Raw genomic sequence first — 57,671 nt, forward strand, 5'->3', positions numbered from 1 at the left:
CTCCGGCTATATGTTCGAATCGGCACTGGAGGCGGGCCTGACCTCGGCGGGTGCCGATGTGATGCTGCTCGGCCCGATGCCGACACCTGCCATCGCCTATCTGTCGCGCACTTTCCAGGCAGAGGCCGGGATCGTGATCAGTGCATCGCACAACCCGCATGATGACAACGGCATCAAGTTCTTCTCCGGCAAAGGCACCAAGCTGCCGGATGAATTGGAATTGATGATCGAAGAGTTGCTCGATACGCCGATGACCGTCGTCGAGTCGAGCAAGATCGGCAAAGTCTCGCGAATCAATGACGCATCGGGTCGCTACATCGAGTTCTGCAAAAGCAGTGTGCCTACCGGGACCAGTTTCGCCGGTCTGAAAATCGTCATCGATTGTGCGCACGGTGCCACTTATAAGGTTGCACCGAGCGTCTTCCGTGAGCTGGGTGCCGAAGTCGTCGTGCTGTCTGCTCAGCCGAACGGGCTGAACATCAACGATAACTGCGGTTCCACGCATATGGGGCCGTTGCAGGCCGCCGTTCTGGCTGAACATGCGGACCTGGGTATCGCCTTCGATGGTGATGGTGATCGGGTATTGATGGTCGATCACACCGGCACCATCGTTGATGGTGACGACCTGCTGTTCATCATTGCTCGCGATCTGCATGAGCGTGGCAAGTTGCAGGGTGGCGTCGTCGGTACATTGATGAGCAATCTTGGTCTCGAGCTGGCCTTGGCGGATCTGTCGATCCCGTTCGTTCGCGCCAATGTCGGTGACCGCTACGTGATTGCCGAGCTGCAAGAGCGCAACTGGCTCGTTGGCGGGGAAAACTCCGGGCATGTGGTCTGCTTCAACCACACCACCACGGGCGATGCGATCATCGCGGCTCTGCAGGTGTTGATGGCTCTGAAATCCCGCAACGAAGGTTTGGCGCAAACGCGGCAGGCTTTGCGCAAGTGCCCTCAGGTGCTGATCAACGTTCGCTTTGGCGGCGGTGAAAGCCCGCTGGAGCATCCGGCTGTCAAGGAAGCCAGTGCCCGTGTCACTCAGGCGATGGCGGGGCGCGGTCGCGTGCTTCTGCGCAAGTCCGGCACAGAGCCTCTGGTGCGCGTAATGGTCGAAGGCGAGGACGAAAACCAGGTTCGCGGCTATGCCGAAGAGCTGGCAAAACTGGTAACCGAAGTTTCTGCCTGATACGGCTTGCAAGCCATGATTGTGTTGGGTAACATCTGCGCCCACTTTGACCGACGAGGTACAGCATGCGTCGCCCTATGGTAGCTGGTAACTGGAAGATGCACGGTACCCGCGCCAGCGTCGCTGAGCTGATCAACGGCCTTCGTCATCTGGCCTTGCCAAGCGGTGTTGATGTCGCGGTGTTCCCGCCTTGCTTGTATATCAATCAAGTGATTGATGGCTTGAAAGGCAAGTCGATTTCGGTCGGCGCGCAGAATTCTGCGGTGGAAGCCATGCAAGGTGCGTTGACTGGTGAGATTGCTCCCAGCCAACTGGTGGATGCAGGTTGTTCCCTGGTGCTTGTCGGGCACTCCGAACGCCGCCAGATTATGGGCGAGCGAGACGGGATGCTGAATCGCAAGTTCGCAGCGGCACAGGCATGTGGCTTGACTCCGGTGTTGTGTGTAGGGGAAACCCTCGAGCAGCGCGAAGCCGGAAAAACTCTTGAAGTTGTCGGGCGTCAGCTGGGCAGCATCATCGAGGAGCTGGGTGTTGGTGCCTTTGCCAAGGCAGTGATTGCATACGAGCCGGTCTGGGCCATTGGTACTGGGCTGACTGCAACGCCGCAACAGGCTCAGGATGTGCATAAAGCCATTCGCGAGCAGTTGGCGGCAGAGAATTCTGAAGTCGCACGAGGTGTGCGGCTTCTATACGGCGGCAGCGTGAAGGCGGCCAATGCGGTCGAACTGTTCGGCATGCCGGATATCGATGGGGGGCTCATTGGTGGAGCTTCCCTGAATGCAGATGAGTTCGGTGCGATCTGTCGCGCCGCGGGAAACTGAAAAAATGCTGGAAACAGTCGTAGTCGTTTTTCATCTGCTGGGTGCATTGGGCGTAGTTGCTCTGGTTTTGCTGCAGCAGGGTAAGGGTGCGGACGCTGGCGCGTCTTTCGGAGCAGGTGCTTCAAATACTGTGTTCGGAAGCCAAGGTTCCTCTACCTTTCTTAGTAAGTTTACTGCTATACTTGCCGCCGGTTTCTTCATAACCAGCTTGGGGTTAGGTTACTTTGCTAAAGAGAAAGCTCATCAGCTGACTCAAGCAGGTCTTCCAGATCCAGCAGTGTTGGAAGTACCTAAGCAACAACCGGCTTCTGATGATGTCCCGGTGCTTCAAGAGCAAAAGTCGGCTACTCCAGCGACTGACGTGCCTCCAGCTCAAGAGCAGAAGTAAGAAGAGTTCCAAGCGTAGTATCGCCGAGGTGGTGGAATTGGTAGACACGCAACCTTGAGGTGGTTGTGCCCATAGGGTGTAGGGGTTCGAGTCCCCTTCTCGGTACCAATTAGTCAGGAGAGCCCGCTGTTGCGGGCTTTCTTGCAGGTGGAAGGTTACATTGACCCTAAAAGGGATCGGTCGTATACTTCCGCCCCAGCTTTGTCGCGGGGTGGAGCAGTCTGGTAGCTCGTCGGGCTCATAACCCGAAGGTCGTCGGTTCAAATCCGGCCCCCGCAACCAGTTTAAGGAGCCCCTTTTAAGGGGCTTTTTGTTAGCTGGATACTTTCAACGCCGCTGTTCGACGGCGTTTCAAGGATGGGCGTTATGCCCATTTTTTTATTTTGCAAAGCATGCACATATCATGCACTAGGGGGTTCAGGTGTCGAGCAAGCTAGAAGAGTTGCAGGCCTTGCTGGCCCCGGTGGTCGTGGCCCTGGGCTATGAATGCTGGGGTATCGAGTTTTCGGCTCAGGGTCGTCACTCGATGTTGCGCGTTTATATCGATAAAGAGGGTGGCGTGCTGGTGGACGATTGCGCCATTGTCAGCCGTCAGATCAGCGGTGTTCTGGATGTTGAAGATCCTATCTCCGTTGAATACACCCTTGAAGTTTCCTCGCCTGGCATGGAGCGCCCGCTGTTCACTCTTGAGCAGTTTGCCCAATTTGCCGGTGAACAAGTGAAGATCAAGCTGCGCTCGCCTTTCGAAGGTCGACGCAATTTTCAGGGCCTTCTGCGCGGTGTAGAAGAGCAGGACGTCGTGGTGCAGGTAGAAGACCACGAGTTCCTGTTGCCGATCGATATGATCGACAAGGCCAACATTATTCCCAGTTTTGACTGAGACGCGGATCCCGCGGATCCAATGGCTTGCGAAAGGCGAGGCGTACGATGAGCAAAGAAGTACTGCTGGTTGTTGAGTCGGTATCCAATGAAAAGGGTGTACCGGCAAGCGTAATTTTTGAAGCGCTGGAGCTGGCTCTGGCCACTGCTACCAAAAAGCGTTTTGAAGACGAAGTGGACCTGCGTGTGGAAATCAACCGCCACACCGGTTCCTACGAAACCTTCCGTCGCTGGACGGTCGTCGAAGAGAATGATCTCGACGATCCGGCCATCGAGACCTGGCCAAGCAAGGTTGCCGAAACGCATCCTGGTGCCAAGGTCGGTGACGTCGTCGAAGAGAAAATCGAATCCATCGAATTCGGCCGCATCGCTGCACAGACTGCCAAGCAGGTCATCGTGCAGAAAGTTCGCGAAGCCGAGCGCGCTCAAGTGGTCGACGCCTATCGCGAGCGCCTGGGAGAAATCATCTCCGGCACCGTGAAAAAAGTCACCCGCGACAACGTGATCGTCGATCTGGGCAACAATGCTGAAGCGTTGCTGGCCCGTGAAGACATCATTTCTCGCGAAACCTTCCGTGTCGGCGTGCGTCTGCGTGCGCTGCTCAAGGAAATCCGCACCGAGAACCGCGGCCCGCAGCTGATCCTGTCGCGTACCGCGCCGGAAATGCTGATCGAGCTGTTCCGTATCGAAGTGCCGGAAATCGCCGAAGGCCTCATCGAGGTCATGGCCGCCTCCCGTGATCCGGGTTCGCGAGCCAAGATCGCCGTCCGCTCCAAGGACAAGCGCATCGACCCACAAGGTGCCTGCATCGGTATGCGCGGTTCGCGCGTCCAGGCGGTATCGGGTGAGTTGGGCGGTGAGCGTGTTGATATCGTGCTGTGGGACGACAACCCGGCCCAGTTCGTCATCAACGCCATGTCCCCGGCCGAGGTTGCGGCAATTATCGTTGACGAAGATGCCCATGCCATGGACATCGCCGTTGGCGCAGACAATCTGGCTCAGGCCATCGGTCGCGGTGGTCAGAACGTGCGTCTGGCCAGCCAGTTGACTGGCTGGACCCTGAACGTGATGACCGAATCGGACATCCAGGCTAAGCAGCAAGCAGAAACCGGCGACATCCTGCGCAACTTCATCGACGAACTGGAAGTCGACGAAGAACTGGCTCAGGTGCTGGTAGATGAAGGCTTCACCAGCCTGGAAGAGATTGCCTACGTACCGGTGGAGGAAATGCTCAACATCGACGGCTTTGACGAGGACATCGTCAACGAGCTTCGTGCTCGCGCCAAGGATCGCTTGTTGACCAAAGCCATCGCTACTGAGGAAAAGCTGGCAGACGCCCATCCGGCCGAAGACCTGCTCTCGCTTGAGGGTATGGACAAGGATTTGGCGATGGAACTGGCGGTGCGCGGCGTAATTACCCGCGAAGACCTGGCCGAGCAGTCTATTGACGACCTGCTCGACATCGACGGCATTGACGATGATCGTGCCGGCAAGTTGATCATGGCCGCCCGAGCCCACTGGTTCGAGTAATTAGGCGCGGCCTGAGGAGAGAAGTGCATGACGCAAGTCACGGTGAAACAACTGGCCGATGAGGTCAAAACACCGGTAGAGCGCCTGTTGCAGCAGATGCGTGAGGCAGGTCTGCCGCACACCGCCGCCGACGAAAATGTGACTGACAGTGAGAAGCAATCCCTGCTGACTCACTTGAAGAGCAGTCACAAGGCGAAAGTGGAAGAACCACGCAAGATCACGCTGCAGCGTAAAACCACCAGCACCCTGCGTGTGGCTGGTAGCAAGAGCATCAGCGTTGAAGTTCGCAAGAAGAAAGTTTTCGTACAGCGCAGCCCGGAAGAAATCGAAGCCGAGCGCAAGCGTGAACTGGATGAGCGTCGCGCAGTAGAAAATGCTGCCCGTCAGAAGGCTGAAGAAGAAGCCAAGCAACGCGCCGAAGAAGAAGCGCGTCGCCAGCCTGCTGCTGCGCAAACCGCTGCCAGCGACGCCGTTGCGGCGCCGGCTGCCGCTGCCGAACCTGTTCGCGAAAGCGCACCGGTGGCTGCTGCTCCTGCGCCATCGGCTGACGTTCGCAACAAGCAGAACGAACAGCGCCGTCCGGACAAACCACGCGCCGACGACAACAATCGTCGCAGCGGTGGTGGTGATGGCGAGCGCAAAAACGCTCCGCATCGCGCATCGGTCAAAGAAAAAGCCCCGGCGCCACGTGTGGCGCCACGCACTACCGACGAAGAAAGCGATGGCTTCCGTCGTGGTGGTCGCGGCAAGGCCAAGCTGAAGAAGCGCAACGCCCACGGTTTCCAGAGCCCGACCGGCCCTGTCGTGCGTGACGTGCAGATCGGCGAGACCATCACGGTTGGCGATCTGGCCAACCAGATGTCGGTCAAAGCGGCTGAAATCATCAAGTTCATGTTCAAACTGGGTACTCCAGCGACCATCAACCAGGTGCTTGATCAGGAAACTGCTCAACTGGTAGCCGAAGAACTGGGCCACAAAGTGACCCTGGTCAGCGACACCGCTCTGGAAGATTCCCTGGCCGAGTCCCTGAAGTTTGAAGGTGAGTCGTTCTCCCGTGCACCAGTCGTGACCGTAATGGGCCACGTTGACCACGGTAAGACTTCCCTGCTCGACTACATCCGTCGTGCCAAGGTAGCTGCTGGCGAAGCCGGCGGTATCACCCAGCACATCGGTGCATACCACGTTGAGACTGATCGCGGCATGGTCACTTTCCTCGATACCCCGGGTCACGCTGCGTTTACCGCAATGCGTGCCCGTGGTGCCAAGGCGACCGACATCGTGATCCTCGTGGTTGCAGCGGACGACGGTGTGATGCCGCAAACCATCGAAGCGGTTCAGCATGCGCAGGCAGCTGGCGTGCCGCTGGTGGTAGCAGTGAACAAGATCGACAAGCCGGGCGCCGATCTCGATCGCATCCGCAGCGAGCTGTCGGTTCACGGCGTGACTTCCGAAGACTGGGGTGGCGACACACCATTCGTTCCGGTTTCGGCGAAGATGGGTACTGGCGTGGACGAGCTGCTTGAAGCCGTTCTGCTGCAGGCCGAAGTTCTCGAACTGAAAGCTACTCCGTCGGCTCCTGGCCGTGGTGTGGTGGTTGAATCGCGTCTCGACAAGGGTCGTGGCCCAGTGGCAACCGTGCTGGTTCAGGACGGTACGCTGCGTCAAGGCGACATGGTCCTGGTCGGTTCGAACTACGGCCGTGTACGTGCCATGCTCGACGAGAACGGCAAGCCAATCAAGGAAGCCGGTCCATCCATCCCTGTCGAGATCCTCGGCCTGGACGGTACCCCGGACGCTGGCGACGAGATGAGCGTGGTTGCCGACGAGAAGAAAGCCCGTGAAGTGGCTCTGTTTCGTCAAGGCAAGTTCCGCGAAGTCAAACTGGCTCGCGCTCACGCCGGCAAGCTGGAAAACATCTTCGAAAACATGGGTCAGGCCGAGAAGAAGACGCTCAACATCGTCCTCAAATCCGACGTCCGTGGTTCGCTGGAAGCGTTGAACGGTGCCTTGAATGGCCTGGGCAACGACGAAGTACAAGTGCGCGTCGTGGGTGGCGGTGTCGGTGGTATCACCGAATCCGACGCCAACCTGGCACTGGCTTCCAACGCTGTACTGTTCGGCTTCAACGTGCGTGCCGATGCCGGCGCTCGCAAGATCGTCGAGCAGGAAGGTCTGGATATGCGTTACTACAACGTGATCTACGACATCATCGAAGACGTCAAGAAAGCCCTGACCGGCATGCTCGGCAGCGATGTTCGCGAGAACATCCTGGGTGTGGCCGAAGTGCGTGACGTGTTCCGTTCGCCGAAGTTTGGCGCGATCGCCGGTTGCATGGTGATCGAAGGTGTCGTGCACCGTAACCGTCCGATCCGTGTACTGCGTGAAGACATCGTTATCTTCGAAGGCGAGCTGGAATCCCTGCGCCGCTTCAAGGATGACGCTTCCGAAGTGCGTGCCGGCATGGAATGCGGTATCGGCGTGAAGAGCTACAACGACGTCAAAGTCGGCGACAAGATCGAAGTCTTCGAGAAGGTTCAGGTTGCTCGCAGCCTCTGACTCGCGCACTTCAAGGGCCACGATGGGCCGTAGCATGCAAATGCACGGCACAGCGTCCGGACTCTAAACGCAACGCCCGGTCTGGCTTTTGTCAGGCCGGGCGTTTGCCGCTTTCAGACCTTGCGGGTTTCACCGCTGGGCAGTAACAGGTAACAAATCATGGCAAAAGAATACAGCCGTACCCAACGTATCGGCGATCAGATGCAGCGCGAGCTGGCGCAACTGATCCGTCGCGAAGTCAAAGATCCGCGCGTCGGCCTGGTCACCATCACTGCTGTGGAAGTGTCCCGTGACGTCGGTCACGCGAAGATTTTCATCACCGTGATGGGGCAGGACAACGCTGAAGACATAGCGCAAAGCATCAAGGTGCTCAACGCCGCCGCAGGCTTCCTGCGCATGCAATTGGCCCGCGAAATGAAGCTGCGCAGCGTGCCGCAATTGCACTTCCACTACGACGAATCCGTCGTGCGTGGCGCGCACCTGTCGGCATTGATCGAGCGCGCCGTGGCTGAAGACAATCAGCACGTTGCCGCTCCAGCACCTGAAGACACCAAGGAGTAATTCGGTGGCTCAGGTCAAACGTATCCGTCGTAACGTCAGCGGCATCATCCTGCTCGACAAGCCATTGGGGTTCACCTCCAACGCTGCCTTGCAGAAGGTGCGCTGGCTGCTCAATGCCGAGAAGGCCGGGCACACCGGCAGCCTCGACCCGTTGGCCACCGGCGTGTTGCCGCTGTGCTTCGGCGAGGCGACCAAGTTCTCGCAATACCTGCTCGATTCCGACAAGGGCTACGAGACCCTGGCGCAACTGGGCAAGACCACCACCACGGCCGATGCCGAAGGGGAGGTTTTGCAGGAGCGTCCGGTGACCGTTGGTCGCGCCGATGTCGAAGCGGTTCTGCCGAAATTTCGTGGGCAAATCAGTCAGATACCGCCGATGTACTCGGCACTCAAGCGTGATGGCCAGCCGCTGTACAAACTGGCACGTGCAGGCGAAGTAGTGGAGCGCGAACCGCGTTCTGTTACTATTGCGCGCTTGGAATTGCTGGCCTTCGAAGGCGATACTGCGCGGCTTGCGGTGGACTGCAGCAAGGGCACCTATATTCGGACCCTGGTGGAGGATATCGGTGAGCAACTCGGTTGTGGTGCGTACGTCGCAGAATTGCGACGGACCCAGGCCGGGCCTTTCACCCTGGCGCAGACTGTTACTCTCGAAGAGCTGGAAGCGGTACATGCCGAAGGCGGCAACGAAGCGGTCGATCGCTTCCTGATGCCATCGGACAGCGGCCTGCAGGATTGGCCGTTGCTGCACTTCTCGGAAGCGAGCGCGTTCTACTGGCTCAACGGCCAGCCGGTACGTGCCCCGGATGCGCCGAAGTTCGGCATGGTGCGGGTACAGGATCACAATGGTCGTTTCATCGGTATCGGTGAAGTGAGCGAAGACGGGCGTATCGCGCCGCGTCGCTTGATTCGGTCAGAATGACCGGAACCGGTCTGCGTTAAGCGGGCCGGCGAGTGTGGCTGTTAACAGGCATGGTCACTACTCATTTATAGATACAGGGATTTGTCCCTGGCCTGTTGAAGCTGTTTCCCTGAAACAGTTTCCTGATAAGGAAGGATTGCCTCATGGCTCTCGACGTTCAAGAAAAAGCTCAAATCGTTGCGGACTACCAGCAAGCTGTTGGTGACACTGGTTCGCCAGAAGTGCAGGTTGCACTGCTGACCGCCAACATCAACAAACTGCAAGGTCACTTCAAGGCCAACGGTAAAGATCACCACTCCCGTCGTGGTCTGATCCGCATGGTTAACCAGCGTCGCAAGCTGCTGGACTACCTGAAAGGCAAGGACGTAAGCCGGTACGCCGCGCTGATCGCTCGCCTGGGTCTGCGTCGCTAATCAGCGATTGCGCTATGAGGTTGGTGGTCTGTCGGGCGTCAGCGGTTTTCCGCTGGCGTCTTGCAGGCTCCCAGCCTCAAGTTTTATCTGCAGCATGGCTTTACCTGTAGCACCCGGACAAGTGCCATCGGGCCGATTCCCGAGATTGCCCAAGAATTCGCAAGAAACCGTTTCCCCCAAGAGCCACAAAGAAGGTAGGACACCGTGAACCCGGTAATCAAAAAATTCCAGTTCGGTCAATCGACCGTTACCCTCGAGACAGGCCGTATCGCCCGTCAGGCCTCCGGCGCAGTATTGGTCACCGTTGACGACGACGTCAGCGTGTTGGTGACTGTTGTCGGTGCAAAGCAAGCCGATCCGGGCAAGGGCTTCTTCCCTCTGTCCGTTCATTACCAGGAAAAGACTTACGCTGCCGGTAAGATCCCTGGCGGTTTCTTCAAGCGTGAAGGCCGTCCTTCCGAGAAAGAAACCCTGACTTCCCGACTGATCGACCGTCCGATCCGTCCGCTGTTCCCAGAAGGCTTCATGAACGAAGTGCAGGTTGTCTGCACCGTCGTTTCCACCAGCAAGAAGACCGATCCGGACATCGCTGCGATGATCGGTACCTCGGCTGCCCTGGCCATTTCCGGCATTCCGTTTGACGGCCCGATCGGCGCCGCTCGCGTGGCTTTCCACGAAAGCACCGGCTACCTGCTGAACCCGACTTACGAGCAGCAGGCCGCTTCGAGCCTGGACATGGTCGTTGCCGGTACTTCCGACGCCGTGCTGATGGTTGAATCGGAAGCCAAAGAGCTGACCGAAGACCAGATGCTGGGCGCGGTACTGTTCGCTCACGACGAATTCCAGGTTGTGATCAACGCTGTTAAAGAACTGGCTGCCGAAGCTGCCAAGCCAACCTGGAACTGGGCTCCTGCGCCAGAAGCCACCGAACTGCTGGGCGCTATCCGCGCCGAGTTCGGCGAAGCGATCTCCCAGGCTTACACCATCACCGTCAAGGCCGACCGTTACGCTCGCCTGGGTGAGCTGAAGGACCAGGTGGTTGCCAAGCTGTCCGGTGAAGAAGGCCAGCCAAGCGCTGCTGAAGTCAAAGCAGCCTTCGGCGAAATCGAATACCGCACCGTTCGCGAAAACATCGTTAACGGCAAGCCACGTATCGACGGTCGCGACACCAAGACTGTACGTCCGCTGAACATTGAAGTCGGCGTTCTGCCGAAGACTCACGGTTCGGCACTGTTCACCCGTGGCGAAACCCAGGCGCTGGTTGTGGCAACACTGGGCACCGCCCGTGACGCACAACTGCTGGATACCCTGGAAGGCGAAAAGAAAGACCCGTTCATGCTGCACTACAACTTCCCGCCGTTCTCGGTAGGCGAGTGTGGTCGCATGGGTGGCGCCGGTCGTCGCGAAATCGGTCACGGCCGTCTGGCCCGTCGTTCGGTTTCGGCCATGCTGCCAGCCGCTGACGTGTTCCCGTACACCATCCGCGTGGTGTCGGAAATCACCGAATCCAACGGTTCGAGCTCGATGGCTTCCGTGTGCGGTGCTTCCCTGGCACTGATGGACGCTGGTGTACCGATGAAAGCACCGGTGGCCGGTATCGCCATGGGTCTGGTTAAAGAAGGCGAGAAGTTCGCCGTCCTGACCGACATCCTCGGCGACGAAGATCACCTGGGCGACATGGACTTCAAGGTAGCCGGTACCGCCAAAGGCGTTACCGCACTGCAGATGGACATCAAGATCAAGGGCATCACCGAAGAGATCATGGAAATCGCTCTAGGCCAGGCCCTTGAAGCGCGCCTGAACATCCTCGGCCAGATGAACCAGATCATTGGCCAGTCGCGTACCGAACTGTCGGCCAACGCTCCGACCATGATCGCGATGAAGATCGACACCGACAAAATCCGTGACGTTATCGGTAAAGGTGGCGCGACCATCCGTGCGATCTGCGAAGAAACCAAGGCTTCGATCGACATCGAAGACGACGGCTCGATCAAGATCTTCGGCGAAACCAAGGATGCTGCAGAAGCTGCTCGTCAGCGCGTTCTGAGCATCACTGCAGAAGCCGAGATCGGCAAGATCTACGTCGGCAAGGTTGAGCGCATCGTCGACTTCGGCGCATTCGTAAACATCCTGCCGGGCAAGGACGGTCTGGTGCACATCTCGATGCTGAGCGACGCTCGCGTAGAGAAAGTCACCGACATTCTGAAAGAAGGTCAGGAAGTGGAAGTGCTGGTACTGGACGTGGACAACCGCGGCCGTATCAAGCTGTCCATCAAAGACGTGGCAGCTGCCAAGGCTTCGGGCGTTTAATCACCCCAACGCTTTAGCGCAATGAAGATGCCCCCGCCGTGCAAACGGCGGGGGCATTTTTTTATCTGAAATAAAGAAATTGTAGTTCTCAAAAGAAAACCATCAGACAACCCACAAATTTGCCGCAGCTCGAGACCGGTGCTAGGTTTAGCCCACCGCCCGTGTAGCTCAGCCGGTAGAGCAGCGCACTCGTAACGCGAAGGTCGCAGGTTCGATTCCTGTCTCGGGCAAAAATTTTCGCCTTCAGTTTTATGCGTGGTGTTGGAGGTATTCGTTCAGTGCTTGACGTGTCAGATCATTCAACGACACATTTTGACGGGTTGCCGCCAGAGCCGCTGCTAAATGCAGATCGTGACCGATGCGAACATTGAACGATCCTTTGCATGGGATTTCAGGCTTCTGCCCGAGCTGCTCACAGGTTTGTAAATAGTCATCTACCGCCTCGCGAAAGGCTGCTTCCAGTTCAGCCACCGTTTGTCCTTCATAATTAACCAGCGCCCTGATGAAAAGGAGTTTTCCGAACAGGCACTTATCTTCCGTGCTCGCCTCGATAGAGCCAACATAGCCTTTGTAGTGCAGCTGGGAACTCATGGAATCAGGCCTCCTGTTTTCAGTTGCTCGATAATCTGGCGTCTTGCGTATGTTTTGATTTCATTTCCGGGATGTGGCTTGTGCAGGTTGATTAATGCGCTCGGATTCCCGTTGTCGAATTTGATCCTGCTACCGGATCCTTCCAGCTGAGAGTAACCAAGACGCGCCAACAGAGTGACAAGCTCGGACCATGTGAGTGCGCTTCGGCCGTTGACTAGTTTGGCGAGAAGTTTTTCAGTCTTTGACATGCTGGCCTATGACTGCAACTGAATATAGTTGCCTGTTTTTGGGCGGTCAATGTGAAGGTTTCGTTCGCCTTGACCATCAAAGGCGATGGCGAGGATTTATACGCAGTGGATTTCGCGCATGGAAACAGGAAACTGTAACCAAGCGCATACCACCCTTCATTTCATTCCCCCGGTTGCACTGGCTTGCGTCTCTGTTAGGATTCCTTCGTACCAGACAAGCAAGCACCGTTGTTTTCAGATGATCCACGAATGGTCCTGAAGGCCAGGAAAAACCGAGCTTCCAATGGCTTCCTGCGTCAGAGAGATCCTTGATGATCCAGATCCATCCTCCATTCCTAAGATCAGCGAGAACCCCATGACTGAATTGACCCAAGAGCAACGCCACGAACAAGCGCTGGAAAAATACCTTCTGGATGTGCCGGACCTGAAGGAAGAGATCAAGGACCTGAGTCCCGATGATCAGAAAGACCAGATCCAGTGGGCCTTCGAAGACGAAGCCGAAGCGCAGGGCTTGCAGCCGTGGGAGCTGACCCTCAAGTACACGAGCACGCCGGAGGAATTCGAGGCGCAGCGCCTCGTGCTGCACAAGGAAGCGGCGGAAGTCTTGGGTGTCGAGTGGGAAGAGTACTGCGAGATGAATAATCTCGTCGTATAAGAGCAGCTGCGAGCTTCTAGCTACAAGCTGCAAGTCAAAGCAGAGTCGCTTGGCTTGTAGCTTGTAGCTTGCCGCTGCGTTTAGAGGCTTAGTCGCATCGACAGATCCACCGCTTTGACATCCTTGGTCATCGCACCGATCGAAATGTAATCCACGCCCGTTTCGGCGATCGGCAGCAGCGTGCTTTCGTTGATGCCGCCGCTGGCTTCCAGTTTCGCTTTGCCGGCGGTCAGGCGTACCGCTTCGCGCATGTCGTCCAGGCTCAGTTCGTCGAGCATGATGATGTCGGCGCCGGCTTCCAGCGCCTGCTTCAGCTCTTCAAGACTTTCCACTTCGATCTCCACCGGTTTGCCCGGGGCGATCTTGTGTGCGGCGGCCACGGCTTCGGCGATGCCACCGCTGGCGGCGATGTGGTTTTCCTTGATCAGGAAGGCGTCGTAGAGACCGATGCGATGGTTGTGGCAGCCGCCGCAGGTTACGGCGTATTTCTGTGCCAGACGCAGGCCGGGCAGGGTTTTGCGGGTGTCGAGCAACTTGACCTGCGTCTCGCCGACGAAGTCTGCCAGGTACTGCGCGCGCGTCGCCACGCCAGACAGCAACTGCAGGAAGTTCAATGCGCTGCGTTCACCGGTCAGCAGTGAGCGAGCCGGGCCTTCGAGGTGAAACAGCGGCTGATTGGCTTTGACCCGCTGGCCGTCGACCACTTGCCAATGCACCGCCACGCGCGGATCGAGCTGGCGAAACACCGCATCGACCCACGCGGTGCCGCAGATGACGGCGTCGTCACGGGTGATGATGGTGGCTTTGGCCAGGCGTTCGGCCGGGATCAGTTGCGCGGTGATGTCGCCGCTGCCGACGTCTTCGAGCAACGCACGGCGCACGTTGTTTTCGATTTCGGCGGTCAGATCGGCGAGACGTAGATTCGGCATAACGGACTCCACAAACAAAGTGGTTCGATTATAGGGGCAGGGCGCGAGCCAACCCAAGGCGAGAACGTGCGTGCCTGGCGCATCTGGTCGATTTTCCTGCGCTGAGTGCGAGGTGTATGGCGTATAGGGGAAACCCTGAGGCCTATAGCATCGCCGGCCTCTTTTGCCAGATAATCCGCCTTGTATTTGACGTCATGGCTTTGACGAACGACTCCGCTGGGGCAGTGTCGAAAGCGACGAACCGAATCACCGTTCCAGGAGGCTTGGATGCGCAACGACGGGAAAGTGGTGCCTTTGCACCGGGCGACTGCCGATCTGGCGGACCACTCGCCGCTTGCCCGCTTGCCGGTGATTCTGCTGCAGGTTCGCGACAAGGCTGCGCAGCAGCTGCGCCACGATTTGCAGGAGCTGTTCGATAACGCCGACGACACGCTGTTCGAAATGGCCGACCGGGCGCGCAACGACGTCGATCAGAACATCTTTTTCGAAGCCATGCGCGACCTGCGCCTCAAGCGCAAGAATATCGAGCGCGGCTTTCTGGAACTGTTCTTTGAAGCCTTCGCCGGTCTTACCCAATACGACCCCGCCGCCAACACTCTGCCACGCACGCCGGTGGTCGAAGAGTCGGCGCCGCGCACCGATGCCATGGAGCGTACCGTGGCCGTGCAGACCATGGTCAGTCGCGTGCTCAAGCGCGACGGCTTCGCTCTCGATCAACTGACCGCACGCTTCAGCTCGATGCTCGGCAAGCGTCTGGACGATCAGCACAACCCGCTGAGTCCGGCGATGCTCTGCGAATATTTCCTGCAGGCCGGGCGTAACCTCGGCGTCGAGATCAAGGTCAAGCTGATCCTGCTCAAGCTGTTCGAACGCTATGTGCTGGCTGACACCGAGCAGTTGTATGGCGAGGCCAATCAGCTGTTGCTCGCCACCGGCGTGTTGCCACATCTGAAGCCCGCCGTGGCTCGTCGCATGGTCGAGCCTGCGGACAGCGACACATTGATTGAAGATCTCGACGAGCCGCCAGCGGACGAAGGCATCGAGGAAGTGTTCGCCGCGATGCAGCAATTGCTCGCCCAGGTCCGCGGCCGCGTCACACCGACCCTGGAGCCCGGCGCCCCGGCGCATCCGATCAACACCCGCGACCTGTTGCGTTTGTTGTCGCACTTGCAGCAATACGTACCGGCGCTGGAGGCTCAGGAAGATTTCGATCTGCGCCATCAGCTCGAGCAACTGCTGACCCGGGTCAGCGTCAGAAGTGGCCGCTCCCGTGTCGTCGCGCCTGCAGACGAAGACGTGATCAACCTGATCGCCATGGTCTTCGACTGCATCCTCGATGATCGCAACGTGCCTGATGCGCTTAAGGCGCTGATTGCCCGATTGCAGATTCCGATGCTCAAGGTCGCCGTGCTAGACAAGAGTTTCTTCAGCCGCAGCACGCACCCGGCGCGGCGCCTGCTCAACGAAATCGCCGAGGCCGCAATGGGCTGGAGCGATTGCGACGGCGCTGAGCGCGACAGCCTCTACGTGCGCATCGAGCAAGTGGTGCAACGCTTGCTGAGCGAGTTTGTCGACGACCCGGCGATCTTCTCCGAACTGCTCGCCGACTTCCTCGCCTTCACTCAGGAAGAACGCCGTCGCACTGAACTGCTGGAACAACGCTTGCGGGACGCCGAGGAAGGCCGGGCGAGGGCCGAGCTGGCTCAGCGGCGTGTCGCGCAGGCGTTGCAACAGGCGCTACTGGGCAAAGTGCTGCCGGCGACGGTGGTGAGTTTCGTCCAGCAGGCCTGGAGCAAAGTGCTGTTGCTGACCTGCCTCAAGCATGGCGATCAGTCTGCCGAATGGCACGCCGACGTGCAGACCATGGAACAGTTGGTCTGGAGCGTGCAGCGCCATGACGACGGCGAATCCAGCCTGCGCCTGCTGGCACTGGTCCCGGGTTTGCTCAAGTCACTGCGCGATGGCCTGAGCAGCACCGCGTTCGACCCGTTTGCCACCAGCGAATTTTTCAGTGAGCTGGAGGCTCTGCACGTACGCGTGCTGGAACGTTCCGACGATGCCGAGCACAGCGCCATGCCGCTGATGGAAGTCACGCCCGAGGTCTTGCAGCACAGTGCCGACCAGGCAGCAGCCACCCCGGCGCCGCGCCTGGCGCAAGACGCTGCCAGTCTGTCTCAGGTCGAGCAGTTGCGTGTGGGCCACTGGGTGGTGTTCGACGCAGACGACGAACAGAGCTTGCGTTGCAAGCTTGCCGCGATCATCAAAGAGACCGGCAAATATGTCTTCGTCGACCGCACCGGGACGAAAGTGCTGGAGCACAGCCGCACCGACCTCGCCTTGGCTTTCAGCCGTGGCGCCGCGCGTGCGCTGGATGACACCTTGCTGTTCGACCGCGCACTGGAATCGGTGCTGGGCGACCTGCGGCGACTCAATCGCGGCAAGTGATCGCGCGGTGAGGGTGGATCGCGGCATACTGGGCGCCCACATGGTCGGCGTTGAAGGAATCGGTATGCAGTTGGATCCCGCGAGCGGGTGGTGTCATGGCGTGCAGATCTGCCCGTCGCCCAACTTCAATGAGCGCCCGGCGGGCGAAGTGTCCCTGTTGGTCATCCACAACATCAGCCTGCCGCCGGCGCAATTCGCCACGGGCAAGGTTCAGGAATTTTTCCAGAATCGTCTGGATGTCACCGAACACCCGTACTTTGCAGGCATCGCTGACCTGCGCGTCTCGGCGCATTTTCTGATCGAACGTGACGGCAAGGTCACCCAGTTTGTCTCTTGTCTTGCGCGGGCGTGGCATGCCGGTGTTTCGATGTTCGAAGGTCGTGAAACCTGTAACGATTTTTCCGTCGGCATCGAGCTGGAAGGCACCGATGATCTGCCGTTCACCGACGAGCAATATCGCGCGTTGACTGCGCTGACCCGGCAGTTGCAGAAACGTTTTCCGGCGATCACCGCTCAGCGCATCTGTGGCCACAGCGATATCGCGCCGGGGCGCAAGACCGATCCGGGACCGGCATTCGACTGGGCACGCTACCGCGCAGCCCTGGCAAAAGAGGAAGGACAATGAGTTTTCTGGTGTTACTGCTGGCGCTGTGGATCGAGAAGTTTTCGGCCCTGCGCCATCGGCTTCAACGCGACGGCGGATGGATCCGCGAACTGCACAAACTCGAAAACAGCAAACGGCTGGCCAGGCAACCGTGGCTGGTGCTGACGATTCTGGTGCTGTGCCCGGTGGCGTTGCTGGCGCTATTGCTGCTGGTGCTGGAACCTGTGGCGTACGGTCTGCTGGCGCTGCCGGTGCATTTGCTGGTGGTGATTTACAGCCTCGGGCGTGGCGATCTGCTCGGCGGCCTCGGCCCGTTCCGCGACGCCTGGCGCCGTGAGGATCTGCAAGCGGCGGCGCACGTCGCCAAGCGCGACCTGGACATCTGCGCCGACAGCGGCGAGCAGTTGCTTGAACAAGTCCAGGGGCATCTGCTGTGGCAGGCCTACCAGAGTTTTTTTGCGGTGATCTTCTGGTACTTCCTCCTCGGCCCCGTGGCGGCATTGGCCTATCGCTTGCTGGCGTTGGCCGAAGAGCACGGCAGCAATCCGGCGCTGGTCGAGCGTGCTGCGCAATTGCGTCACGCTTTCGATTGGGTGCCGGTGCGTTTGCTGGCGGCGAGTCTGGCCTTGGTCGGCAACTTCGTCGCGGTCAGCCGGGTGATGCTGCATGAGCTGCTGAACTGGAACATCAGTGCTGCGCAGTTGATCAACAAGGTCGGCTTGGCAGCCGGGGAAGTTCCGCCGCCAGTGGTCGGCCCGGACGGCATCAACACCCTCGATTGCCTGTGGGAACTGCTGCTGCGCGCGGCGGTGCTGTGGTATGCCGGGTTTGCCTTGTGGACGGTTCTGGTTCACTGATAAGCCAGAGTGAAACTCATTGTGGCGAGGGGATTTATCCCCGAGGGGCTGCGCCGCAGCCCTGAAAACCCTGTTCCATCATTCATCAGTAACCTTAAGTTACAAAACCTCCCGCCGATTTACGCTATACAGAGATAGCGCCCGATAGTGGCTATCTGCTGTCGTCCCGCGCCTGCCAATAAAAACAAGAAAAACCAAGGGAGACTTCCAGTGAAGAGCTTGCTCTATCCCGCCGTCTCGCTGATGAACCGTCTGAGCTTCGGCATGAAGTTCAGCCTGATCAGCGTGCTGTTCCTGGTGCCGATGCTGGTGACCAATTTCTATCTGGTGCGCGACTCCTATCGCGAATTTCAGGGCACCCGCGTCGAATTGCAGAGCCTCGACCTGCTGGGCAGCAGCCTGAGCCTGCGGCGGGATCTGGAGACCCTGAACAATCTGGTGCAGATCGACGTCACCCTCGGCCAGTCCGGCAAGGCCGGCAATGTCGAAGCGCAGATCCAGACGCTGGAGCAGGCTGTGCTCGCGCGCCTTGAAGCGCTGACGGCGATGACCGAAGATCCAGAACAGATCAAGCAGTTCGAGGCGAAACGCGATGAAATGATCGCCGCGTTCAAGGCCCAGCAAGCGGAGAGCTCGCTGCAAAGCAAAAGCGCGTTGATCGGCAAGTTGCTGGCCAGTGCGCAGATTTTCAGCCAGATCATCACCAGTCAGGCCGGGTTGAGCCGCGACAACCAGAGCGACATTCGTCAGCTCAGCGAACTGGTCACGCTGATTACCCCCAGTGTCACGCAAACCCTCGGCGAAGGCCGGGCGATGGGTTCGTATTCGTTGGGCCAGGGCTTTCTCAACAGTTCCTCGAGCACGCGTTTTGACGAGTTGTTGGTGCAGCTCGAAAAACTCCAGGCCGAGTACGCCCTGAAACTGCAAGACGCCCTCGGCTCCAGCAACGCCGCACGCGAATCCCTCACTGCCCAAGCCGACAGCAGCAAGGCTTCGCTCAAGCAGGCCAGCGAGCTGTTCGAAGAACAAGTGGTGATGGCCGACACCCTCGATGCGCCGTGGCAGGCATTCTACGATCAGGTCACCGGGCTGATGGAACACACCTACCAGCTCAATCAGGCCACGCTGAAATTTCTCGACAGCCAGTTGCAGCAGCGTCTGGCGCAGAACCGCACGCACATGATTCTGCAAGCCTCTGCGCTGTCGGTGGTGTTCGTGCTGATTTTCTATCTTTATGGCGGTTTCTACGCCTCGACCCGGACCACCCTGAAAAGCCTGGGCGCGATGATGGACAAGGTCGCCGCCGGCGACATGACCGTCAACTTCAAGGCCAGCAGCCGCGATGAACTGGGCGAGTTGGGCGAGGTGTTCAACGGCACGGTGAAGAAGATTCACGACTTGATCGAACGTGTCGGGCATACCGTCGGCGAGGTCGAGCGCCAGGCCGTGCAGGTCGAAAGCGTCTCGGCGCAGAGTAATCAGGCTGTCGCTGGGCAGCGCTCGCAGATCGAACAAGTGGCGACGGCGATGAACCAGATGTCGGCGACTTCAATGGAAGTCGCGCGCAGTGCTGCTGCGGCGGTGAGCAGCGCCCACAGCGTCAACGACGAAACCCTCAGCGGGCGCGGGCTGGTGGAATCGCAGCAGGGCAGCATTGCCGCGCTGGCCAGCGAGATTGATCAGTCGGTGCTGGTGATCAATCAACTGGCCAGCGACAGCCAGTCGATCAGCCGTGTACTGGAAGTGATCAAGAGCATCGCCGAACAGACCAATCTGCTGGCGCTCAACGCTGCGATCGAAGCGGCGCGAGCCGGCGAGCAGGGGCGCGGCTTTGCCGTGGTCGCAGATGAAGTGCGCACGTTGGCCAAGCGCACCCAACAATCGACCGAAGAAATCGAGCAGATGATCGCCAAGCTGCACGGTGGCGTCGGCGCGGCGGTGAAGGCCATGGGCGTCAGCCATCAGATGGCCAACGGCACGGTGGGCCAGTCGGAGAAGGTCCAGCAGGCGCTGGAGAACATTCTTGGCGCGGTGGGCATGATCGTCGATCAGAACCAGCAAATCGCCGCTGCCGTCGAACAGCAGACTGCCGTGGCCCATGACATCGACCAGAACATCGTCGAAATCAACCGCGCCGGCGAACGCACAGCACAAGGCGCACACCAGACCGAAGATGCCAGCCGTGCGCTGTCGGCGCAGGTGGTTGAGCTCAAACAACTGATCAGCGCGTTTCGTGTCTGAAAGGCTGGAACCGGATCAAAAATGTGGGAGCGAGCCTGCTCGCGAAGGCGGTGGGTCAGGCATTGACGACGTCACTGCCAGATTGCTTTCGCGAGCAGGCTCGCTCCCACAGGGGATGGCGGTGTTACCAGCCGAAGACTTCGCAGCAGTTGGCGGTGCTGGCGTTGGCCAGTTGTTCAGGCGTGATATTCATCAGCTCGGCCAGCGCCGCACAAATCGCCGGCAGATGCGCCGGGCTGTTGCGCTGGCCGGGGAACATGGCGGGGGCCATGTCTGGTGAGTCGGTTTCCAGTACCACTGATTGCAGCGGCAGTTCCGGCAGCACCCGATGCATGCGCAGCGCCTGCGGCCAGGTCGGTGCGCCGCCGAGACCCAGTTTGAACCCGAGCTTGATGTACTCCCGTGCTTCCTCACGGCTGCCGGCGAAGGCGTGGATGATGCCGGCGCGTTTGAGCTTGAAGCGCTTGAGCGTGGCGATCACCGCTGCGTGGCTGCGGCGTACGTGGATCAGCGCCGGCAACTCGAAGTCCGCGGCCAGTTGCAGCTGCGCTTCGAACAACGCCTGTTGCCGTTCGCGATCGAGGTTTTCGATGAAATAATCCAGACCGATCTCGCCCACCGCACACAGCTGCCGATGCCCGCGCAAGCGCTTCAGCCAGTCACCCAGCGCGTGCAAATCCTCGGGGCGATGCTGATCGAGAAACACCGGGTGCAATCCGAACGCCGCGTACAGATCGGCATCGCTCTGCACCAGATCCCAGACCCGTTGCCAGTTGCCCTGATGCACCCCCAGCACGACGATGCGCTGCACGCCGAGGGCACGGCTTTCTGCCAGCAGCGCCGCGCGATCGGCGTCGAAGTCGGGGAAGTCGAGGTGGGTGTGGCTGTCGATCAGCTCCACGATTCAGTCCCGATGAATACGCTGCTTGAAAGTTCGCGCAATGGCTTGCACGCCCGGTTGGTAGTCGTCCTGCTCGACGGCTGCCAGGGCCAGTTCCAGCGCCTTGTCGGCGATCAACTGGTGTTGCTGGGACATGGCGTTGACCGGCAGCGGCAGGAAATCCAGCAACTGCGTGTCGCCGAACGTGCCCAGGCGCAGCGGCCGCGATTTCAGCGGGAAATCATGCAGCGCATCGAACACGCCTTGCAGCAGCACGTAGGAGGTGGTCACCAGCGCGTCAGGCAAATGCCCCAGACGCTGCAGGAGTTCTTCCATCAGTTGCTTGCCGCACTCACGGCTGAACGACTCGGCGTGCTCGACCAGCACCTCACCTTTGAAATCTTTGAGAGCCTCGCGGAAGCCGGCGGCACGCTCCTGGCTGATGCTCAGCTCCGGGCGGGCGCCGAGCAGCACGATCTGCTTGGGCTGCGGATCGAGCAGGCTCTGGGTCAGATGCAGGCTGGCCTCGCGGTCGTCGCTGATCACCGAGCAGAAATGCTCCGGTTCCATGACCCGGTCGATGGCGATGATCGGCAGACCCTTGGCCTGCAACTGGCGATAGCTGTCATCACCGGCCGGCAGGCAACTGGCGACGATCAGCGCATCGCAACGGCGGGCGCGGAACAGTTGCAGCAACTGGCGCTCGCTGTCCGGCGCATCGTCGGAACTGGCGATCAGCAATTGATAACCGCGCGCCCGCGCGCCTTGTTCGAGCAACTTGGCGATCCGCGCGTAACTGGGGTTTTCCAGATCCGGCAGGATAAAACCCAGGGTGCGCGTATGCCGACTGCGCAGGCCGGCCGCTTGCGGATTGGGCGTGAAGCCGTGCAGATCGACCACCGCGCGCACGCGCTCGACGGTCGCGTTGCTGATGCGTTGCTGTTCGGCCTTGCCGTTGATGACGTAGCTGGCGGTGGTGACGGAGACGCCGGCCAACCGCGCGATATCACTGAGTTTCAACCCGGTATTTCCTTGTTTTTTCGAGCATGCCGCGACATTTTCGCCAATCCTACCCGATAAGGGCAGTCGACTTATTGCCTGGGCAGATCCGACCAGTTGGACTTCAAGGATGAGACATTATCGAGTAACGTGCCGATCAATCTAGATTAAACGTTTCAGCAAGCGTATTTTCTACGTTTTAGACGCCTTTGGCCGGTCCTGCCGTGAAACCGCCAAAACTGCCGCTGAAAAGCGCGGCAGAGCGCCTAAGCTGTGAACCATTCAAAACAATACCTGGCGTTGAACTGCGCCAAAAAGGAGATCGCATGCTCGAGCTCACTATAGAGCAGATATCCATGGGCCAGTCGGCCGTGGATAAACCCGCTGCCCTGCAATTGCTGGCCAGTCATCTGGTCGCCGACGGTCTGGTTGCCGACGGCTACCTCGCCGGCCTGCAGGCCCGGGAAGCCCAGGGCTCGACCTTTCTCGGTCAAGGCATCGCCATTCCCCACGGTACGCCGGAAACCCGCGATCAGGTATTCGCCACCGGCGTGCGCCTGATGCAGTTTCCTGATGGTGTCGATTGGGGCGATGGCCAGATCGTTTATCTGGCCATCGGCATCGCGGCGAAATCCGATGAACACCTGCGCCTGCTGCAACTGCTGACCCGCGCCCTCGGCGAGACCGATCTGGGCCAGGCCTTGCGTCGCGCCAGCTCCCCCGAAGCGCTGCTTAAACTGTTGCAAGGCGCGCCGCAGGAACTGGCGCTGGATGCGCAGATGATCGGCCTCGGCGTGTCGGCCGATGATTTCGAAGAACTGGTCTGGCGCGGCGCACGTCTGCTGCGTCAGGCGGAATGTGTGAGCAACGGCTTTGCCGGCGTGTTGCAGCAGGTTGAAGCGCTGCCACTGGGCGACGGCCTGTGGTGGCTGCACAGCGAGCAGACCGTGAAGCGTCCGGGACTGGCGTTCGTCACCCCGGACAAACCGATGCGCTACCTCGGCCAGCCGCTCAGCGGACTGTTCTGCCTGGCGAGTCTGGGCGAAGCGCATCAGGCGCTGCTCGAGCGTTTGTGCGCGTTGCTGATCGAAGGTCGTGGTCACGAATTGGGCCGCGCCACCAGCAGCCGCAAAGTCCTCGAAGTGCTGGGCGGTGAATTGCCTGCCGATTGGCCGAGTGCACGTATTGCCCTAGCCAATGCCCACGGTTTGCATGCGCGGCCGGCGAAGATCCTCGCGCAACTGGCGAAGAGTTTCGACGGCGAAATCCGCGTGCGCATCGTCGACAGTCAGGACAGCGCCGTGTCGGTCAAAAGCCTGAGCAAACTGCTCAGCCTCGGCGCCCGGCGCGGTCAGGTGCTGGAGCTGATCGCCGAGCCGAGCATCGCCGCCGATGCCTTGCCCGCCCTGCTCGCGGCGATTGAAGAAGGCCTCGGTGAGGAAGTCGAGCCGCTGCCGGCCATGAGTCAGCAGCGCGAAGTGATCGCCGACATCGCCGAAGTGCTGGTGGCTCCGGCCTCCGGCAGCCTGTTGCAGGCGATTCCTGCCGCACCGGGCATCGCCATCGGCCCTGCGCACATTCAGGTGCTGCAAACCATCGATTACCCGTTGCGCGGCGAATCTGCCGCGATCGAGCGCGAGCGCCTCAAGCAAGCGCTGAGCGACGTGCGCCGCGACATCCAAGGCTTGATCGAACGCAGCAAGGCCAAGGCGATCCGCGAGATTTTCATCACTCACCAGGAAATGCTCGACGACCCGGATCTGACCGACGAAGTCGACACCCGCCTCAAGCAAGGCGAAAGCGCCGAAGCGGCGTGGATGGCGGTGATCGAAGCCGCCGCCAAACAGCAGGAATCGCTGCAGGACGCTTTGCTCGCCGAGCGTGCCGCCGATCTGCGCGACATCGGTCGCCGGGTGCTGGCGCAGCTGTGTGGCGTGCAAACCGCGAACGAACCTGAGCAACCGTACATTCTGGTGATGGACGAAGTCGGCCCGTCCGATGTCGCGCGCCTGGATCCTGCGCGAGTGGCAGGGATTCTCACCGCGCGCGGCGGTGCTACCGCGCACAGCGCCATCGTCGCCCGCGCGCTCGGTATTCCAGCACTGGTCGGCGCAGGTGCAGCGGTGCTGTTGCTCGAGCCGGGCACGCCGCTATTGCTCGACGGTCAGCGTGGCCGTCTGCATGTCGACGCCGATGCCGCGACCCTCAAGCGTGCCGCCGAAGAACGCGACACCCGCGAGCAGCGTCTGAAGATTGCCGCCGAACAGCGCCATCAACCGGCGCACACCACCGACGGTCACGCCGTCGAAGTGTTCGCCAACATCGGCGAAAGCGCAGGCGTGACCAGCGCGGTGGAGCAGGGCGCCGAAGGTATTGGTCTGCTGCGCACCGAACTGATTTTCATGGCCCACCCACAGGCGCCGGATGAGGCGACCCAGGAAGCCGAATACCGTCGCGTCCTCGATGGTCTGGCCGGACGTCCGCTGGTGGTGCGCACGCTCGACGTCGGCGGCGACAAACCGCTGCCGTATTGGCCGATCGCCAAGGAAGAAAACCCGTTCCTCGGCGTGCGCGGTATTCGCCTGACCCTGCAGCGGCCGCAGATCATGGAAGCGCAACTGCGCGCCTTGCTGCGCTCGGCCGACAACCGTCCGCTGCGGATCATGTTCCCGATGGTCGGCAGCGTCGAAGAGTGGCGCCAGGCCCGCGACATGACCGAACGCCTGCGTCTGGAAATTCCAGTCGCCGACCTGCAACTGGGGATCATGATCGAGGTGCCATCCGCCGCACTGCTCGCGCCGGTTCTGGCCAAGGAAGTCGACTTTTTCAGCGTCGGCACCAACGACCTGACCCAATACACCCTGGCCATCGACCGTGGTCACCCGACCCTGTCTGCTCAAGCGGATGGCTTGCACCCAGCGGTCCTGCAACTGATCGACATCACCGTGCGCGCCGCCCATGCCCATGGCAAATGGGTGGGCGTCTGCGGCGAACTGGCGGCTGATCCGCTGGCGGTGCCGGTGCTGGTTGGCCTCGGTGTCGACGAGCTTAGCGTGTCCGGGCGCAGCATTGCCGAAGTCAAGGCGCGCATCCGTGAACTCAGCCTGACCCAGGCGCAAACCCTCGCCCAACAGGCCCTGGCCGTGGGCAGCGCGAATGAAGTGCGCGCATTAGTGGAGGCCCTGTAATGGCCAAGATTCTTACCCTGACCCTCAACCCTGCACTCGACCTCACCGTCGAGCTGTCACGGCTGGATGCCGGTCAGGTCAATCGCAGCGAGGAGATGCACACCCACGCTGCGGGCAAAGGCGTCAATGTCGCCCAGGTGCTGGCGGATCTCGGCCATCAGGTCACCGTCAGCGGCTTTCTCGGCGAAGACAATCAGCAAGCGTTCGAAACCCTGTTCGCCAAGCGTGGTTTTGTCGACGCGTTCATCCGCGTGCCGGGCGAGACGCGCAGCAACATCAAAGTCGCCGAACAGGACGGGCGCATCACCGACATCAACGGGCCTGGCCCGGTGGTTGATGCAACGGCGCAGCAAGCCTTGCTTGATCGCTTGCAGCAGATCGCACCGGGGCACGATGCAGTGGTGGTCGCCGGCAGTCTGCCGCGCGGCGTCACGGCGCAGTGGTTGCGCGAGCTGATTGAACGGTTGAACGCGCTCGGCTTGAAAGTCGCCCTCGATTCCAGCGGCGAAGCCTTGCGCGCGGCGTTGCAGGCCAGCCCCTGGCTGATCAAGCCGAACACCGAAGAATTGGCCCACGCCCTCGGCTGCGAAGTGGTGTCGCCGATCGCCGAAGCACAAGCCGCCGCACGTTTGCACGGCCAAGGCATCGAGCACGTGGTGATTTCCCACGGCGCTGACGGGGTCAACTGGTTCAGTGTCGGCTCGGCCCTGCATGCCTCGCCGCCGAAGGTCAGCGTGGCCAGCACGGTTGGTGCCGGCGATTCATTGCTGGCCGGCATGCTCCACGGTCTGCTCAGCGCCGACACCCCCGAGCAAACCCTGCGCACCGCCACCGCGATTGCGGCAATGGCGGTGACCCAGATCGGTTTTGGCATCAACGACGCTGCGCAACTGGCGCAGCTCGAACAGGGCGTGCGCGTGCGCCCCCTGACAGAACAATAAGAGGGTTTGTGATGAAGTTAGCCATTGTTACGGCTTGCCCGAACGGCATGGTTACCAGTGTGCTGTGCGCGCGTCTGCTCGATGCAGCGGCGCAGCGTCAGGGCTGGAGCACCAGCGTTGAAGTGGTCGATCCGGCACACCCGGAACGCGAATTGTCGGCGGCGACCATCGAAGCCGCCGAATGGGTGTTGCTGGTCACCACCGGCGCGGTGGACATGAGTCGCTTCGTCGGCAAGCGCGTGTTCCAGATCGCTCCGGCGCAGGCCTTGCAGGATGTCGAAGCGATACTGCGTCGCGGTGCTGAAGAAGCCGAAGTCTACGTGGCCAGCGCAGTCGAAGCGGCGATTGACGCGCCACGTGCGCCACGCATCGTCGCCATCACGGCCTGCCCGACCGGCGTCGCCCACACCTTTATGGCCGCCGAAGCGTTGCAGCAGACTGCCAAGCGCCTGGGCTATGAATTGCAGGTCGAAACCCAAGGCTCGGTGGGCGCGAAAACGCCACTCAGCGCAACGGCCATCGCCGAGGCTGACGTGGTGCTGCTGGCGGCGGATATCGACGTCGCTACCGAGCGTTTCGCCGGCAAGAAAATCTATCGCTGCGGCACGGGCGTTGCGCTGAAGCAATCCGAAGCGACCCTGAAAAAAGCCCTGGCCGAAGGCGCTGTCGAAAGCGCGGCAAGCGACGGCAAGGCTCCGGCCAAGTCGGAAAAAACCGGCGTCTACAAACACTTGCTCACGGGTGTGTCGTACATGCTGCCGATGGTGGTGGCGGGTGGTTTGCTGATCGCGTTGTCCTTCGTGTTCGGCATCACCGCTTACAAGGAAGAAGGCACGCTGGCGGCGGCGCTGATGCAGATCGGCGGCGAAACCGCGTTTAAGCTGATGGTGCCGCTACTCGCCGGGTACATCGCCTACTCGATCGCCGACCGCCCGGGCCTTGCGCCGGGAATGATCGGCGGCTTGCTCGCAGGCACTCTGGGCGCCGGATTCATCGGCGGGATCATCGCCGGTTTCATCGCCGGTTACGCCGCCAAAGCCATCGCCCGCTATGTGAAATTGCCGCAGAGCCTGGAAGCGCTGAAGCCGATTCTGATCATTCCGTTGCTGGCCAGTCTGGTCACCGGCCTCGTGATGATTTACGTGGTCGGCAAACCGGTCGCCGGCATGCTCGCCGCGCTTACCCAGTTCCTCGACAGCATGGGCACCACCAACGCAATTCTGCTGGGTGTGTTGCTCGGCGGCATGATGTGCGTCGACCTCGGCGGGCCGATCAACAAGGCTGCCTATGCGTTTTCGGTGGGGCTGCTGGCCTCGCAGAGCTACGCACCGATGGCCGCAACCATGGCCGCCGGCATGGTGCCGCCGATTGGCCTGGGCATCGCCACCTTCATTGCCCGGCGCAAGTTCGCCCAGACCGAGCGCGAGGCCGGCAAAGCGGCCTTCGTGCTCGGTTTGTGCTTCATCTCCGAAGGGGCTATTCCGTTCGCTGCGAAAGATCCGCTGCGGGTGATTCCGGCGAGCATCGCTGGCGGCGCGCTGACCGGCGCCTTGTCGATGTACTTCGGCTGCAAACTGATGGCGCCGCACGGTGGCTTGTTCGTGCTGGCGATCCCCAATGCGATCAACCATGCGCTGCTGTATCTGCTGGCGATTGTTGCGGGGAGCCTGGTTACGGCAGTGGTGTATGCGTTGCTCAAACGGCCGGAGGCTGTCGAGTTAGCGCTGGAGCCCGCCAAGGCCTGACCGACAACACCAAATCCCTGTGGGAGCGAGCCTGCTCGCGAATGCAATCTACCAGCGACATGTATGTAGACTGGCACACCGCTTTCGCGAGCAGGCTCGCTCCCACAATGGTTAGTGGTGTCATGGCGAGTTCATATAGGCGTGCTTAAGTTTTCCCTTTTGCAGGGAGAACACCATGAGCGATTTCAATCTCGGTCGGCGTCGCGTCATGCAAGCGGTCGGCGCCGGGCTGTTGCTGCCGGGGCTGGCGCCGGCGCTGATTGCCTCGGTCAAGGATCGTCCGCAACTCACCGACGGCGTGCAGTCCGGCGACCTGCTCGGCGACCGCGCGATGATCTGGAGCCGCAGCGATCGGCCGGCGCGCATGGTGTTCGAGTGGGACACCGGCAGCCTGTTCGGCAACCCGCGCAAATTCGTCTCGCCACTGGCCGATGCGCGCAGCGATTTCACCGCCCGCGTCGAACTCACCGGCCTGCCGGCCAACCAGGCAATCTTCTATCGCGTGCACTTCGAAGATGCGCAGAGCGGCGTCGCCAGCGAACCATGGTTCGGCCATCTGCGCAGCGTGCCAACGACAAAACGCGACATCCGTTTTGTCTGGAGCGGTGACACCGTCGGCCAGGGCTTCGGGATCAACCCGGACATCGGCGGGATGCGCATCTACGAAGCCATGCGCCTGCGCCTGCCGGACTTCTTTATTCACAGCGGCGACACCATCTACGCCGACGGCCCGGTGCCCGCGCAACTGACCACCGAAAGCGGGCGCATCTGGCGCAATATCACCACCGAAGCCAAGAGCAAAGTCGCGCAGACCCTCGACGATTATCGCGGCAACTATCGCTACAACCTGATGGACGAAAACATCCGTCGCTTCAACGCCGAAGTGCCGCAGATCTGGCAGTGGGACGATCACGAAGTGGTCAACAACTGGTCGCCGGGCAAGCAGCTGGATGAGCGTTATCAGGAGAAAGATATCCACAAGCTGGTCGGCCGTGCGCGGCAGGCGTGGCTCGAATATGCGCCGATGCGTTTGCAGGCGGCGGACGGCGGCGGGCGCATTTATCGCAAGCTCAGTTACGGGCCGATGCTCGACGTATTCGTGCTGGATATGCGCAGCTATCGCGAAGCCAACGATGCCAACCTCGGCGCGGCAAAACCGTTTCTCGGCCGCGAGCAGCTGGACTGGCTCAAGCGTGAGTTGCAGGCATCGAAGGCGCAGTGGAAAGTCATCGCCGCCGACATGCCCATCGGCCTTGGCGTCCCGGACGGCGAGGTCAGCCCGGGCGTTGCGCGTTGGGAAGCCGTGGCCAACGGCGACCCCGGCCCGGCGCAGGGGCGTGAATTGGAAATCGCCGAACTGCTCGGCTTTCTGCGCGCGCAGCAGGTGCGCAATTTCGTGTTTCTGACGGCGGACGTGCACTACTGCGCGGCGCATCACTACCACCCGGACCGCGCCGCGTTTCAGGATTTCGAACCGTTCTGGGAATTCGTCGCCGGGCCGTTGAACGCCGGCAGTTTCGGGCCGAATCCACTGGACAAGACGTTCGGGCCTGAGGTGGTGTTCGAGAAGGCACCGCCCGCACAGAACACCTCGCCGTTTGCCGGGTTTCAGTTTTTTGGTGAGGTGAATATTGAAGCGCAGAGCGGGGAGATGAGCGTGGTGTTGCGGGATCTGGATGGGGTAGCAGTGTTTGAGCAGAAGTTGCAGCCTGTTTAATCACGCTGGGATCAAAAGCCCCTCACCCCAGCCCTCTCCCGGAGGGAGAGGGAGCCGACCGAAGTGTCTTGCGTCATGCATCGACCTGGAAGACCGAGGTGATTGTGGCTTTGGATTCAGTGAAGAACGCTCAGGTTGGCGTCGATCTCGAGCATCCCCCAATCAGTCCCCTCACCCTCTGGGAGGGAGAGGGCAGACTGAGGTGTCTTGCGCTATGCATCGACCTGGAAGACCGAGGTGATTGTGGCTTTGGATTCAGTGAAGAACGCTCAGGTCGGCGTCGATTTCAAGCATCCCCCAATCAGTCACCTCGCCCTCTGGGAGGGAGAGGGCCGACCGAGGTGTCTTGCGTCATGCATCGACCTGGTAGACCGAGGTGATTGTGGCTTTGGATTCAGTGAAGAGCGCTCAGGCTGGCGTCGATCTCAAGCATCCCCCAATCAGTCCCCTCTCCCTCTGGGAGGGAGAGGGCCGACTGAGGTGTCTTGCGCTATGCATCGACCTGGAAGACTCAGGTGATTATGGCTATGGATTCAGTGAAGAACGCTCAGGTCGGCGTCGATCTCGAGCATCCCCCAATCAGTCCCCTCTCCCTCTGGGAGAGGGCTAGGGTGAGGGCATTTTCCGCTCTGCCGCAATTCTGATGATCTGCTCCAATACATCATCCATCTGCTGAAGCACCTCAAGATTGCTGAATCGCACGACTTCAATGCCTTGTTGAGACAGGAAGTTCGACCGGCGCCGATCGTGAAGCACCCCGGCCGTCTCATAGTGCTGGCCACCATCCAGCTCAATCGCCAACCTCAACTCCACACAATAGAAATCCAGCACAAACGGCGGACATGGAAACTGTCGGCGAAATTTAAGGTTGGCGATTTGCCGGGAACGCAGGCGCTGCCAGAGCAGGTGTTCGCAATCTGTCTGGTTGGTGCGTAAGTGGCGGGCGAATTGGGCGAGGGTAGGGCGGCTTGGCATGGCTTCACGGTCCTTGTGAAGTTGAGTGGAGATTTAACAGTAGCCCATTTCCCTCATCGGAACGCGGCCCGCCCAGCTCTCTCCCAGGAGGAGAGGGAGCCGACCGCGGTGATTATGGCTATGGATTCAGTGAAGAACGCTCAGGTCGGCGTCGATCTCCAGCATCCCCCAATCGGTCCCCTCTCCCATTGGGAGAGGGCTAGGGTGAGGGGCTTTTCGCAGGCGTTAGTAAACGTCCCGGCGATAGCGGCCCTGTTCGATCAGGCGTTCGACTTCGGCGCTGCCGAGGATATCGTTGAGGGCCTGGTCTACGCCTGAGGCCATACCTTGAAGGCTGCCGCAGATATAGATCACAGCACCATCTGCCAACCATTTCTTCAATTCATCCGCAGACTCACGCAAGCGATCCTGCACATAAATCTTCTCAGCCTGATCGCGGGAAAACGCCAGATCCAGCCGCGCCAGATCACCATTGACCAGCCACTCTTCCAGCTCGGCGCGGCAGAGGAAGTCGTGCTCACGGTTGCGCTCGCCGAACAGTAGCCACTGTCGTTGCTGACCATCGGCAATGCGTGCCTTGAGCAGGCTGCGCAGGCCGGCCAGGCCGGTGCCGTTGCCCAGCAGGATCATCGGCACGGGTTCGTTCGGCAGATGGAAACCGCTGTTGCGCCGCACGCGCAGGCTGATGCTGCCGCCCACAGGCGCATGCTCGGTGAGCCAGCCGGAGCCGATGCCGAGGCTGCCGTCGTTGTGCTGTTCCTGACGCACGATCAACTCCAGCACGCCGTCAGCGGCAATCGAGGCGATCGAGTATTCGCGCATCGCCAGCGGCACCATCGCGTCGACCAGCGACTGCGCATGCAAACCGACCAGATGTGCGCGGTGTTCGGGCAATTGCCGTGAGGCGAGGGCCACTTCCAGTGGTTCGTCGATGCCGTTGACCTTCACCGGGGTTTCGCCACGAATGCCGAGGCCGTCGAGGAAATGTTCGATGGCCCACGGGCAGTTGCGTGGCAGCACTTCGACCAGGTCACCGGCCAGCCAACTGCGGGTGTCCGGGGCTTTGAGACCGAGCAGGTAGACCGGCGCACCGCTGCTGTCGGGGTTAATCAGTTCGCGACGGACCAGCGTCCAGTTGTCGTAGCTCGGTGCTTGCCAGGTTTCGCTCGGCGCCTGTCCGGTGAGCTGGCCGAGTTGGGTTTGCCAGTGACGCAGCGCATAAGGATCGCCGCTGTCGACCTCCACCGGGGCGAACAGGGTCTTGCCGCCGTGCTCGCCGAGCCATTGATGCAAGCGCTTGGCGAAGCCGCAGAAGTGCGCGTACTGCCGATCGCCGAGGCCGAGCACGGCGTAGTTGAGGCTGTCGAGTGTCGAGGCCTTGGCCAGCACTTTGCGCTCGAAACCACGGGCGCTGTCCGGTGCTTCGCCGTCGCCGAAGGTGCTGACCACGAACAAGGCGTTGTTCGACTCACGCAGATCCTGTTCGCTGAGATTGGCCAGCGGCTGCACGTTGACCGGCAATCCGGCGGCCTGCAATTGTCCTGCGGTCTGCCACGCCAGTTGTTCGGCGAATCCGCTCTGGCTGGCGAAACCGATCAGCCATGCCGAAGCATCGGCGGACGGTTGTGCGAGACCTTGGCGGGCATCCTTGATCTGCTTTTTCTTGCGCCGACGATCCAGATACAGCAGCCAGCCAGTGATGAAAAACAGCGGCATGCACACCGCCGCAATCGTCACGATGATGCGCCCGACGAGGCCGAAGTAGCTGCCCACGTGCAGCGCATAAATGCTGGTCAGCAGTTGGGCCTTGAAGCTTTTGTCGGCATAGCGGTCGACGCGTTTGACCACTCCGGTGGCCGGATCGAGGGTGATCTGGTTCAGCGCGCGGTCATGGGGCGAGCTGTCGAGCAGGTAGAACACCGTCGCCGGCTGGCCGGCCACCGCCGGCATGCGAATGTTGTACGCGGCCAGACCCGGGCCGGCAGCGCTGTAGATGCTGCTCCACATCGCTGCGTAGTCGGCGGTCGGTGCCGGACCTTCTGGCGCCGGGCCGCGACCGCCACGCACGCGTTCGTTTTGCGGTGCATCGGAAAGCAGTCGGGTCAGGCCTTTGTTGTACCACTCGTACGACCATGACAAACCGGTCAACGCCAGCAGCAGATACACCAGCAAACACCAAGTGCCGGCCACCGAATGCAGATCCCAATTGAACGCGCGGCCCTTCTTTTTCCAGTCCAGGGTCAACCACACGCGCCAGCTGTTCCACTGACGCGGCCATCGCAAATACAGGCCAGAGAGACAGAAGAACAACAGCATTAAGGTGCAGGCGCCGGTGATGTTGCGCCCGGTGTCGCCCATAGCGAGGAAGCGGTGCAGTTGCAGCATCAGGCCGAAGAAGTCCTGGCCGGTGGCATCGCCCTTGAATTCGGCAGTGTACGGATCGAAGTAGCGCATCTCGCCACGCCGTTCGCCTTTGGGTGGGGTGAAGTAAACGCGTGCGGCGTGACCGCTGTCGGTCTCGACCCAGAGTATCGCGACTTTCTTGCCGGACGCGGCTTCGATGCGCTCCACCAGTTCCACCGGCGGCAGCACGCCGGCGACCTGTTTTTCCACCTGCAGAACGGACGGATTCAGCGCGCGCAGGATCTCGTCCTGAAACGAATAGGCCGCGCCGGTGATGCCCATCAGGGCCAGCACCAGCCCTGCGGTGATGCCAAAAAACCAGTGCAACTGGAACAGGGTTTTCTTCAACACGTCACTCGCCGTCCGTTCGGAAATTGTCATCACGGCGCGCATTATGCCGTGGGTTATCAAGAAGCGTTTTGCGTAACACACAAAAGCCCCGTTCAACTGAATGAACGGGGCCTGATCCGTTTCGCAGATCTTATGTGGGAGCGAGCTTGCTCGCGAAGGCGTCGTGTCAGTCAGCATCGACTTCACTGAGCCACCGCTTTCGCGAGCAAGCTCGCTCCCACAGGTTTTCACATCGGTCAGAAGTGGAAGTTGGTGCTCAACAGCGCCGTGCGTCCCGCCGCCTGATTGGCGAAGTGGGTCGAGAAGGCTTTGTCGTAATAGGTTTCGTCGGTCAGGTTCTGCACGTTGAGTTGCAGGTCGACGTTCTTGGTCAGCTTGTAGGCCGCCATCGCGTCGTAACGCACGTACGAATCGACCATTGTTGTGTTGGCGACACTGCCATAGACGTCGTCGACGTAGAACGCGCCACCACCGATCGTCAGCTTCGGCGTGACCTGATACGTGGTCCACAGGCTGGCGCTGTTTTTTGGTGTGTTCGGCAGATCGTTGCCGTCGTTGGCGCGACCCAGCGGGCCGCCATCTACCTGCTCGCTGTCCATGAAAGCGTAACCGGCGAACACCTGCCACTTGTCGGTGATCTTGCCGCTGGCCGACAGTTCGAAGCCTTGCACGCGGGTCTTGCCGGCGTTCTCGTAGGAGCTGGTGTCGACCTGCACGCGAGCGTTTTCCTTCTCGGTGCGGAAGATGTCGGCGGTCAGCGACAGGCGATCATTGAGCAGATCCCACTTGGTGCCGATCTCGTAGTTCTTGGTGGTTTCCGGCTCCATGTCGCTGCTCAGCAGGTTGCCGCTGCGATCCGGGGTGCCGCCCAGCGGGTTGCCTTCCTGACCTTCGCCCAAAGTGTTGCCCGGCGGCGTCGCCGAGGTCGCATAAGAGGCGTAGATGCTGCCGTTTTCCGCCGGCTTGTAGACCACGCCGAACTGGCCGGTGACGAATTCGCTGGTGTCATCACCCTTGGAGGTGGTGCGGCCTGCGGCGTTGTAGGTTTTGTAGTCGGTGTCGAAGTGGTCGTAGCGCAGGCCCATGTTCACCAGCCATTGCTCGGACAACTCCAGCGTGTCGAACACGTACAGTGCGTAGGTGTCGGCCTGGGTGTCGGTGCCGGCGTAGTTGCGCGAGATCGCGCCGTTCCACGGATCGTTCGGGTTCGGGTTCGACAGCGAGGTGCAGTTGTAATTGCTCGAGGCACCAATCATCGCCGGTGTGCAGTTGCTGCTGGAAGGCACATTGGTCGTACGCGGCGTGGTGTCGGTGTTGACGTTGTACGAGGATTTCTCGCTCTGCTCGCGGGTGTATTCGACACCGGTGGAGAAGCTGTTCTTGAAACCGCCCACATAGAAGGTGCCGAACAGGTCGGTCTGGTTGGTGGTGGTTTCAGTATTGCTCACCCGCGTGTTGGCCCGACGCCAGACACTGCCGTTGTTGACGTTGCCCTTGCTGTCGTCCGGCTGGGTGAGGATGTAATCCTGCATGCTGCTGCCGTGGCGCAGGGTGTTCTTGATGGTGAGCGCATCGTTCAGGTCGTGCTCGATGGCGAAGGTCGCGGTGTCGGTGCGGCCCTTGCGGAAGTCACGATCCAGACCGTAGAAATTGTCGTGATCGCCACCGGCGTACGGCTTGTCCGGGTTGGACTTGGTGCGTGCGGCCGAACCACCGGTTGGAATGGTGTACGGAATGCCCGAGTCCGGGGTGTCGTTGCTTTCCAGATGGTAGTAGTCGAGGTTGACGCGGGTATCGGTGCCCAGGCCGAAGGCCAGCGACGGCGCGATACCCCAGCGGTCGTAATCGACCTTGTCGCGACCGGCGACGTTGCTCTCATGGCTCATCAGGTTGAGACGGCCGGCAGCGCTGTCGCTGAACTGGTAGTTGCCGTCGAGGGTGTAGCGCTGGGTCTGGTCGGAGCCATAGGTGAAGCCACCGTCGAAGGAGTTGCCCAGATGGGCTTTCTTGCTCACCAGGTTGATGCTGCCGCCGGCCGCGCCGCGACCGCCAATCGCCGAGTTCGGGCCTTTGCTGACTTCAATGTTTTCCACAGCGAAGATTTCACGGCTCTGCGAACCGGTGTCGCGCACGCCGTCCAGATAGGTGTCGCCCTGGGCGTCGAAGCCGCGAATGAACGGACGATCGCCCTGCGGGTTGCCGCCCTCACCGGCGCCGAAGGTGATGCCTGGCACGGTACGCAGCGCGTCCTGCATGTTCAGCGCGCCGGTGTCCTTGAGCACTTGTTGCGGGATGACGGTGACCGAGCGCGGGGTGTCGACCAGCGGTGCGGTGTACTTGGGCGAGGAGGCTTTTTCGACCTGGTAGGAGGTCGAGTCCTGGGCTTCGCCGGTGATGGCGGTGGCGTCCAGGGCGATGGCGTTGCCGGACGCTTTGCTGTCGGTTTTTTCCGCCGCGAAGACCATCTGCCCAGCGGAGCCGGCGGTGATTGCGACACCGATTGCCGAGGCGAGCAGACGTGGTGAACTGACCGGTAATTGTGCGTGTTGACGTGCCATTTTTATTCCCCTCCCCAAGGATTTGAGGCGGCGGAATATAGGGTAAACAGGTATTCGTATCAATTGCGAAACATTGTTATTCGCATTGAATTTACATTCTTTACAATTTGCCCTTACGGTTTCTGCTTGTTCATCCGTCTTGGGGGTTTTACACAGTCAATAAGAATCAATACCATTGCCGCCTTCTTGCCATCAGGTGACATCGCCATGCTGCTGCACATTCCCGGGCTGTTCGCAAAAGACGAAGTGCAGCGCATCCGCCAGGCCCTGGAGCAAGCGGATTGGGCCGACGGCAAGATTACCGCCGGCTTCCAGTCGGCCAAGGCCAAGCACAATCTGCAATTGCCCGAAGGCAACCCACTGGCGAAGGAAATCGGCGCGGCGATGCTGGAGCGGTTGTGGAAAAATCCGCTGTTCATGTCTGCCGCACTGCCACACAAAGTCTTCCCACCGCTAGTGAACTGCTACACGGCCGGCGGCAGTTTTGATTTCCACATCGACAACGCCGTGCGCCAGCCCAAGGGCAGCATCGAGCGGGTGCGCACCGATTTGTCGGCGACGCTGTTTTTCAGCGAACCGGAAGATTACGACGGCGGCGAACTGGAGATTCAGGACACCTACGGCACCCAGCGCGTGAAGCTGCCAGCCGGCGACATGGTGTTGTATCCGGGCACCAGTTTGCACAAGGTCAATGCGGTTACACGTGGTGCGCGTTATGCCTCGTTCTTCTGGACGCAAAGTCTGGTGCGCGAAGACAGTCAGCGCGCGTTGTTGTTCGAGATGGACGACGCGATTCAGCAACTCACGCAGGACATGCCAGATCACCCATCGCTGATCCGCCTCACCGGCACATATCACAACTTGCTGCGGCGCTGGGTCGAGGTATGAGTTTTCAACTGCGTCGCGAGGAAATCCTCAGCGGCGAACAACTCAGTGCCATGCTCGGCGAAAGTCCGGCCCGTGCTGCGCAGGCGATTTTGCTGGCAGCGGGTGAGGGCGAAGTTGAAGCGCAGGCGTTGCTTGGGCAAATCCTGCTCGACGGCCAGGGCATCGCCCAGGATCAAGCGCTGGCGCTGCGCTGGTTCGGCATCGCTGCCGGGCGCGGGCATCTGATGGCGCGCAATATGCTCGGCCGTTGTCATGAGCAGGGTTGGGGCATTGCTGCGGATGCGTCGATTGCTGCGCAGCATTATCGGATCGCAGCGGAGGCCGGACTGGATTGGGCGATGTACAACCTCGCCAATCTGCTGGCGACCGGGCGCGGGGTGGCGGTTGATCATCTGCAGGCGCTGGCGTTGTATCGGCGCGCGGCTGAACTGGGTCATGCGAAATCGATGAATCTGCTGGGGCGCTATCTGGAGGAAGGGCTGCTGTGCCCGGCGGATCCTTTGGCGGCGCGTGAGTGGTATCGGCGTTCGGCTGAGGCTGGGGATTTTCGCGGGCAGTTCAGTTTTGCGGCGGTGTTGGCGGGTGAGGGGCGGATCGAAGAGGCCCTCAATTGGCTGGGTGAAGCAATGAGCAAAGGCAATCTGGCTTTTCTTCGTGTCAGCAGTGAGTCACTGCTGGCCTCCCCGCATCCGGACATCCGCAGCATGGCTCAGGCCTACCGTCAGCGAATGACATTATTGGGTGCCCGGACCGTTGCCCCTCATCTGCGATGAAGGGCAACGGATGGCGATTAACCGCGTAGCCAGCGTCCCTGAAGCTTGTTCATATAGCTGCGCAGTGCCTGGCTGTTTTTGAGCACGAGTTCACCGCGTGCCAGGATGTCATCGCGTGGGCCATCCATGATCGTATCGGCAAAGGCATTCAGCGCGTCGACCAGTTTGTTGGTTTCACTGACATAAGTCTGTCGGTGGGGAATGACTTTTTGCGCGTCATTCAATTGCCGGGTTCTGTTGTCGTTTTCACGCAACTGGCTTGTCAGAGACGACACGCGTTCCTCACGTTGCGAGATGCGGTTCTGAATGACGTCCCGGGCTTTGGTCAGGCTCTGGTATTTGATCAGCTCGTTGGCCTCGTCCAGAAATTTGTTGGCAACAATGATCCCTGCTTCCATCGCGGCGCTTTGCGGCGTCGGTGTGTTATTGCCAAGCAAGGTCTTCAATTGATCCAGCAGTGGTTTCAGGCGGTCGATAATGGTCAGCTTCTCGAACTCATTGATCGCGTTGTTCAACACGAGCAAATCAGCATTCAGTTCAACAATGGGCGCTTGCTCGGTGATGAGTTGCTGCTCCAGTTCGACTTTGGCGTCGGCAAGTTCCGCGAGTCGGAAACGATTGTTGCTGATGTTTGCGCTCTGGACGTTGTAGACACCGTCTTCGAGTTTTGCGTGCAATTGCGAAATCTGGTCAGTGCACAAGTCCATCAGTTGGCTGGAGATTGTCGAGTAGACCTTGATGGCTTCATCGGTCTGGGTGTCTGCTTGACGCGCCATCAACGCTGTCAGGGCTTGCAGGTTCTCGCGCAGATCATCGGTTTCCAGTGCGACGATAGCGCTGGTTATGGCGTTGGCGGCCAGTTGATCGGCTTGGCCAACGGCTGCGTTGAGGCCAAGCAGCTCGTCGCCCAAGGCTTTGATGTACAAATTGGCGGAGCCCACAATCGCTTGATATCGGATGGCTTCACGACTGTCGTGAATTGTGGCTAGATCGGGGAGTTGGTAACTCGCTAGTGTCATAAGAATATCCTTTTCGTTGTTTTTTATAAATGTCAGTCGAATGCGGCGATCAGTGCATTCGAATTGGTTTGGATGGTCTTCCAGTTTTTCAAGACAACACGCAAACTTGAAACGAAGGCTCTGAGCGTGAGGAAGTCATGCATGCCCATTACTTTGTTTTTTGAAGCGTCGATGTATTCGGAGATTGACACCCAGATTGTTTCAAGTTGCGAGGTGCTTTGGATGGCGCCGTCAACATAAATTAAAAGACTGTCAAGGTCTGTGTGCAACTGCAGAAGAGTGCCGGCGAGAATGTTTTTTTGTTTAACCTGCTCCACCAGTTGGTCGCGTTGCTCGCGCAACGGCGCAATGTTTTTAATCTCGAATAATTCCAGCGTTTGATAAACACCCTGCGGATATGGACTCATAAAAGCCAGGAAGTGCTCGAAGAAATTGGGTTCGGCCTCTCGAATCTTCTCATCGAGGCGCGCTTGAGCTTTATCAATGGCCAGGTTCAAATCGGTGATCTGACGATTGATCTCGTTATTGTTAGCCAGTTTCATCTTGCTGCCGATGCCGGGAGCGACGGTATTGTTGAGTTCGGCCTTGAAGTACTGCAGGCGCATCATCACGTCCTGGCTGTTGATCTTTTTCTCATCAATAGAATCGGCGATAAATACCAGCGACTCCTGAATCGAGGCAAATCGGTTTTTCTCAGCCGTGCCTATTTCCAATGGTGGCAGGCTGTTTATTTCATCCTCGGTGAGCGTGCTGATGGTACCAAGGTAATTCAAGTAACCGGGCATCGTTGTGATGGCATCGATTATTTCCTGGCCAAAGTTTTCCAGATCTTCCGAGAAGGTTGCCAGGCTGCCACCGACGCGCTTCATGGAGTATTCGATATCACTCCAAGAGTTGGCGTTGTTGATGACCTTATGGTTCAGTTCGACAATATCAATTGGCTCAAGCCCGACAATGCCGGTCTTTTTTGCCTGTAACTGCGTTTCTACATCCGCGATCGTGCGGGGTAGCGATTGCGCGGTCAAGATGTAGTCCTTGATTTTCTTTATATCATTTTTTGTGACTGATTTAGTTGAACTCGCTTGCACTTTTTAATCCTTTTTAAGTGGCGTCGAGTTCGTAGGTTAGAGTTGTTTTATGTGCGAGGTATATGTTTTCTATGTAACTTGTTGTTGGTGTATGGTTGTGGTGCCAATATCTAAATAAAAAACCCGTGCCTGGGCACGGGTTTTTTTGGAGTTGCCAATTATTATACGTAATATGACTTCAAGGGCGGAAAGCCATTGAATTCAACGGCGCTATAACTGGTGGTGTAAGCACCCGTCGACAACCAATACAGACGATCACCGATTGCCAAATTCAGCGGCAAACCGTATTTGTAGTTCTCGTACATGATATCGGCGCTGTCGCAAGTCGGGCCGGCGATGACGACTTCTTCCATCTCGCCTTTCTTCTCAGTCCAGATCGGGAACTTGATCGCTTCGTCCATGGTTTCGATCAGGCCGGAGAACTTGCCCACATCGGTGTACACCCAGCGCTCGACGGCAGTGCGCGATTTGCGCGCAACCAGTACCACTTCGCTGACCAGGATACCGGCGTTGGCAATCAGCGAACGGCCCGGCTCGAGGATGATTTCCGGCAGGTCATCACCGAAATCTTCCTTGAGGAAGCGGATGATTTCTTCGGCGTAGGTTTCCAGGCTGTTGGTGCGGGTGATGTAGTTGGCCGGGAAGCCGCCGCCCATGTTGATCAGCTTGAGGTGGATGCCGTCTTCTTCTTTCAAGCGTTCGAAGATCACTTTGACCTTGGCGATCGCCGCGTCCCAGACGCTGATGTCGCGTTGTTGCGAGCCGACGTGGAACGAGATGCCGTACGGCACCAGACCCAGGTCGCGGGCGAGGATCAGCAGGTCCATGGCCATGTCGGTCTGGCAGCCGAACTTGCGCGACAGTGGCCAGTCAGCCGTGGTCGAACCTTCAGTGAGGATGCGCACATAGACTTTCGAACCCGGTGCAGCCTTGGCGATGTTGCGCAGGTCGGCTTCGGAGTCGGTGGAGAACAGACGCACGCCCTTCTCATAGAAGTAGCGGATGTCCTTGGATTTCTTGATGGTGTTGCCGTAGCTGATACGGTCCGGGCTGACGCCGCGATCCATGACCTTGTCCAGCTCGTAGATGGAGGCAATGTCGAAGCTCGAACCCTTGTCTTTGAGCAGGTCGATGATCTCGACGGCCGGGTTGGCCTTGACCGCGTAGTAGACCTTGGCGAATTCGAAACCGGCGCGCAGGTCATCGTAGGCCTGGGCGATCATCGCGGTGTCGATCACCACGAACGGGGTTTCCTGTTTGTCGGCGAACGCCTTCATTTTGTCGAATGTAGCGCGCGCGAAATAGTCTTCGACCTGGATCGACATGCTGGGAACTCCTGCTGGCAAACTAAGTTAATCAATGGGTGCATGAACGCCCTCCGTATCCCCACTTTGGTTCGCCTACTTCCCAAGGCATGTCGCCGAAAGCAAAAAGGCCTGGGGATGTGCAGCTGTCCCTTGGCCTCGCTGTCTCGTCGTCAGTACTTGAGCCGGATGGATCGTTTCCAGCATGGACGTTCGGCGCGAACTTTAGGGCGTGAGGGGCGCGAGATCAACTAAAAATGTCGCGTTTTTGCACGCTTCTGACGTGCGTCGCGTTCATCACTCCTTCTACCCGACCGAGATGACGGGCAGATGTTCCCGGTGAATTTTCGAGTGTTAAACATATCTGCACGTTCGGGGCTTTTGTCAGCTAGATCGCGGGTAAGTGTGATAGCGGCAACATCGGCGACGTTGGCGTCGAGAGAGGGTGTTGAGGGGGGATTTGGGCCTTGAAGAAGCTGAATTGATGACGCTCTTGCGGGAGAGGCTGTTGAGATTCTTTGTCACCCAGTGAAGATCAACAAAATTGCGTAGAGCCTGTGGGAGCGAGCCTGCTCGCGAAGGCATTTTCACAGCCGCCATCAGCGTCGACTGATATTGCGCTTTCGCGAGCAGGCTCGCTCCCACAGGGATCGGGTTTCAACCACGCAGACGGATTATGCGACCACCGTCTCAGCCGGCGAGACGATACTGGTCTTCATTCCGCGCGAACGTCCCGAGCTCAGGTACGCCGCGATCGATTCCTGCGTCACCTCGCCAAGGAACACTCGTTCGGCATCCATCACCGGCAGCCAGGCGCGGTTGAACTCGTACATGCGCGACAGCAGGATGCGCAGGTGCTCGTCGTACGCTGCGGTGGCGTTGAACTCACGCAGGAATTGCGCGCAGGTGCCGGTCTGGCGATGCAGGTCGCGACGGCGCACGTAACCCAGTGCCTTGTTCTCGGCGCAGGTGACCACCACATAGCGACGGTCATGTTCGTCCATCAATTCCAGCGCATCGGCCACCGGGGTTTCCGGGCTGACCGACGGCGCGTTGTCCGCCGCGTCTTCGGCTTTCACCAACAGCAAGCGTTTGAGTGTGCTGTCCTGGCCGACGAAGTTGCTGACGAAATCATCCGCCGGATGCGCCAGCAGGGTGTCCGGGTGGTCGATCTGCAGCAGCTTGCCGGCGCGGAAAATGGCGATCTTGTCGCCCAGCTTGATCGCTTCGTCGATGTCGTGGCTGACCATGATCACGGTCTTGTTCAGCGCGCGCTGCATCTCGAAGAATTCGTTCTGGATCATCTCTCGGTTGATCGGGTCGACCGCGCCGAACGGCTCGTCCATCAACAGCAGTGGGGCGTCAGCTGCAAGCGCACGAATCACACCGATACGCTGTTGCTGACCACCGGACAATTCACGCGGGTAGCGATGCAGATACTGCTTGGGCTCAAGCTTGATCATGCTCATCAGTTCGCGGGCGCGGTCGTGGCATTTCTGTTTGTCCCAGCCGAGCAGTTTCGGCACCACGACGATGTTCTCTTCGATGGTCATGTTCGGGAACAGACCGATCTGCTGGATTACGTAGCCGATGTTGCGGCGCAGGGTCACCTCGTCGAGATCGGTGGTGTCTTCGCCGTTGATGAGGATCTTGCCCGAGGTCGGTTTGATCAGGCGGTTGATCATTTTCAGCGTGGTGCTTTTGCCGCAACCCGATGGCCCGAGGAACACGCAGATCTCGCCTTCATTGACGGTCAGGCTCACCGAGTCCACGGCTTTGACATCTTTGCCGTTGCTTTGGAAAGTTTTGCTGAGGTTTTGAAGTTCGATCATTTCAGGAGTCCTTTTGGAGTCAGCGAGCGTTGCAGCCACTGCAAAACGAGGTCGGCGAAAATCGCCAGAAGACTGACCAGCAGCGCGCCGACGATAAGCATCGACATGTCACTGCGGCTGATGGAGGCGAGGATCAGCACACCGAGGCCGCCGGCGCCGATGGTCGCGGCGATGGTCATCACGCCGATGTTCATCACCACGGCGGTGCGCACGCCAGCAAGAATCACCGGCACCGCGATCGGCAGTTCAACCATGCGCAGGCGCTGGCCGAAGGTCATGCCGATGCCGCGCGCGGCTTCGCGGATGCCCGGCTCGACGCCGGTGAGGGCGAGGTAGGTGTTGCGCATGATCGGCAGCAACGAATAGAGGAACACGGCGGTGATTGCCGGCAGCGGCCCGAGGCCCTGGCCGAACTTGGAGTAGAACGGCAGCAGCAGACCGAACAGGGCAATCGACGGCACGGTCAACAGCACCGTGGCGCTGGCCTGCAGCGGGCCGGCGAGGGCGGGGAAGCGCGTCATCAGGATGCCCAGCGGCACGCCGATGACGATCGCCAGGGTCACGGCGATGCCGACCAGAGTGATGTGCTGCCAGGTCAGGTGCATCACCTGCTGCCAGTCGAGATGGGAAAAGGCGTTCAGAAATTCCATGACTTCTCCTCTCTTAATTCAGTGGGTGCTGGCGCAGGAAATCGGCGGCAACGGACGATGGGCTTTCATGATCGACGTCGACCCGCGCGTTGAGCTGGCGCATGGTTTCGTCGTCGAACAGTTCGGCCAGCGGCTTGAGTTGTTCGGCCAGTTTCGGGTTGGCGTCCAGCGTGGCCTGACGCACCACGGGAGCGGCGGTGTAGTCGGGGAAGTAATGCTTGTCGTCTTCCAGCAATTTCAGGCCGAAGGCATTGAGGCGGCCATCGGTGGTGTAGACCAGACCGGCAAACACCTGACCGTTACGCAGTGCGGTGTAGACCAGGCCGGCGTCCATCTGGCGGATGTTCTTGCGGGTCAGGTTCATGTCGTAGAGTTTGACCATGCCGTCGAGACCGTCGGAGCGGTTGGCGAACTCTGTATCCAGCGCCACCAGGTGGTTGGTCTTGGCCTCGGCGCGCAGCACTTCGTTGAGCTGGCTGATATTGCCGATCTGCGGGTATTGCTCGGCGACTTTTTTCGGCAAAGCGAGGGCATAGGTGTTGCTGAATTTCGACGGCGTCAGCCAGACCAGGCCTTTTTTCGCGTCGAGTTCTTTGACCCGGGCGTAGGACTGCGCGCTGTCGAGTTTCTCGGTGACATGGTTGTAGGCCACCAGCGACACGCCGGTATATTCCCAGAGCAGGTCCAATTGGCCACTTTCGTGGGCGCTGCGGGCGAGGTTGCTGCCCAGACCGCCGGTGATCTGCGCGTCGTAGCCTTTGCTGCGCAGGTATTGCGCGGTGATTTCGGCGAGCAGGGTCTGCTCTGTGAAGACCCGGGCGCCGAGGCGGATGACCGGTTTTTCAGCGGCTTGCGCGATTCCTGCGAACAGCAGGACGCAGCCTAAGATCAAGCTAAGTCGTTTCATAAATATTCCTTCGCAAAGCCTTAAGACGGGCGCAGACCGCGTTCCAGCCATAGGCGGCTGGCGAGGGTGACCACGCCATCGAGCAACAGCGCCAACAGCGCGGTGCACGCGGCGCCGAGCAACAGTTGCGGCTGATTGTTCAGGGCGATGCCGGGGAAGATCAGGCTGCCGAGGCTGTTGGCGCCGATCAGGAACGCCAGCGGCGCGGTGCCGACGTTGATTGCCAGCGCGACACGCACACCACCGACGATGATCGGCACGGCGTTGGGCAATTCGACTTTCCACAACACTTGGCGCGGGGTCATGCCGATGCCGACGGCGGCTTCCTTCAGCGAGCCCTGCACATTTTTCAGGCCTTCATAGGTGTTGCGCACGATCGGCAACAGCGAGGCGAGGAACAGGGCGAAGATCGCCGGCCCGCTGCCGATGCCGAGGATGCCCAGCGCAATCGCGAGCACGGCCAGCGGTGGCACAGTATTGCCGATATTGAAGATCTGCATGAAGCGTTCGGCGCGGCCGACCATGCTCGGGCGGCTGAGGAAGATACCGGCGGGAATGCCCACGACAAGGGCGGCCAGCATTGAAGCGAGGACGAGAATCAGATGAGCTTGCAGGTAAAACAACAAATCGTCGCGGTAGTGTTCGATCGTGTTGATGCCGATCCAGTGGACCAGCAGGGCCAGGAGCGCGATCACCACCGCACCTCCCATCAGCCCTTTGCCATAGCGGATAGCCACAGGCGGACTCCTTTTTTTGTAGTCGGCGAGCGCTGCTCCGCGTGGCAAGCCATTCCTGGCTGCCGGAGTCAGCGTTCGCGAAAAGTAGCCGTTTTCCAGCACCGGCCAAGCGGTGCGAAAGCGAGCCATGAGCGCAGCCTCGTCAGGCTAACTTGCTGATTTTTCAGCCCCTGACGAAAGTTCGTAACAGGGGATGGACGTCTCCGTGCTTGAAAAGGTTCCCATCTGAGGCAGCATTTGGCCACCCTTAATGTGCTCAACGGTTCGGTTATTGTGCTGAGTTGGGCTATAATCGCGGCCCTTTTTTGAATCACCGCCAGGCGATTTCCCATGACCCAACAGGCCGCCGAAGTCGCGAAACGCCGCACTTTCGCCATTATTTCCCACCCCGATGCCGGTAAAACCACGATCACCGAAAAGCTCCTGTTGATGGGCAAGGCGATTGCAGTGGCCGGTACGGTGAAATCCCGTAAATCCGATCGCCATGCGACATCCGACTGGATGGAGATGGAGAAACAGCGGGGTATTTCCATTACCACGTCGGTCATGCAGTTCCCCTATCGCGAACACATGATCAACCTGCTCGACACCCCGGGCCACGAAGACTTCTCCGAAGATACCTACCGCACCCTGACGGCGGTGGACTCGGCACTGATGGTCCTCGACGGCGGTAAAGGTGTAGAGCCACGGACCATTGCGCTGATGGACGTCTGCCGTCTGCGTGACACGCCGATCGTCAGCTTCATCAACAAACTCGACCGTGACATTCGCGACCCGATCGAACTGCTCGACGAGATCGAAGCAGTCCTGAAGATCAAGGCTGCGCCGATCACCTGGCCGATCGGTTGCTACCGCGATTTCAAGGGCGTGTATCACCTGGCCGACGACTACATCATTGTTTACACCGCCGGTCACGGTCACGAGCGCACCGAAACCAAGATCATCGAGAAACTCGACTCCGACGAGGCGCGCGCGCACTTGGGCGATGAGTACGAGCGCTTCATCGAACAGCTGGAACTGGTGCAGGGCGCCTGCCACGAATTCAACCAGCAGGAATTCCTCGACGGCCAGTTGACCCCGGTGTTCTTCGGTACCGCGCTGGGCAACTTCGGTGTCGACCACGTGCTCGATGCTGTCGTCGATTGGGCACCGCGTCCGCTGGCCCGTGTGGCCAACGAGCGTACTGTCGAGCCGGTGGAAGAGAAGTTCTCGGGCTTCATCTTCAAGATCCAGGCGAACATGGACCCGAAACACCGCGACCGCATCGCCTTCATGCGTATCTGCTCCGGCAAGTACGAAAAAGGCATGAAGATGCGCCACGTGCGTACCGGCAAGGACGTGCGCATCGGCGACGCCCTGACGTTCTTCTCCTCCGAGCGTGAGCAACTGGAAGAGGCGTACGCTGGAGACATCATCGGTCTGCACAACCACGGCACGATCCAGATTGGCGACACCTTCAGCGAAGGCGAAGTCCTCGGTTTCACCGGCATTCCGCACTTCGCCCCGGAACTGTTCCGTCGCGTGCGTCTGCGTGATCCGCTGAAGTCCAAGCAGTTGCGTCAGGGCTTGCAGCAGTTGGCGGAAGAGGGCGCGACGCAGGTGTTCTTCCCCGAGCGCAGCAACGACATCATTCTCGGCGCCGTCGGTGTGCTGCAGTTCGATGTGGTCGCCAGCCGTTTGAAAGAGGAATACAAGGTCGAGTGCTCGTATGAGCCGATCACCGTGTATTCGGCGCGCTGGATCGAGTGTGACGACAAGAAGAAGCTTGAGGAATTTTCCAACAAGGCGGTGGAGAACCTCGCGCTGGATGGCGGTGGTCACCTGACTTACCTGGCGCCGACGCGGGTGAATCTGGCGTTGATGGAAGAGCGTTGGCCGGATGTGAAATTCCGCGCGACGCGGGAGCATCATTAAGGTTTGAGGTGTTTTTCTGAAAGCCCCTGAGGTGTAGGCCTTGGGGGCTTTTTTATGGGCTGCCGGTTTTGCTCTTGGCTTTTGGGCCGAGCATGGTCTTTCTTCATAACGTGCGCTGAGTTAGAGAACAATACGTCGCTTGAAATCCATTTTGAAGACACGACATGCGCACATGTCGTCGTCAGCGACATGAGATCATGACGTGTCGTCAAAAACTCAAAAAAGCGACACGTAGGGCGCACATGTCATTCCGAACCAAACGGTGTTGATCAACACCATCCCATTGCTGGAAGCGAAGGACAGCTCCGAAATCGAAAGCATAGTCACCACCACGGATTTGCTCTTTCAGCACGCCCATGATGGCGAAAATCACGCCGACCCCGCTACCAAAGAAGCTCTGCGCTATCGCAAGGCTCTCCATCATGGCTACCAGTCTTTGGCCGAACGCCCACTTTCCACTGGTACGGCAGTCGAGATTTGTCGCACTCTCAAAGGTGTGGATATGGACATACGCCGTGTTCCCGGTACTCAGTTAGCCAACGACCGTACAGGCGAGATCATCTACACACCTCCCGAAGGTGAGGATCACCTGCGTGGTCTACTCGCTAATTGGGAGCGCTTCCTGCACAACGAGACGGATCTGGATCCACTGGTGCGTATGGCCGTCGGGCATTACCAGTTCGAGGCGATTCACCCGTTTACCGATGGCAACGGCCGTACCGGACGAGTGCTCAATACTCTGTACCTCATTCAAGAAGGTTTGCTGAACCTGCCGATCCTTTACCTCAGCCGTTACATCATCGCGCACCGCGCCGAGTACTATCGATTGCTGCTCGATGTCACTCGCGAGCAAGCATGGGAACCCTGGCTGCTTTACATGCTCAGCGCTGTGGAGGAAACCGCCCGCTGGACCAGCGCCAAAATCGCCGCCATCCGCAGCCTGTCCGAGCACACCACCCAGTTTGTTCGAGAGCAACTACCAAAAACATATTCCCGCGAGCTGGTGGACGTCATTTTCGAGCAACCCTACTGCCGCATCAGCAACGTCGTTGATAAACAGATTGCCCAGCGTCAAGCCGCCTCCCGCTACCTCAAAGAGCTGGTCGCCATTGGGGTTCTGCAAGAAGTGCAGGTCGGTAAGGAAAAGCTGTTCATCCATCCCAGGCTGATGCAATTACTGATTCGCGACAGCAACGACTTCAGGGCCTATGCCTTATAACATCGTTGCGTCTCCAGGCAGTTGCGTCAGGGTCTGCAGCAGTTGGCGGAAGAGGGCGCGACGCAGGGGTTCTTCCCTGAGCGCAGCAACGACATCATGCTCAGCGCCGCGTCTGTGCTGCAGTTCGATATGGTCGCCAGCCGTTTGAAAGAGGAGTACAAGGTCGAGTGCTCATATGAGCCGATCACTGAGTATTCGGCGGGTGTGAGCCTCATTGATATTTGAGGTGTTTTTCTGAAAGTCCCTGAGGTGTAGGCCTTGGGGGCTTTTTTATGGGCTGCCGGTTTTGCTCTTGGCGGCCGTTGGGCCGACCAGGCTGTTGGGGTTTTGGGTGAATATCCGTTGCTGCGGGTGCTGCGGCTGGCGGTTTCGCCCTTACGGCGAGTCACCTTTTCCAAACGCCGAAAAGGTAACCGAAAAGGCTTGCTCCTGCGTTCGGCCCTCGCAGGCTCGGGTTCCTTCGCTCCGGGATCGATCCGGGCGCAGCGGCTACGGTTTGCTTCGCTGCACCTCCTTCCGCTGTGTCTGGCTGCGCCAGACGGTCGCTACGCTCCCAACCCCGGATCAATCCCTCCACTCAGCCTTCCGACGTCGCCGGTGGATCAACAGCAAGATCAAAAGCACTCGAGCTTGCGCTCATTGTTGAGTGGGGCGGCTTTGCCGCGGGCAGCTGCGCTGCTTTGCTTTTCTGTGGGAGCGAGCCTGCTCGCGATGGCGGCCTGACAGCCGACCTGTTTCTTGAGGTCGCCCCAATCCAATTGTGGGAGCGAGCCTGCTCGCGAAAGCGGCCGGACAGCCGGCCTGTTTCTGAGGAGGTACGCGGTCAAATTGTAGGAGTGAGCCTGCTCGCGATGGCGGCCTGACAGCCGGCCTGTTTCTTGAGGTCGTCCCCAATCCAATTGTGGGAGCGAGCCTGCTCGCGAAGGCAATCTGCGAGCCGACGATTTTCTGTTTGATGCACTCAATCCAATTCGGTCGTTGAAGACTGCGAGCCTGAAAAGCAAGGTCAAAAGTTCTCAGCCTGCGACATTTCTTACAGCGTGTTGTAGGGCGGTTCCTTTTTCCCGTGTTTTGGATGTGCTGGTATGCGACAACCGCCATGTTGACCGGTAGTGTTCCAGTCCCTGCAAGTCGTTCGAAGAGGTCAATGGAGTGACAAGTCGGCTGAATCCCCTGCTGCTTCTTAAAGGCTATTTCACCCCCATGGCCTGGGTCCTCGCGGCGCTGTTGTTCATCAACCGCCTCAGCGCCATGGTCAAGCTGTTCATGGCGCTGTACCTGCGTCAGGAGCTGGGCCTGGCGATTGAAACCGTGGGCTGGTTGCTCTCAGCCTATGGCGCCGGGTTGCTGGTCGGTTCGATGCTCGGCGGCTGGCTCAGTGATCATGTGCGCACGGCGCGGCTGACAGCGGCGTTGTTTTTCGTTTCGGTGTGGGTGCTGATGCTGTTGGGGCTGGTGACGCAGGTGCCGTGGCTTGCCGGTTTGCTGTTGCTCAGCGGTGTCATCGATGGCGCGATTCGGACGTTGCATCAGCGGCTGATCATGGAGTATTGCGAGGTCGCGCAACGTTCCCGTGCGCAAGCCCTGAGCCGGGTCGCGCGTAATCTGGGCATGGCCGCTGCCGGGGTGGCGGGCGGAGTGTTGGCTCAGGCGGATTTTCGTTGGGTGTTTTTTGTCAGTGCGGCGATGACGATGCTGGCGTTGCTGTGGTTCGTGCGCACGACGTGGCGGCGGCCGGTGCTGGTGGTTGAAGACGAATCGATCGATGGCTCGAGCGTGCCGCTTCGCGACAAGCCGTTCCTCTGGCTGCTGGCGGCGACGGCCGTGCTCGGCATTGCGTTCGACACGGTGTACAGCACGCTGGGCAATTATCTGCGTGATTACTACCACCTGAGCACAGAGGCGATCGGTTGGCAGTTCGGGCTCAATGCGCTGTTGGTGATCGCTTTGCAGATTCCGCTGTCGCACTCGGTCGAGCGTTGGGGCTCGCGCTGGCAGATGCTCGCGGGCAGCTTGTTGCTGGCCTGTGGGCTGGGCATGTTGCCGTTCGGTTCCGGCTTGGCTTTTGTCTGTCTGTCGACGCTGATCTGGACGCTGGGCGAGGCCTTGTTCATGCCGCCGTTGAATGTACTGGCGATGCAGTTTGCCCAGAGCGGCAAAAGCGGTCAGTACTTCGGGCTGTTCTTCATGAGCTGGAGCGCCAGCGCGTTGTTGTCGCCGGTGCTCAGCGGTCAGCTGTATGGCCAGTTTGGCGGGCACAGTGTGTGGCTGATGAGCGCGCTGCTGGTGCTGATCTCCATTCCACTGACCTGGCAGGCCACGCGCGGGCTTAGCTGATTCGGTTATCAGGGTTATTCGAAAGCAATCTGGCGGTCGATGGCATTTCTGCCTGCGCGGTCGCGTCCTAAGTGGTGAGCCGGTCGGATCGCAACTAGATTTCACATCGAGCCAGTCCGGCAAGCATGTCTTAGCGCAACAGGATGGAGTCGGCCATGAAAAGCAGATTGCTACGGGTTTTGATGTTGTTGAAAGTAATGGTGATGCTATCCCTCGGCACCGCAACGGCGTGGGCCGAGTGCGAGGATCACGAATCTCAAGCGTTCAATGGGCAGGTCGGGCATAGCGGCCTGATGCTCGCCAAGTCCGAGTCGGAACCGGGGGATATGAATCAGGGTGGCAGCGCCGATGACGACGACTCGACCACGGACGATCCGGATACCGATGACCCGGATGACGAAGGCGATAGCCAGACGTAGATCGCCGGGCAAAGAAAAACCCCTTCGGCCTCGACTGATGCGCAATCGAGGTGGAAGGGGTTTTGTTATCGCATGAATTCCTGAATCAACACGAACTCCCTGTGGGAGCGAGCCTGCTCGCGAAAGCGTCATTTCAGTCGACAATGTTGGTGACTGTTACACCGCATTCGCGAGCAGGCTCGCTCCCACATGAGATATTTCGTGGGCCTACGCCGCGCCGTCGAGGAATTGCTCGGCGTAGTGGCAAGCCACCTGCCGATTATCCAGTTCACGCAACAGCGGCTCTTCCGTGGTGCAACGCTCGGTGGCGTACGGGCAGCGCTTGTGGAAAGCACAGCCCGGTGGCGGGTTCAGCGGGTTGGGCAGTTCGCCGACGATCTTGATTTTCGGCTTGTTCGGGTCCGGGTGAATGGTCGGGGTCGCCGACAGCAGCGCTTGGGTGTACGGATGCAGCGGGCGCTCGTAGATGTCGTTTTTCGGTCCCAGTTCCACCGGGCGGCCGAGGTACATCACCATCACGTCATCGGCCACGTGCTGCACCACCGCCAGGTTGTGCGAGATGAACACGTAGGCGGTGTTGAACTCCTGCTGCAAATCCATGAACAGGTTCAGCACCTGGGCCTGAATCGACACGTCCAGCGCCGAAGTCGGTTCGTCCGCCACCAGCACTTTCGGTTGCAGCATCATTGCCCGCGCCAGGGCGATACGCTGGCGCTGACCGCCGGAGAACATGTGCGGATAGCGCTGGTAATGCTCAGGGCGCAAGCCGACCTGCTTCATCATCGCCTGGACTTTCTCGCGACGTTCGGTGGCCGACAGCTTGGTGTTGATCAGCAGCGGCTCGGCCAGTTGATCACCGATTTTCTGCCGTGGGTTCAACGACGCGTACGGGCTCTGAAACACCATCTGCACGTCTTTGCGCAGTTGCTTGCGCTCGGCCTTGTCGGCGCCGGCAACTTCCTGACCGGCGATCTGCAGCGAGCCCGACGACGGCTCTTCGATCAGCGTCAGGGCGCGGGCGAGAGTGGATTTGCCACAGCCCGATTCGCCTACCACGGCAAGGGTCTTGCCGGCTTCCAGTTCGAACGACACGCCGTTGAGCGCGCGCACGGTGGCGTGGCCCTTGAACAGGCCACGGGAGACTTCGTAGTGACGGGTCAGGTCGCGGGCGGTAAGTACGACGGCCATTACGCCACCTCCTGGTTCAGCGGGTAGAAGCAGCGGGCGAGGCTGTTGGCTTTCGGATCAAGGCCCGGACGCTGGGTGCGGCAGTTGTCCTGCACGTACGGGCAGCGCGGCGACAGCAGGCAACCCTGCGGACGGTCATAACGGCCCGGGACGATGCCCGGTAAGGTCGACAGACGCGAGGCGCCGAGGCTGTGCTCGGGAATCGCCTTGAGCAGCGCTTCGCTGTACGGGTGCGCCGGGATGTCGAACAGTTGCGGCACCTGACCGACTTCCACCGCCTGGCCGGCATACATCACGCAGACACGCTGGGCGGTTTCCGCCACGACCGCGAGGTCGTGAGTGATCAACACCAGGCCCATGTTCTGCTCTTTCTGCAACGCCAGCAGCAGATCCATGATCTGCGCCTGAATCGTCACGTCCAGCGCGGTGGTCGGTTCGTCGGCGATCAACAGTTTCGGCTCGCCGGCAATCGCCATGGCGATCGCGACGCGCTGGCTCATACCGCCAGACAGTTGATGCGGATAGGCGTCCATGCGGCTGGCGGCGCCCGGGATCTCGACTTTTTCCAGCAGTTCGATGGCACGCTTGCGCGCTTGTTTGCCGGACATTTTCAGGTGCAGGCGTAGCACTTCCTCGATCTGGAAACCGACGGTGTAGCTCGGGTTCAGCGCGGTCATCGGGTCCTGGAAGACCATCGACAGGTCTTTGCCGACGATCTGCCGACGCTGGCGGTTGCTGAGTTTGAGCATGTCCTTGCCGTCGAAGCTGAGCGAGTCGGCGGTGACGATGCCGGGATGCTCGATCAGGCCCATCAGCGCCATCATGGTCACGGATTTACCCGAACCCGACTCGCCAACGATGGCCAGCACTTCGCCTTTGTCGACTTTCAGGTCGAGGCCGTCGACCACCGGTGTCGCGGTCTTGTCGCCGAAGCGGACGTTGAGATTCTTGATTTCTAGCAGTGACATTTGAATCTCCTCAGGCGGCGTTCTTGAGTTTCGGGTCCAGCGCATCGCGCAGGCCGTCGCCCATCAAGTTGATTGCCAGCACGCTGAGCAAAATGGTCAGACCAGGCAGACTTACCACCCACCAGGCGCGTTCGATGTAGTCGCGGGCCGAGGCCAGCATGGTGCCCCACTCAGGGGTTGGCGGTTGTACGCCGAGGCCGAGGAAGCCCAGTGCAGCGGCATCGAGAATCGCCGAGGAGAAGCTCAGGGTCGCCTGCACGATCAGCGGCGCCATGCAGTTGGGCAGCACGGTGATGAACATCAGACGCGGCAGACCGGCACCGGCCAGACGCGCGGCGGTGACGTAGTCGCGGTTCAGTTCGCCCATCACGGCAGCACGGGTCAGACGCACGTAGGACGGCAGCGAAACCACGGCAATCGCGATCACGGTGTTGATCAGGCCAGGGCCGAGGATGGCGACGATCGCCACGGCCAGCAGCAGCGACGGCAGGGCGAGCATGATGTCCATCAGACGCATGATGGTCGGGCCGACCACTTTCGGGAAGAAACCGGCGAACAGACCCAGCAGGATCCCCGGAATCAGCGACATCACCACCGACGACAAGCCGATCAGCAACGACAGGCGCGAACCCTGTATCAGACGCGACAGCAGGTCACGGCCGAGTTCATCGGTGCCGAGCAGGAATTGCATCTGCCCGCCTTCGAGCCACGCCGGCGGCGTCAGCAGGAAGTCACGGTATTGCTCGCTCGGATTATGCGGCGCGACCCACGGCGCGAAGATCGCGCAGAAGATGATCAGCAGCATGAACAGCAGGCCGGCAACGGCGCCCTTGTTCTTCGAGAACGCTTGCCAGAATTCTTTGTACGGCGACGGGTACAGCAGGCTTTGATCCACGGCGGACGTGGCGGTGGCTACTGAGGATGTTGGAGTGCTCATGGGTATTGACCTCAGCGCTGATGACGGATGCGTGGGTTGGCAAAGCCGTAGAGGATGTCCACCACGAAGTTGACCAGAATCACCAGGCAGGCGATTAACAGGATGCCGTTTTGCACCACCGGATAGTCCCGGGCGCCGATGGCTTCGATCAGCCATTTACCGATGCCGGGCCAGGAGAAGATGGTTTCGGTCAGGACCGCACCGGCCAGCAGCGTGCCGACCTGCAGGCCGACTACGGTCAGCACCGGAATCAGTGCGTTGCGCAGACCATGCACGAACACCACGCGCGACGGCGACAGGCCTTTGGCCTTGGCGGTGCGGATGTAGTCTTCGCGCAGCACTTCGAGCATCGACGAACGGGTCATCCGCGCAATCACCGCCAGCGGAATGGTACCGAGCACGATCGCCGGCAGGATCAGGTGATGCAGGGCGTCGAAGAACGCGCCGACGTCATCGGCCAGCAGCGTGTCGATCAGCATGAAGCCGGTCTTCGGCTCGATGTCATACAACAGGTCGATGCGCCCGGAAACCGGAGTCCAGCCCAGGCTCACCGAGAAGAACATGATCAGGATCAGGCCCCACCAGAAGATCGGCATCGAATAGCCCGCGAGGGAGATGCCCATCACCCCGTGGTCGAACAGCGATCCTCGTTTGAGTGCCGCGATCACCCCGGCCAGAAGCCCGAGGATGCCAGCGAACAGCAGGGCGGCCATGGACAGTTCCAGGGTCGCCGGGAAAAGAGAGGTGAACTCGGTCCACACGCTTTCACGGGTACGCAACGACTCACCGAGATCGCCCTGGGCCAGTTTGCCGATGTAGTCCAGGTACTGGGCATACAGCGGCTTGTTCAGCCCCAGGCGTTCCATTGCCTGAGCGTGCATTTCGGGGTCGACCCGACGTTCGCCCATCATCACTTCCACGGGGTCGCCCGGAATCATGCGAATCAACGCGAAAGTCAGCAAGGTGATGCCGAAAAACGTGGGGATCAACAACCCCAGTCGGCGGGCAATAAAACTAAACATCTTGTGTGGTACCTCATCAGCCGGTTAGGCGTGCCCGGTGTTCCATAGGTCAGGAGCACCGGGCGTTTCTTATCTACTTCACCTGGGTGGTGGCGAAGTTATTAGTGGTGAGAGGGCTGATGTGGTAGCCCTCTACATTGTTGCGCATTGCAGTGAACATCCGAGTATGGGCCATGCTGATCCATGGCTGGTCCTGATTAAACAGCACTTGGGCCTGTTCGTAGAGCGCGGCGCGTTCGGCCGGATCTACTTTAGCCCGCGCTTCATCCAGCAGTGCCTGGAATTTCTCGTTGCACCAGCGTGCGTAGTTTTCGCCGTTCTTGGCGGCCTCGCAACTGAGCATAGGCGTCAGGAAGTTATCCGGGTCGCCGTTGTCGCCCGCCCATCCGGCCGAGACCATGTCGTGCTCGCCGGCCTTGGCGCGCTTGAGCATTTCGCCCCATTCCATCACGCGAATGTCGATCTTGATCCCGACTTTCGCCAGGTCAGCCTGCATCATCTGCGCACCGAGCATCGGGTTGGGGTTGGTCGGACCGCCGCCGTTACGGGTGAACAGGGTGAACGTGGTGCCTTCCGGAACCCCGGCTTCCTTGAGCAGGGCGCGTGCCTTGTCGAGGTCCCGTGGCGGGTTTTTCAGGTCGTGGTTGTAGCCGAGCAGGGTCGGCGGGTACGGGTTGACCGCCACCGACGCGTTGCCCTTGCCGAACAGCGCGTTGACGTAGGCTTCCTTGTCGAACGCGATGTCGATGGCTTTGCGCACGCGTACGTCGCTCATGTACTTGTGCTGGGTGTTCATGGCGATGTACGAAACGGTCATCGCGTCCAGCTCGTCGACTTTCAGGTTGCTGTCTTTCTTGATGCTCGGGATATCATCCGGTTTCGGATACAGCGCGACCTGGCACTCGTTGGCCTTGAGCTTTTGCAGGCGCACGTTGTTGTCGGTGGCGATCGCCAGGATCAACGCGTCGGCCGGCGGCTTGCCACGGAAGTAATCCGGGTTGGCCTTGAAGCGCACCTGCGCATCCTTGGCGTAGCGCTGGAAAATGAACGGGCCGGTGCCGATCGGCTTGTTGTTCAGATCGCCGGTCTTGTTGGCCTTGAGCAACTGGTCGGCGTATTCGGCCGGGTAGATCGACGAGAACGCCATGGCGATGTCGGCCAGGAACGGCGCTTCGCGGCGGGTCAGGGTGAACTTGACCGTGTTGTCGTCGACTTTTTCTACGCTTTTGAGCAGTTCCTTGAAGCCCATGCTTTCAAAGTACGGGAAGCCCACGCTCGACAGTTTGTGCCACGGGTGATTCGGGTCCAGCTGACGCTGGAAGCTCCAGACCACGTCGTCGGCGTTCATGTCGCGGGTCGGCTTGAAATATTCGGTGGTGTGAAACTTGACGCCTTTGCGCAGGTGGAACGTGTAGGTCAGGCCGTCTTCGCTGATGACCCAGGACTCGGCGAGCGCCGGGATCACTTCGGTGGTGCCGGGCTTGAAATCGGCCAGGCGATTGAAGATGGTTTCGGCCACAGCGTCCGCCGTGACTGCAGTTGTGTACTGGACCATATCGAAGCCTTCCGGGCTGGCTTCGGTGCAGACCACCAAGGGTTTGGCCGAGGCGCCGACAGCGACACTCAGCAACGCAGCCGCGATGGCCGCACGTAGGGGAAGCATTTTCATCGATAACCCTCTGCAATCGGTTGAAGACAGAAAACCGAACGGCCGACTCATCATGAGTCAGCCGTTGGTTGGCGTTTTTACAGAATGTTGAACGGGATGGTGGTTACGAGACGGAACTCGTTGATGTTGCCGTCAGCCTGGTGCTCGCTGGCGCGGTGAGTGGTGTAGGTCGCGCGAATTGCAGTGGCTTTGAGCGGGCCGCTTTGCACTGCGTAGGACGCACCGACACCGTATTCGTAGTGGGATTCTCCATCCATCAGGCTCAGGTCGCCGCGCTTGTCATCCGGAATGGTGTAAGCGGTGCCACGGTAGTGAGTACCGTCGATGCCCCAGCCGCGTGCCTGGTAGATGTTGAACTTCAGGCCCGGCACGCCGTATTCGGCCATGTTGATGCCGTAGGCAATTTGGAACGACTTCTCGTTCGGACCGTTGAAGTCCGACAGCAGGGAGTTGGCCAGGTAGATGCCGTTGGTTTCGTGCAGGTAGTCGAAGTACTCGTTACCGTTCACTTGTTGATACGAGAAGGTCAGGCTGTGGGCCTGGTGGGCCAGACCCAGCGACAGCGAATAGGTGTCGTTGTCGATGTTGCCCATCAGCTTTTTGCCTTCGTCGACGGTCTTGTAGTAGTTCAGGCCGGTGGTCAGGCTCAGCACTTGGCTGTCGCCCAGTTCGTGGGTTGCGCCGAAGTAGTACTGGTTCCAGAAGTCTTCCACGTTGGAACCGTAAAAGCTGGTTTTCAGGCTCTTGAACGGTTGGTAGTTGACGCCGGCAACGTAAACCTTGTCGGTCTCCACGCCAGTGGCTGAATACTCGGTGCGAAATTTCGACAGGCTCTGCTCGGTACGAGGGGAAACGCGGTCGAAGCCACCCGCGTCGAACGACAGGTTGTTGAATTCTTCGCTGTGCAGGG

45 protein-coding genes, 3 tRNA genes and 2 pseudogenes (2 of these 50 cut by a window edge) are annotated in these 57,671 nt (G+C 59.8%); 29 read left to right on the forward strand and 21 right to left on the reverse strand.

Annotated elements, in window-relative coordinates; translation table 11 throughout:
• The 13 genes from glmM to V8J63_RS12800 all read left to right on the forward strand — a co-directional run.
• A protein-coding gene (glmM, locus tag V8J63_RS12740; protein WP_130887754.1) for a phosphoglucosamine mutase crosses the window boundary here: on the forward strand, positions 1-1,183 show its 3' portion. Its footprint begins 155 nt before the window's first position; 1,183 of the gene's 1,338 nt are visible here — the last part of the coding sequence; its start codon lies off the left edge, out of view; it ends in the stop codon at positions 1,181-1,183.
• A gap of 65 nt (positions 1,184-1,248) precedes the next feature.
• Positions 1,249-2,004 (forward strand): triose-phosphate isomerase, encoded by a 756-nt coding sequence (gene tpiA, locus V8J63_RS12745; protein ID WP_056782873.1) that lies wholly within the window; start codon positions 1,249-1,251, stop codon positions 2,002-2,004.
• 4 nt (positions 2,005-2,008) lie between these two features.
• A complete protein-coding gene (secG, locus tag V8J63_RS12750; RefSeq protein ID WP_016771756.1) occupies positions 2,009-2,392 on the forward strand; it encodes a preprotein translocase subunit SecG in 384 nt (127 codons plus the stop codon).
• Positions 2,393-2,414: 22 nt separating this feature from the next.
• Positions 2,415-2,500: transfer RNA gene (locus V8J63_RS12755), tRNA-Leu, on the forward strand.
• Between the two features lie 97 nt (positions 2,501-2,597).
• Positions 2,598-2,674, forward strand: a tRNA-Met gene (locus V8J63_RS12760).
• 139 nt (positions 2,675-2,813) lie between these two features.
• The gene (gene rimP, locus V8J63_RS12765; RefSeq protein WP_125927170.1) at positions 2,814-3,272 is read left to right on the forward strand and encodes a ribosome maturation factor RimP; all 459 of its coding nucleotides are present in this window, start codon (positions 2,814-2,816) and stop codon (positions 3,270-3,272) included.
• Positions 3,273-3,319: 47 nt separating this feature from the next.
• Positions 3,320-4,801 (forward strand): transcription termination factor NusA, encoded by a 1,482-nt coding sequence (gene nusA, locus V8J63_RS12770; protein WP_024011569.1) that lies wholly within the window; start codon positions 3,320-3,322, stop codon positions 4,799-4,801.
• Positions 4,802-4,828: 27 nt separating this feature from the next.
• The gene (gene infB / locus V8J63_RS12775; RefSeq protein ID WP_024011570.1) at positions 4,829-7,357 is read left to right on the forward strand and encodes a translation initiation factor IF-2; all 2,529 of its coding nucleotides are present in this window, start codon (positions 4,829-4,831) and stop codon (positions 7,355-7,357) included.
• Positions 7,358-7,516: 159 nt separating this feature from the next.
• Positions 7,517-7,918, forward strand: a complete 402-nt coding sequence (gene rbfA, locus V8J63_RS12780; protein WP_016771753.1) for a 30S ribosome-binding factor RbfA — start codon at positions 7,517-7,519, stop codon at positions 7,916-7,918.
• A 4-nt stretch (positions 7,919-7,922) separates the two neighbouring features.
• Positions 7,923-8,840 (forward strand): tRNA pseudouridine(55) synthase TruB, encoded by a 918-nt coding sequence (gene truB, locus V8J63_RS12785; protein ID WP_024011571.1) that lies wholly within the window; start codon positions 7,923-7,925, stop codon positions 8,838-8,840.
• A gap of 143 nt (positions 8,841-8,983) precedes the next feature.
• Positions 8,984-9,253, forward strand: coding sequence for a 30S ribosomal protein S15 (gene rpsO, locus V8J63_RS12790; RefSeq protein ID WP_016771751.1), 270 nt, complete (start codon positions 8,984-8,986; stop codon positions 9,251-9,253).
• 204 nt (positions 9,254-9,457) lie between these two features.
• The gene (gene pnp, locus V8J63_RS12795; protein WP_122610859.1) at positions 9,458-11,563 is read left to right on the forward strand and encodes a polyribonucleotide nucleotidyltransferase; all 2,106 of its coding nucleotides are present in this window, start codon (positions 9,458-9,460) and stop codon (positions 11,561-11,563) included.
• Between the two features lie 157 nt (positions 11,564-11,720).
• Positions 11,721-11,793: transfer RNA gene (locus tag V8J63_RS12800), tRNA-Thr, on the forward strand.
• A gap of 19 nt (positions 11,794-11,812) precedes the next feature.
• Here the strand turns inward: V8J63_RS12800 and V8J63_RS12805 are convergent.
• Together V8J63_RS12805 and V8J63_RS12810 are read right to left on the reverse strand one after the other, a co-directional pair.
• The gene (locus V8J63_RS12805; RefSeq protein WP_016771749.1) at positions 11,813-12,154 is read right to left on the reverse strand and encodes a type II toxin-antitoxin system HicB family antitoxin; all 342 of its coding nucleotides are present in this window, start codon (positions 12,152-12,154) and stop codon (positions 11,813-11,815) included.
• Complete coding sequence (locus tag V8J63_RS12810; RefSeq protein ID WP_336464163.1) at positions 12,151-12,402, reverse strand: type II toxin-antitoxin system HicA family toxin; 252 nt, start codon at positions 12,400-12,402, stop codon at positions 12,151-12,153. Before V8J63_RS12810 ends, V8J63_RS12805 begins: the two co-directional genes overlap by 4 nt.
• Before the next feature lie 355 nt (positions 12,403-12,757).
• Between V8J63_RS12810 and V8J63_RS12815 the strand changes: the two genes are divergently transcribed.
• Positions 12,758-13,057: a DUF6388 family protein gene (locus V8J63_RS12815; RefSeq protein WP_024011573.1), complete on the forward strand. Its 300-nt coding sequence runs from the start codon at positions 12,758-12,760 to the stop codon at positions 13,055-13,057.
• An 80-nt stretch (positions 13,058-13,137) separates the two neighbouring features.
• Here the strand turns inward: V8J63_RS12815 and nadC are convergent, their stop codons facing one another.
• On the reverse strand, positions 13,138-13,986 hold the full coding sequence (gene nadC, locus V8J63_RS12820) for a carboxylating nicotinate-nucleotide diphosphorylase (RefSeq protein WP_016771747.1): 849 nt from the start codon (positions 13,984-13,986) through the stop codon (positions 13,138-13,140).
• 267 nt (positions 13,987-14,253) lie between these two features.
• Here nadC and V8J63_RS12825 point away from each other — a divergent pair, with 267 nt between their 5' ends.
• From V8J63_RS12825 to V8J63_RS27810, 4 genes are all read left to right on the forward strand, one after another.
• Positions 14,254-16,431 (forward strand): DUF1631 domain-containing protein, encoded by a 2,178-nt coding sequence (locus tag V8J63_RS12825; protein ID WP_336464164.1) that lies wholly within the window; start codon positions 14,254-14,256, stop codon positions 16,429-16,431.
• A 64-nt stretch (positions 16,432-16,495) separates the two neighbouring features.
• Positions 16,496-17,056 (forward strand): 1,6-anhydro-N-acetylmuramyl-L-alanine amidase AmpD, encoded by a 561-nt coding sequence (ampD, locus tag V8J63_RS12830; protein WP_133334666.1) that lies wholly within the window; start codon positions 16,496-16,498, stop codon positions 17,054-17,056.
• Positions 17,053-17,892, forward strand: coding sequence for a regulatory signaling modulator protein AmpE (gene ampE, locus V8J63_RS12835; protein ID WP_197890244.1), 840 nt, complete (start codon positions 17,053-17,055; stop codon positions 17,890-17,892). The genes ampD and ampE overlap by 4 nt, the downstream gene beginning before the upstream one ends.
• Before the next feature lie 1,551 nt (positions 17,893-19,443).
• Positions 19,444-20,133, forward strand: coding sequence for a methyl-accepting chemotaxis protein (locus V8J63_RS27810; RefSeq protein WP_370695133.1), 690 nt, complete (start codon positions 19,444-19,446; stop codon positions 20,131-20,133).
• A gap of 124 nt (positions 20,134-20,257) precedes the next feature.
• Here the strand turns inward: V8J63_RS27810 and V8J63_RS12845 are convergent, their stop codons facing one another.
• Together V8J63_RS12845 and cra are read right to left on the reverse strand one after the other, a co-directional pair.
• Positions 20,258-21,034 (reverse strand): TatD family hydrolase, encoded by a 777-nt coding sequence (locus V8J63_RS12845; RefSeq protein ID WP_130887759.1) that lies wholly within the window; start codon positions 21,032-21,034, stop codon positions 20,258-20,260.
• A 3-nt stretch (positions 21,035-21,037) separates the two neighbouring features.
• On the reverse strand, positions 21,038-22,033 hold the full coding sequence (cra, locus tag V8J63_RS12850) for a catabolite repressor/activator (protein ID WP_110646628.1): 996 nt from the start codon (positions 22,031-22,033) through the stop codon (positions 21,038-21,040).
• 305 nt (positions 22,034-22,338) lie between these two features.
• Between cra and ptsP the strand changes: the two genes are divergently transcribed.
• The 4 genes from ptsP to V8J63_RS12870 all read left to right on the forward strand — a co-directional run bounded on the left by ptsP (position 22,339) and on the right by V8J63_RS12870 (position 29,603).
• On the forward strand, positions 22,339-25,200 hold the full coding sequence (gene ptsP / locus V8J63_RS12855; protein ID WP_336464166.1) for a phosphoenolpyruvate--protein phosphotransferase: 2,862 nt from the start codon (positions 22,339-22,341) through the stop codon (positions 25,198-25,200).
• Positions 25,200-26,141 carry a 1-phosphofructokinase gene (pfkB, locus tag V8J63_RS12860; protein ID WP_160767825.1) on the forward strand — a complete coding sequence of 314 codons (942 nt, stop codon included), beginning with the start codon at positions 25,200-25,202 and terminating at the stop codon, positions 26,139-26,141. Before ptsP ends, pfkB begins: the two co-directional genes overlap by 1 nt.
• An 11-nt stretch (positions 26,142-26,152) precedes the next feature.
• Complete coding sequence (locus V8J63_RS12865; protein WP_336464167.1) at positions 26,153-27,886, forward strand: PTS fructose-like transporter subunit IIB; 1,734 nt, start codon at positions 26,153-26,155, stop codon at positions 27,884-27,886.
• 175 nt (positions 27,887-28,061) lie between these two features.
• Positions 28,062-29,603 (forward strand): alkaline phosphatase D family protein, encoded by a 1,542-nt coding sequence (locus V8J63_RS12870; protein WP_336464168.1) that lies wholly within the window; start codon positions 28,062-28,064, stop codon positions 29,601-29,603.
• Between the two features lie 606 nt (positions 29,604-30,209).
• Here the strand turns inward: V8J63_RS12870 and V8J63_RS12875 are convergent.
• The 3 genes from V8J63_RS12875 to V8J63_RS12885 all read right to left on the reverse strand — a co-directional run bounded on the left by V8J63_RS12875 (position 30,210) and on the right by V8J63_RS12885 (position 35,890).
• Entirely contained in the window at positions 30,210-30,578 is a 369-nt protein-coding gene (locus V8J63_RS12875; protein WP_024011583.1) for an endonuclease domain-containing protein, read from the reverse strand.
• A gap of 225 nt (positions 30,579-30,803) precedes the next feature.
• The gene (locus V8J63_RS12880) at positions 30,804-33,332 is read right to left on the reverse strand and encodes a PepSY domain-containing protein (protein WP_130887766.1); all 2,529 of its coding nucleotides are present in this window, start codon (positions 33,330-33,332) and stop codon (positions 30,804-30,806) included.
• A gap of 236 nt (positions 33,333-33,568) precedes the next feature.
• Positions 33,569-35,890, reverse strand: a complete 2,322-nt coding sequence (locus tag V8J63_RS12885) for a TonB-dependent receptor (RefSeq protein WP_336464169.1) — start codon at positions 35,888-35,890, stop codon at positions 33,569-33,571.
• A 207-nt stretch (positions 35,891-36,097) separates the two neighbouring features.
• On the opposite strand from V8J63_RS12885, the gene V8J63_RS12890 reads away from it, so the two are divergent.
• Positions 36,098-36,778: a Fe2+-dependent dioxygenase gene (locus V8J63_RS12890; protein ID WP_130901641.1), complete on the forward strand. Its 681-nt coding sequence runs from the start codon at positions 36,098-36,100 to the stop codon at positions 36,776-36,778.
• Positions 36,775-37,551, forward strand: coding sequence for a tetratricopeptide repeat protein (locus tag V8J63_RS12895; RefSeq protein ID WP_130887764.1), 777 nt, complete (start codon positions 36,775-36,777; stop codon positions 37,549-37,551). The genes V8J63_RS12890 and V8J63_RS12895 overlap by 4 nt, the downstream gene beginning before the upstream one ends.
• A gap of 17 nt (positions 37,552-37,568) precedes the next feature.
• Here the strand turns inward: V8J63_RS12895 and V8J63_RS12900 are convergent, their stop codons facing one another.
• From V8J63_RS12900 to V8J63_RS12930, 7 genes are all read right to left on the reverse strand, one after another.
• Positions 37,569-38,570, reverse strand: a complete 1,002-nt coding sequence (locus tag V8J63_RS12900; protein WP_130887765.1) for an alpha-xenorhabdolysin family binary toxin subunit B — start codon at positions 38,568-38,570, stop codon at positions 37,569-37,571.
• Between the two features lie 32 nt (positions 38,571-38,602).
• Positions 38,603-39,595, reverse strand: a complete 993-nt coding sequence (locus V8J63_RS12905; protein WP_232245389.1) for an alpha-xenorhabdolysin family binary toxin subunit A — start codon at positions 39,593-39,595, stop codon at positions 38,603-38,605.
• Positions 39,596-39,819: 224 nt separating this feature from the next.
• Positions 39,820-40,983, reverse strand: coding sequence for a type III PLP-dependent enzyme (locus V8J63_RS12910; RefSeq protein ID WP_123443380.1), 1,164 nt, complete (start codon positions 40,981-40,983; stop codon positions 39,820-39,822).
• 653 nt (positions 40,984-41,636) lie between these two features.
• On the reverse strand, positions 41,637-42,794 hold the full coding sequence (locus tag V8J63_RS12915; RefSeq protein WP_016771732.1) for an osmoprotectant ABC transporter ATP-binding protein OsmV: 1,158 nt from the start codon (positions 42,792-42,794) through the stop codon (positions 41,637-41,639).
• Complete coding sequence (locus V8J63_RS12920) at positions 42,791-43,444, reverse strand: ABC transporter permease (RefSeq protein WP_016771731.1); 654 nt, start codon at positions 43,442-43,444, stop codon at positions 42,791-42,793. The genes V8J63_RS12915 and V8J63_RS12920 overlap by 4 nt, the downstream gene beginning before the upstream one ends.
• A gap of 13 nt (positions 43,445-43,457) precedes the next feature.
• Positions 43,458-44,351 (reverse strand): glycine betaine ABC transporter substrate-binding protein, encoded by an 894-nt coding sequence (locus V8J63_RS12925; RefSeq protein WP_016771730.1) that lies wholly within the window; start codon positions 44,349-44,351, stop codon positions 43,458-43,460.
• Between the two features lie 20 nt (positions 44,352-44,371).
• Positions 44,372-45,061: an ABC transporter permease gene (locus V8J63_RS12930; protein ID WP_166554532.1), complete on the reverse strand. Its 690-nt coding sequence runs from the start codon at positions 45,059-45,061 to the stop codon at positions 44,372-44,374.
• A gap of 357 nt (positions 45,062-45,418) precedes the next feature.
• Between V8J63_RS12930 and V8J63_RS12935 the strand changes: the two genes are divergently transcribed.
• The 5 genes and pseudogenes from V8J63_RS12935 to V8J63_RS12955 all read left to right on the forward strand — a co-directional run bounded on the left by V8J63_RS12935 (position 45,419) and on the right by V8J63_RS12955 (position 50,977).
• Positions 45,419-47,002, forward strand: a complete 1,584-nt coding sequence (locus V8J63_RS12935) for a peptide chain release factor 3 (RefSeq protein WP_016771727.1) — start codon at positions 45,419-45,421, stop codon at positions 47,000-47,002.
• Between the two features lie 238 nt (positions 47,003-47,240).
• A pseudogene (gene fic / locus V8J63_RS12940) lies at positions 47,241-48,221 on the forward strand (protein adenylyltransferase Fic); the annotation flags it as partial.
• Positions 48,222-48,233: 12 nt separating this feature from the next.
• Positions 48,234-48,422, forward strand: a pseudogene (prfC, locus tag V8J63_RS12945) (peptide chain release factor 3); the annotation flags it as partial.
• A gap of 1,002 nt (positions 48,423-49,424) precedes the next feature.
• Positions 49,425-50,558 carry an MFS transporter gene (locus V8J63_RS12950; RefSeq protein WP_241663634.1) on the forward strand — a complete coding sequence of 378 codons (1,134 nt, stop codon included), beginning with the start codon at positions 49,425-49,427 and terminating at the stop codon, positions 50,556-50,558.
• 155 nt (positions 50,559-50,713) lie between these two features.
• Positions 50,714-50,977, forward strand: coding sequence for a hypothetical protein (locus V8J63_RS12955; protein WP_071174375.1), 264 nt, complete (start codon positions 50,714-50,716; stop codon positions 50,975-50,977).
• 207 nt (positions 50,978-51,184) lie between these two features.
• On the opposite strand, the gene V8J63_RS12965 is transcribed toward V8J63_RS12955, so the two are convergent.
• From V8J63_RS12965 to V8J63_RS12990, 6 genes are all read right to left on the reverse strand, one after another.
• Complete coding sequence (locus tag V8J63_RS12965; protein WP_016771723.1) at positions 51,185-52,165, reverse strand: peptide ABC transporter ATP-binding protein; 981 nt, start codon at positions 52,163-52,165, stop codon at positions 51,185-51,187.
• Positions 52,165-53,133 (reverse strand): ABC transporter ATP-binding protein, encoded by a 969-nt coding sequence (locus V8J63_RS12970; protein ID WP_016771722.1) that lies wholly within the window; start codon positions 53,131-53,133, stop codon positions 52,165-52,167. Before V8J63_RS12970 ends, V8J63_RS12965 begins: the two co-directional genes overlap by 1 nt.
• A 10-nt stretch (positions 53,134-53,143) precedes the next feature.
• Positions 53,144-54,070: an ABC transporter permease subunit gene (locus V8J63_RS12975; RefSeq protein WP_016771721.1), complete on the reverse strand. Its 927-nt coding sequence runs from the start codon at positions 54,068-54,070 to the stop codon at positions 53,144-53,146.
• An 11-nt stretch (positions 54,071-54,081) separates the two neighbouring features.
• Positions 54,082-55,092, reverse strand: coding sequence for an ABC transporter permease subunit (locus V8J63_RS12980; RefSeq protein ID WP_016771720.1), 1,011 nt, complete (start codon positions 55,090-55,092; stop codon positions 54,082-54,084).
• 73 nt (positions 55,093-55,165) lie between these two features.
• A complete protein-coding gene (locus V8J63_RS12985) occupies positions 55,166-56,761 on the reverse strand; it encodes an ABC transporter substrate-binding protein (protein WP_336464170.1) in 1,596 nt (531 codons plus the stop codon).
• A gap of 77 nt (positions 56,762-56,838) precedes the next feature.
• Positions 56,839-57,671, reverse strand: the 3' portion of a protein-coding gene (locus V8J63_RS12990; protein ID WP_016771718.1) for an OprD family porin. 589 nt of this gene lie beyond the right edge of the window; only the last 833 of its 1,422 coding nucleotides appear in the window; its start codon lies off the right edge, out of view; it ends in the stop codon at positions 56,839-56,841.

The organism is Pseudomonas sp. CCNWLW23 (assembly GCF_037095675.1).
Taxonomy (GTDB): domain Bacteria; phylum Pseudomonadota; class Gammaproteobacteria; order Pseudomonadales; family Pseudomonadaceae; genus Aquipseudomonas; species Aquipseudomonas atacamensis.

Bases quoted from the DNA above. Each gene is read 5' to 3' on its own strand.
- tpiA (WP_056782873.1), top strand. From the start codon at position 1,249: ATGCGTCGCCCTATGGTAGCTGGTAACTGGAAGATGCACGGTACCCGC.
- secG (WP_016771756.1), top strand. From the start codon at position 2,009: ATGCTGGAAACAGTCGTAGTCGTTTTTCATCTGCTGGGTGCATTGGGC.
- nusA (WP_024011569.1), top strand. From the start codon at position 3,320: ATGAGCAAAGAAGTACTGCTGGTTGTTGAGTCGGTATCCAATGAAAAG.
- infB (WP_024011570.1), top strand. From the start codon at position 4,829: ATGACGCAAGTCACGGTGAAACAACTGGCCGATGAGGTCAAAACACCG.
- rbfA (WP_016771753.1), top strand. From the start codon at position 7,517: ATGGCAAAAGAATACAGCCGTACCCAACGTATCGGCGATCAGATGCAG.
- rpsO (WP_016771751.1), top strand. From the start codon at position 8,984: ATGGCTCTCGACGTTCAAGAAAAAGCTCAAATCGTTGCGGACTACCAG.
- V8J63_RS12805 (WP_016771749.1), bottom strand. From the start codon at position 12,154: ATGAGTTCCCAGCTGCACTACAAAGGCTATGTTGGCTCTATCGAGGCG.
- V8J63_RS12810 (WP_336464163.1), bottom strand. From the start codon at position 12,402: ATGTCAAAGACTGAAAAACTTCTCGCCAAACTAGTCAACGGCCGAAGC.
- V8J63_RS12815 (WP_024011573.1), top strand. From the start codon at position 12,758: ATGACTGAATTGACCCAAGAGCAACGCCACGAACAAGCGCTGGAAAAA.
- nadC (WP_016771747.1), bottom strand. From the start codon at position 13,986: ATGCCGAATCTACGTCTCGCCGATCTGACCGCCGAAATCGAAAACAAC.
- V8J63_RS12825 (WP_336464164.1), top strand. From the start codon at position 14,254: ATGCGCAACGACGGGAAAGTGGTGCCTTTGCACCGGGCGACTGCCGAT.
- ampD (WP_133334666.1), top strand. From the start codon at position 16,496: ATGCAGTTGGATCCCGCGAGCGGGTGGTGTCATGGCGTGCAGATCTGC.
- ampE (WP_197890244.1), top strand. From the start codon at position 17,053: ATGAGTTTTCTGGTGTTACTGCTGGCGCTGTGGATCGAGAAGTTTTCG.
- V8J63_RS27810 (WP_370695133.1), top strand. From the start codon at position 19,444: ATGGAAGTCGCGCGCAGTGCTGCTGCGGCGGTGAGCAGCGCCCACAGC.
- ptsP (WP_336464166.1), top strand. From the start codon at position 22,339: ATGCTCGAGCTCACTATAGAGCAGATATCCATGGGCCAGTCGGCCGTG.
- pfkB (WP_160767825.1), top strand. From the start codon at position 25,200: ATGGCCAAGATTCTTACCCTGACCCTCAACCCTGCACTCGACCTCACC.
- V8J63_RS12865 (WP_336464167.1), top strand. From the start codon at position 26,153: ATGAAGTTAGCCATTGTTACGGCTTGCCCGAACGGCATGGTTACCAGT.
- V8J63_RS12870 (WP_336464168.1), top strand. From the start codon at position 28,062: ATGAGCGATTTCAATCTCGGTCGGCGTCGCGTCATGCAAGCGGTCGGC.
- V8J63_RS12875 (WP_024011583.1), bottom strand. From the start codon at position 30,578: ATGCCAAGCCGCCCTACCCTCGCCCAATTCGCCCGCCACTTACGCACC.
- V8J63_RS12885 (WP_336464169.1), bottom strand. From the start codon at position 35,890: ATGGCACGTCAACACGCACAATTACCGGTCAGTTCACCACGTCTGCTC.
- V8J63_RS12890 (WP_130901641.1), top strand. From the start codon at position 36,098: ATGCTGCTGCACATTCCCGGGCTGTTCGCAAAAGACGAAGTGCAGCGC.
- V8J63_RS12895 (WP_130887764.1), top strand. From the start codon at position 36,775: ATGAGTTTTCAACTGCGTCGCGAGGAAATCCTCAGCGGCGAACAACTC.
- V8J63_RS12900 (WP_130887765.1), bottom strand. From the start codon at position 38,570: ATGACACTAGCGAGTTACCAACTCCCCGATCTAGCCACAATTCACGAC.
- V8J63_RS12910 (WP_123443380.1), bottom strand. From the start codon at position 40,983: ATGTCGATCCAGGTCGAAGACTATTTCGCGCGCGCTACATTCGACAAA.
- V8J63_RS12915 (WP_016771732.1), bottom strand. From the start codon at position 42,794: ATGATCGAACTTCAAAACCTCAGCAAAACTTTCCAAAGCAACGGCAAA.
- V8J63_RS12920 (WP_016771731.1), bottom strand. From the start codon at position 43,444: ATGGAATTTCTGAACGCCTTTTCCCATCTCGACTGGCAGCAGGTGATG.
- V8J63_RS12925 (WP_016771730.1), bottom strand. From the start codon at position 44,351: ATGAAACGACTTAGCTTGATCTTAGGCTGCGTCCTGCTGTTCGCAGGA.
- V8J63_RS12930 (WP_166554532.1), bottom strand. From the start codon at position 45,061: ATGGGAGGTGCGGTGGTGATCGCGCTCCTGGCCCTGCTGGTCCACTGG.
- V8J63_RS12935 (WP_016771727.1), top strand. From the start codon at position 45,419: ATGACCCAACAGGCCGCCGAAGTCGCGAAACGCCGCACTTTCGCCATT.
- V8J63_RS12950 (WP_241663634.1), top strand. From the start codon at position 49,425: ATGGCCTGGGTCCTCGCGGCGCTGTTGTTCATCAACCGCCTCAGCGCC.
- V8J63_RS12955 (WP_071174375.1), top strand. From the start codon at position 50,714: ATGAAAAGCAGATTGCTACGGGTTTTGATGTTGTTGAAAGTAATGGTG.
- V8J63_RS12965 (WP_016771723.1), bottom strand. From the start codon at position 52,165: ATGGCCGTCGTACTTACCGCCCGCGACCTGACCCGTCACTACGAAGTC.
- V8J63_RS12970 (WP_016771722.1), bottom strand. From the start codon at position 53,133: ATGTCACTGCTAGAAATCAAGAATCTCAACGTCCGCTTCGGCGACAAG.
- V8J63_RS12975 (WP_016771721.1), bottom strand. From the start codon at position 54,070: ATGAGCACTCCAACATCCTCAGTAGCCACCGCCACGTCCGCCGTGGAT.
- V8J63_RS12980 (WP_016771720.1), bottom strand. From the start codon at position 55,092: ATGTTTAGTTTTATTGCCCGCCGACTGGGGTTGTTGATCCCCACGTTT.
- V8J63_RS12985 (WP_336464170.1), bottom strand. From the start codon at position 56,761: ATGAAAATGCTTCCCCTACGTGCGGCCATCGCGGCTGCGTTGCTGAGT.